Source organism: Candidatus Cardinium hertigii (assembly GCF_003788695.1).
This window is the reverse complement of the sequence record NZ_RARA01000026.1, coordinates 1-57,671: the sequence shown is the minus strand read 5'-3', so window position 1 is coordinate 57,671 and position 57,671 is coordinate 1. Positions and strand designations below refer to the sequence as shown.

At 36.1% G+C, this 57,671-nt stretch carries 34 protein-coding genes, 3 tRNA genes and 2 rRNA genes (1 of these 39 running past the window's edge); 23 read left to right on the top strand and 16 right to left on the bottom strand.

The features are described 5' to 3' along the window. The 4 genes from rrf to EDM02_RS04100 all read left to right on the top strand — a co-directional run. Positions 1-11 (top strand): 5S ribosomal RNA (gene rrf / locus EDM02_RS04115); it begins 101 nt to the left of the window's first position. Between the two features lie 317 nt (positions 12-328). Then, positions 329-862 (top strand): hypothetical protein, encoded by a 534-nt coding sequence (locus tag EDM02_RS04110; protein WP_123663313.1) that lies wholly within the window; start codon positions 329-331, stop codon positions 860-862. 511 nt (positions 863-1,373) lie between these two features. Further along, complete coding sequence (locus EDM02_RS04105; RefSeq protein WP_123663310.1) at positions 1,374-2,621, top strand: M28 family peptidase; 1,248 nt, start codon at positions 1,374-1,376, stop codon at positions 2,619-2,621. A 759-nt stretch (positions 2,622-3,380) separates the two neighbouring features. Continuing rightward, on the top strand, positions 3,381-4,904 hold the full coding sequence (locus EDM02_RS04100; RefSeq protein ID WP_123663309.1) for a hypothetical protein: 1,524 nt from the start codon (positions 3,381-3,383) through the stop codon (positions 4,902-4,904). Between the two features lie 632 nt (positions 4,905-5,536). Here EDM02_RS04100 and EDM02_RS04095 read toward each other — a convergent pair. Next, positions 5,537-9,022, bottom strand: coding sequence for a sodium:solute symporter family protein (locus EDM02_RS04095; RefSeq protein ID WP_123663307.1), 3,486 nt, complete (start codon positions 9,020-9,022; stop codon positions 5,537-5,539). A gap of 431 nt (positions 9,023-9,453) precedes the next feature. Between EDM02_RS04095 and EDM02_RS04090 the strand changes: the two genes are divergently transcribed. Both EDM02_RS04090 and EDM02_RS04085 read left to right on the top strand, forming a co-directional pair. Then, positions 9,454-9,525: transfer RNA gene (locus tag EDM02_RS04090), tRNA-Gln, on the top strand. 70 nt (positions 9,526-9,595) lie between these two features. Further along, the gene (locus tag EDM02_RS04085; protein ID WP_123662234.1) at positions 9,596-10,993 is read left to right on the top strand and encodes a ClpP family protease; all 1,398 of its coding nucleotides are present in this window, start codon (positions 9,596-9,598) and stop codon (positions 10,991-10,993) included. Positions 10,994-11,106: 113 nt separating this feature from the next. Here the strand turns inward: EDM02_RS04085 and EDM02_RS04080 are convergent, their stop codons facing one another. The 4 genes from EDM02_RS04080 to EDM02_RS04065 form a co-directional block, all read right to left on the bottom strand. Further along, complete coding sequence (locus EDM02_RS04080) at positions 11,107-11,565, bottom strand: YcgN family cysteine cluster protein (protein ID WP_123662236.1); 459 nt, start codon at positions 11,563-11,565, stop codon at positions 11,107-11,109. Between the two features lie 18 nt (positions 11,566-11,583). Continuing rightward, positions 11,584-12,192 carry a CDP-alcohol phosphatidyltransferase family protein gene (locus EDM02_RS04075; RefSeq protein ID WP_123662237.1) on the bottom strand — a complete coding sequence of 203 codons (609 nt, stop codon included), beginning with the start codon at positions 12,190-12,192 and terminating at the stop codon, positions 11,584-11,586. 1,265 nt (positions 12,193-13,457) lie between these two features. Continuing rightward, positions 13,458-14,555 (bottom strand): redox-regulated ATPase YchF, encoded by a 1,098-nt coding sequence (ychF, locus tag EDM02_RS04070; RefSeq protein ID WP_123663305.1) that lies wholly within the window; start codon positions 14,553-14,555, stop codon positions 13,458-13,460. A 152-nt stretch (positions 14,556-14,707) separates the two neighbouring features. Beyond that, on the bottom strand, positions 14,708-16,189 hold the full coding sequence (locus EDM02_RS04065; RefSeq protein ID WP_123663302.1) for a potassium/proton antiporter: 1,482 nt from the start codon (positions 16,187-16,189) through the stop codon (positions 14,708-14,710). Between the two features lie 208 nt (positions 16,190-16,397). Between EDM02_RS04065 and truA the strand changes: the two genes are divergently transcribed. From truA to EDM02_RS04035, 6 genes are all read left to right on the top strand, one after another. Next, positions 16,398-17,159: a tRNA pseudouridine(38-40) synthase TruA gene (gene truA / locus EDM02_RS04060; protein ID WP_123663300.1), complete on the top strand. Its 762-nt coding sequence runs from the start codon at positions 16,398-16,400 to the stop codon at positions 17,157-17,159. Further along, the gene (mnmE, locus tag EDM02_RS04055; RefSeq protein ID WP_123663297.1) at positions 17,149-18,516 is read left to right on the top strand and encodes a tRNA uridine-5-carboxymethylaminomethyl(34) synthesis GTPase MnmE; all 1,368 of its coding nucleotides are present in this window, start codon (positions 17,149-17,151) and stop codon (positions 18,514-18,516) included. The genes truA and mnmE overlap by 11 nt, the downstream gene beginning before the upstream one ends. 780 nt (positions 18,517-19,296) lie before the next feature. Continuing rightward, on the top strand, positions 19,297-20,619 hold the full coding sequence (locus EDM02_RS04050) for an anaerobic C4-dicarboxylate transporter family protein (RefSeq protein WP_123663295.1): 1,323 nt from the start codon (positions 19,297-19,299) through the stop codon (positions 20,617-20,619). A 40-nt stretch (positions 20,620-20,659) separates the two neighbouring features. After that, positions 20,660-22,054, top strand: coding sequence for an anaerobic C4-dicarboxylate transporter family protein (locus EDM02_RS04045; protein WP_123663293.1), 1,395 nt, complete (start codon positions 20,660-20,662; stop codon positions 22,052-22,054). 33 nt (positions 22,055-22,087) lie between these two features. Further along, a complete protein-coding gene (locus EDM02_RS04040; RefSeq protein WP_123663291.1) occupies positions 22,088-22,378 on the top strand; it encodes a YbaB/EbfC family nucleoid-associated protein in 291 nt (96 codons plus the stop codon). Positions 22,379-22,381: 3 nt separating this feature from the next. Then, positions 22,382-23,398: a glycosyltransferase family 2 protein gene (locus EDM02_RS04035; RefSeq protein ID WP_123663289.1), complete on the top strand. Its 1,017-nt coding sequence runs from the start codon at positions 22,382-22,384 to the stop codon at positions 23,396-23,398. A 911-nt stretch (positions 23,399-24,309) separates the two neighbouring features. Here EDM02_RS04035 and glyA read toward each other — a convergent pair. Next, positions 24,310-25,587: a serine hydroxymethyltransferase gene (gene glyA, locus EDM02_RS04025; RefSeq protein ID WP_317614978.1), complete on the bottom strand. Its 1,278-nt coding sequence runs from the start codon at positions 25,585-25,587 to the stop codon at positions 24,310-24,312. A 556-nt stretch (positions 25,588-26,143) separates the two neighbouring features. On the opposite strand from glyA, the gene EDM02_RS04020 reads away from it, so the two are divergent. Beyond that, positions 26,144-27,310, top strand: a complete 1,167-nt coding sequence (locus EDM02_RS04020) for a hypothetical protein (protein WP_123663286.1) — start codon at positions 26,144-26,146, stop codon at positions 27,308-27,310. Between the two features lie 90 nt (positions 27,311-27,400). On the opposite strand, the gene EDM02_RS04015 is transcribed toward EDM02_RS04020, so the two are convergent. The 5 genes from EDM02_RS04015 to EDM02_RS03995 form a co-directional block, all read right to left on the bottom strand. After that, positions 27,401-27,598 carry a hypothetical protein gene (locus tag EDM02_RS04015; protein ID WP_123663283.1) on the bottom strand — a complete coding sequence of 66 codons (198 nt, stop codon included), beginning with the start codon at positions 27,596-27,598 and terminating at the stop codon, positions 27,401-27,403. Positions 27,599-27,852: 254 nt separating this feature from the next. Then, entirely contained in the window at positions 27,853-29,634 is a 1,782-nt protein-coding gene (locus EDM02_RS04010; protein ID WP_221179605.1) for an AAA family ATPase, read from the bottom strand. Positions 29,635-29,923: 289 nt separating this feature from the next. After that, complete coding sequence (gene dacB, locus EDM02_RS04005; RefSeq protein WP_123663279.1) at positions 29,924-31,366, bottom strand: D-alanyl-D-alanine carboxypeptidase/D-alanyl-D-alanine endopeptidase; 1,443 nt, start codon at positions 31,364-31,366, stop codon at positions 29,924-29,926. 333 nt (positions 31,367-31,699) lie between these two features. Continuing rightward, positions 31,700-32,662: an LD-carboxypeptidase gene (locus EDM02_RS04000; RefSeq protein ID WP_123663277.1), complete on the bottom strand. Its 963-nt coding sequence runs from the start codon at positions 32,660-32,662 to the stop codon at positions 31,700-31,702. Positions 32,663-33,010: 348 nt separating this feature from the next. Continuing rightward, positions 33,011-34,753: a M3 family oligoendopeptidase gene (locus EDM02_RS03995; protein ID WP_123663274.1), complete on the bottom strand. Its 1,743-nt coding sequence runs from the start codon at positions 34,751-34,753 to the stop codon at positions 33,011-33,013. 476 nt (positions 34,754-35,229) lie between these two features. On the opposite strand from EDM02_RS03995, the gene ftsA reads away from it, so the two are divergent. From ftsA to EDM02_RS03970, 6 genes are all read left to right on the top strand, one after another. After that, the gene (ftsA, locus tag EDM02_RS03990; RefSeq protein WP_123663272.1) at positions 35,230-36,534 is read left to right on the top strand and encodes a cell division protein FtsA; all 1,305 of its coding nucleotides are present in this window, start codon (positions 35,230-35,232) and stop codon (positions 36,532-36,534) included. A 112-nt stretch (positions 36,535-36,646) separates the two neighbouring features. Further along, complete coding sequence (ftsZ, locus tag EDM02_RS03985; protein WP_123663271.1) at positions 36,647-38,122, top strand: cell division protein FtsZ; 1,476 nt, start codon at positions 36,647-36,649, stop codon at positions 38,120-38,122. A 325-nt stretch (positions 38,123-38,447) separates the two neighbouring features. Then, positions 38,448-38,520 (top strand) — tRNA-Phe (locus EDM02_RS03980). A gap of 190 nt (positions 38,521-38,710) precedes the next feature. Continuing rightward, positions 38,711-41,833 (top strand): preprotein translocase subunit SecA, encoded by a 3,123-nt coding sequence (gene secA, locus EDM02_RS03975; RefSeq protein ID WP_123663269.1) that lies wholly within the window; start codon positions 38,711-38,713, stop codon positions 41,831-41,833. A gap of 149 nt (positions 41,834-41,982) precedes the next feature. Continuing rightward, on the top strand, positions 41,983-42,540 hold the full coding sequence (locus EDM02_RS05705) for a hypothetical protein (RefSeq protein ID WP_184891139.1): 558 nt from the start codon (positions 41,983-41,985) through the stop codon (positions 42,538-42,540). A gap of 453 nt (positions 42,541-42,993) precedes the next feature. Continuing rightward, complete coding sequence (locus EDM02_RS03970) at positions 42,994-44,943, top strand: ankyrin repeat domain-containing protein (RefSeq protein WP_221179604.1); 1,950 nt, start codon at positions 42,994-42,996, stop codon at positions 44,941-44,943. 608 nt (positions 44,944-45,551) lie between these two features. On the opposite strand, the gene EDM02_RS03965 is transcribed toward EDM02_RS03970, so the two are convergent. Next, on the bottom strand, positions 45,552-47,852 hold the full coding sequence (locus EDM02_RS03965; RefSeq protein WP_184891138.1) for a TcdA/TcdB catalytic glycosyltransferase domain-containing protein: 2,301 nt from the start codon (positions 47,850-47,852) through the stop codon (positions 45,552-45,554). 765 nt (positions 47,853-48,617) lie between these two features. Between EDM02_RS03965 and EDM02_RS03960 the strand changes: the two genes are divergently transcribed. Both EDM02_RS03960 and EDM02_RS06225 read left to right on the top strand, forming a co-directional pair. Then, a 16S ribosomal RNA gene (locus EDM02_RS03960) occupies positions 48,618-50,142 on the top strand. A 266-nt stretch (positions 50,143-50,408) separates the two neighbouring features. Continuing rightward, positions 50,409-51,848 carry an OPT/YSL family transporter gene (locus tag EDM02_RS06225; protein ID WP_478210132.1) on the top strand — a complete coding sequence of 480 codons (1,440 nt, stop codon included), beginning with the start codon at positions 50,409-50,411 and terminating at the stop codon, positions 51,846-51,848. Between the two features lie 98 nt (positions 51,849-51,946). Here the strand turns inward: EDM02_RS06225 and EDM02_RS03950 are convergent, their stop codons facing one another. From EDM02_RS03950 to EDM02_RS03935, 4 genes are all read right to left on the bottom strand, one after another. Next, complete coding sequence (locus EDM02_RS03950) at positions 51,947-52,312, bottom strand: YraN family protein (RefSeq protein WP_123662503.1); 366 nt, start codon at positions 52,310-52,312, stop codon at positions 51,947-51,949. 280 nt (positions 52,313-52,592) lie between these two features. After that, positions 52,593-53,828 (bottom strand): ubiquitin carboxyl-terminal hydrolase family protein, encoded by a 1,236-nt coding sequence (locus EDM02_RS03945; RefSeq protein ID WP_123662505.1) that lies wholly within the window; start codon positions 53,826-53,828, stop codon positions 52,593-52,595. 618 nt (positions 53,829-54,446) lie between these two features. Further along, positions 54,447-55,136, bottom strand: a complete 690-nt coding sequence (gene trmD / locus EDM02_RS03940) for a tRNA (guanosine(37)-N1)-methyltransferase TrmD (protein WP_123662507.1) — start codon at positions 55,134-55,136, stop codon at positions 54,447-54,449. Between the two features lie 143 nt (positions 55,137-55,279). Next, positions 55,280-55,354 (bottom strand) — tRNA-Met (locus EDM02_RS03935). A 105-nt stretch (positions 55,355-55,459) separates the two neighbouring features. On the opposite strand from EDM02_RS03935, the gene EDM02_RS05700 reads away from it, so the two are divergent. Both EDM02_RS05700 and EDM02_RS03930 read left to right on the top strand, forming a co-directional pair. Beyond that, on the top strand, positions 55,460-55,618 hold the full coding sequence (locus tag EDM02_RS05700) for a hypothetical protein (RefSeq protein WP_184891137.1): 159 nt from the start codon (positions 55,460-55,462) through the stop codon (positions 55,616-55,618). 188 nt (positions 55,619-55,806) lie between these two features. Continuing rightward, complete coding sequence (locus EDM02_RS03930) at positions 55,807-57,339, top strand: LptF/LptG family permease (RefSeq protein ID WP_123663263.1); 1,533 nt, start codon at positions 55,807-55,809, stop codon at positions 57,337-57,339. The last annotated feature ends 332 nt before the right edge of the window (positions 57,340-57,671 follow it).

Sequence of the window (57,671 nt, the reverse complement as noted above, 5' to 3'; positions counted from 1 at the left end):
AGTTGCCATTTTTAATTTTTTGTAGAGCGCTAATTATTATAGATGATTAGCGCTTTTTTTATGTGCATAATAGATCTGTTCGCGTGCGTGGCTATTGAAAAATGGCTGTCACGCATGTAAACAAATACTCTTTATTATTACCGTATGTGCTAATATGAATTGTTAGCTATGAATTGTTAGCATCCTTTAGCATCCTAGTTTGTTAAAAATAAAAATTATTATGTATATTCCGGTATAGGCCTATTTTCAACTACTGGTTATCCAGTAGTATCAAGTAGGATATAGTATTAAAACATCATATATAATATAAATTAAAATTTATTTCTTTATGTATACTTTAAATATTACTAAAAAGCTATTTCTATTTTACATAGTCGCTTATCAATTTGGTTGTTCTAATGGAAAACAACAGGTCAATCCTTCACCAAATCCAAATCCAAATCCAACTAGTTCAGATTCAGAATGTTCTTCGTACACTGAAGAAGCATCTGGATCTAATGATCCGGCTGTTACTTACGATAAGATTCGTGAGGATTCTGTTAATAAATTTGATATCAGAAAGATTAGAGATGCTATGGATGTTTTTACATCGGCCAAGCATATAGATACTATTGGTAATATCGATATGTTTACTTTTAAGAGCGGAGCATCAGGCATTTCAGGTGGAAAGTTACACAGTAAGGTTGCATATGGTAGCGCGGTCAATGAGATTGCTAAAGTCTATCAGGGTTTTCATGAGCTTTATACAGAGGTAAAAAAAGCGGCTGAGGACGGTCTAGCTATTAAAGAAGAAAAAGAAGAAAAAGAAGAAAAAGAAGAAAAAGAAGAAAAAGAAGAAAAAGATCATAAAAATGCGCCTTGAACAAAGCTGTGATTAGAAAAATTCAGTCTGAGAGCAATGTAGAAAATCAGCCTGTTTGAGCTTACTCTTCGTCTTTGGAAAGCTGGCTGCGTTCCGCTTCGGGATTCAGCGTACTCACATAGTGGGTACTATGCTGCGTGCGCTTCACCCTCGTGCGCCTTGCCAGCTTCCCAAATCTATTGAGTAATCATAGAGCGAGTTCTGATTTTCAGCTTTCAGACTGAATTTTTAACAGCTTTGTCCACCAGCGCTTGATTTTTTTTGGCTACTTTTTTTGATCAAGCAAAAAAAGTAGCTTTAAAACTTTAAAAGAAGTAGCTTTAAAAAAAATGGATAAAATCATCAATTATTAAATATTAGCTATTTTCTGTAATCTATTAAAATATGGTTGCCCCGCAGGTAAACGGATACATATTTTCAATTACTGGTTATCCGGTATACTAGTAATAGTATCATATAAATTAATTAACTTATAATTTAAATAAATTAAAACCCATTCCTTATTCCTATTATGCATACTTTACATATCACTAAAAAACTATTTCTTTTTTCTATGGTTACTTCTCAATTTGGTTGTTCTAATGGAACACAACAGGTCAATCGTTTACCAAATCCAAATCCAACTGCTCCAACCTCTTCTTCTTTAGAAGAGACAGAAAAACGCTTGAGGGCGCATGTAAGCTATTTGTCAGAGACAATAGGCGTGAGAAATATAGCATATTTTGAAAAATTAAATGAAGCAGCTAAGTATATTGAAGAAGCATTTAGAGAAGCAGGATATAGCAGTACCAACCTTACTATTATCCCTTATACTGCAAAATATACAGGAGAAGCATTTAAAAATGAATATGATACTAATAAAATTATTAAGGGTAACCCTTATAAAATGACTATTATAGAAGCTATTGTTAATAGCAATCCTGATGTTAATACAAATAACGAATGCGTTGTAATCGGAGCGCATTATGATACTGTAGATGGTTCACCAGGAGCAGATGATAACGCTTCAGGAGTAGCCGGGGTTTTGGAAATTGCCAAGCATATGCTAAAGTATGAGGGAAAAATTGAAAAAACTTTAAAATTTGTATTATTTCCTAATGAAGAAGAACCGTATAGTTTAGATTCCAAAGCAGTAGACAGAAAAGCAACGGCAGCAAAATATGGAGTAGATACTATGGGCAGTAGGGTTTATGCAAAAATGGCTAGGGAAAAGGGGGAGCATATGGAAGTAGTAGTACTTGAAAGTATAGGATACTTTTCTAATGAACCAGGTAGTCAAAAATTTCCTTCTATATGTCGTATTTCTTTAGCTCCTCTTTTTAAGCTATTGGGCTATCCTGATATAGGTAATGAAGCTGTATTTGTTTCCAAGCGGGGAGCGTCAAAAGAATTTGCAGACCGATGTATGTCAGCCTCTAAGAACGCTAAGGTAGCATTTCCTATAAATTATTTTTCAGCACCACATTGGTTCCCTATATTGGGACGGCTTGTTGAGCGATCTGATCATGCATCTTTTTGGCGAGAGGGTTTTGATAAGGCTATAATGATTTCAGATACAGCTGATAGTAGAAACAAAAATTATCATAAAAATACTGATACTATAGCGGACGGTAGTGTAAATTTTAAAGAATTTACCAAACTGGTAGAAAATTTAAAGGAAATAACTGAAGGATTGGTTTCTAGTACAACAGCAGAAAAACCTGAAACAGAAATAGAAAGCCCAACTACAAGCACAAGCACAAGCACAATAGCCCAATAAAGAACCTAAGCTATCTCCGTACAAGCAAACAAGCAACACGAAAAGAAATCTTTTTACTTTTTAGGGTGAGGAGAAACGTATCCGTTCAGTGGAATGGCCTATGCCTATTTAGAAATAGCGCAATAATGTAAGTTTATAAAAAATGCGCCTTGAAAAAACTGTGGAAAGAAAAGAAAGGAAATCACTTTGTCTGAGCTCCGTAGGAGCGAGATTTGATTTTCGGTTTTTTTCCTTTTTTTTCAGCAGTTTTTTCATCAGCGCTTGATTTTTTTTGGCTACTTTTTTTGATCAAGCAAAAAAAGTAGCTTTAATTATTATAATCTATAAAATATGGCTACCACGCAAGTGAATGGATACTATAAAATATGGCTGCTACGCAGGTGAACGGATACCAAAGTGTTGGATTAAGAATAAAGTGTACGCAAGCTATTGCAGCTATAGATGCTGCATTTTGCCATTACTTATGGTAGATTTAGACGTAAAATTTACGGTATCCAATATATAAAATTATGGTTAAAACTTCTTTAGCACGCTTTGTGCTTTAGAAAATTTATGCTAGGTTAGCAACCCTACATCATAATATTATTATGTTGGTAAAGAATAAAAAAGCAAATAAAAAACAAGTATCATTCTAAAAAACAAAAATTATCATAAACCATGAAATGTATTTTATCTAAAAAAGGCACGTGCTTCTTAAGAAAGAGATGTTTGGGTTTTTCGATCGGAAGCTTTAATTTTACAAAAAAAATAAAATCCAAAATGATCCATATAAGAAATACAAATCATATTTCTTATATGTTGCATCTTTTGTTAGCTGGGATGTTATTAAGCAATTGCCAAGAGGGTAATACGTTTCAAATGCGTAATCAGGGAATTCAGAATCAGGAAATTCAAACGTTGTGTAAAGTGCTGCGTAATAAGGATGGTAATAAACTTCCGCCAATAGATCACTTATCTAATGCACCTATAGTTATAAGGCATCTGGATAAGAAAAATGATTGTACTTTACCCACTACAGTGAAGCATTTATGTAAAAGTTTTATTGATTCAAAAGCTTATCCTAAAAGTTTATACAATTGTTTGGCTTCTTTGGATCATCCTACTTTTTATGCTAAATCTAAATCTAAATCTAAGCTTTTTGCATATGGTACCGCTTTTAATATAATTGCTGAAGTTTGGAATACCTATCATGAAATTTATAAACGTTTGGAAGAAATTTTGGAACAAATTGACGATAATGCTGAAAAGGATGAGCAAATCCAGATTTTATTAAAAAAGCTTAAAACCTTTTATACGTGTTATGTATGTCCCTCTGGTGACACTCCCACTAGGTTTAGAAATGAGCAGTGTTTTTATATAAGCAATGACGTGGATGTATTAAAGCAATGTATTGGTCGTATACGGATTAAAAAGAGTGAAGAAGATAAGCATCAAGTTTTGAATGATACAATCATAGCACTAACATTTGGCGAATGCTTAAATAAGTTAAATTTAAACTGTAAATCACAAAAAAAATGCTGGAACCTGTTTAAGTCTAATGATTTAAAAAAATGGTTAAATGTAGCTAAAAAAGATAAAAATGTGTTTGCTACCTATTTAGGTGAATATATAGCGAATACAAAAAGTAATGAACAAGATTTTTGTTTTGCAGTTCCTGATATACCTGATATAGATGTATTGGAAAATACATGTGTGAAGCAGATAGAAGTTACAGGAAATGCATCCGTAAATAGCAGTAGTATTACGCCTTTTACGACTTCTACGCCTTTTACGTCTTCTACACCTTCTACGTCTTCTATGCCTTCTACGTCTTCTATGCCTTTTAAAATTGCTAGCTGTCCTATTGATGATATTCCTTCCTACGCTGCTGCTGATGGTGATAGTTTTTATGATGAACCTTTTTATGATAAGCCTCCCTCTGACGTTACTTATGCTGATGATAGTTCTTATAATGAACCTTGGGATAGTAATAAATCTGCTGAAAATATTAGGCACCATCTAAACAATAATTTGCAGGCATCTGCAATTGTTATAAAAAAGAATGGTCAATATAAGCCTACACCTGTAACTCAGAAAATTCAATTATATATCCTACAATTAGCTGAACAGCAAAAAGATAAGGATAATGCTATATTTACTTATGATAAGATTAAGAAAAAAACTGGCAATAAATTTGATATTGATTTGGTTTTTGAGGCCATGAAACAAGATTATTATACGCTTCACCTTATTCTAACCCAAATTTCATGTTATCAATCTACCGTAGCACGGAAGATTTCATAGCATTGCGTAAATGGGTATTGTCCAGTTAAATATATCTGTTCACGTGCGTGGCAGCAATGCTTTTAATTTAAAGGTCCTTTTTATTTGTATCTGTTCAGCTGCATGGCAGCCATATTTTATAGATTATTGATGATTTTATCCATTTTTTTTTAAAAACTACTTATTTTAAAGCTACTTTTTTTGCTTGATCAAAAAAAGTAGCCAAAAAAAATCAAGCGCTGGTGAACAAAGCTGTTGAAAAATTCAGTCTGAAAGCTGAAAATCAGAACTCGCCCAGGCCTACAGCCTTGGGCTCAAACAGGCTGATTTTCTACTACCTTTCAGACTAAATTTTTCTAATCACAGCTTTGTTCAAGGCGCGTTTTTATGATCTTGCATTATTGCGCTATTTCTAATTGGCCACTCTACTGAACGGATACAGACGAAGAGTAGGCTCAAACAGGCTGATTTTCTACTACCTTTCAGTCTGAATTTTTCTAGTCACAGCTTTGTTCAAGGCGCGTTTTTTATAAACTTACATTATTGCGCTATTTCTAAATACGAACATGAAAAAATACGCATAGGCCACACCATTGAACGGATACTGTGTAGGAAGTTTAGCTATTGCATTAGACCCATTGCATACATAAGCGCTATTCTTTTCTATTCAAAATTTCTTCACAGATATGCTGCATTTCTGTTAACCACTTTGAGTAGATATTATTTTTTTCCCCCCATGGAATATAGAACGAAAGCGTTTCTTTGGCTATGCGTTGTTGATCTGCCCATTCACGTGCATATAAAGTTTGGGTATTGTGGAGCCTATCAGCTAGTTTAACCTGTATAACACGGATGTTAACACATTGGCCCAGCATATTTTTGTTTTCTATATCACTGAATTTCCAAGGGTAACCATTTGTATTGTAATGGGTGACTCTATCTACAATATAAGCAACCTCAGGGCCATACATGAGTTCTATTTGGGTTAAGGTTACCGGTGTATCTTCTACTACATCATGCAACAAACCAGCTAGAATGGTAGATGGATCTTTGGTGACATCTAGCAGTATCTTACTTACGGCCATAGGATGCGTATAATAAGGCGCTCCCGATTTACGTATCACAAGACCATGCGCATTTTTAATAAAAGCAATGGTTTTTTCCACCATTTCTTTGGTCAGATTGGTTTCTGTTGTAAGCAATTCTACTAACGTTCTTTCTTGCGCTAAGCTTTCGGTTGTTTCACCTATCTTATTAGCAGCCAAATCGGTAGGATTGTAATTTTTAAAATGCATCACATTTTTGCCCGATACCGGTAATACGTAGAGGCATGTTAAAGCATCTTTGCTTTCCATGATTTCGATATAACCACCATGGGCTTGCACAATTTGCCTACTTTCTGCTTGATAAAACTGTTGTTCCGTTTTAGGCAAGCAAACAGGAGGTATTTTGTCCATGATATCGTATGCTGGTAGAATATTTTGTGTGCTATCATCGGTACTGATCGAAAATGCCAGGGCGGGCAAGGTAAGCATTTTTTTCCCGGTTTGGGTAACTATTGCATAATCGTAACGTAAAGTGGTATCAGAAACGGTTAACGTAACCATATGATCTGCAGCTTGTGGACATTTGCTAATCTCCCATATATTTAAGGTTAAAAAACATTCAAAAAGTGAAGGATCTGTTAATAGCTGTGTTACTTCTGTGTGGTTGCGCAAAAGCAATTGCATAGGCTCCCCTAACCCTCGAATGACCCCATAAACTTTTAAAATAGTGGGTTCGATTTCTATTGGCTTTACTGCTTTCTGATTTAACTCTAGGCTACGTTCTTCCTTAGCTCTTTGTAATAATAAGCTGCTAAATTTCTGCAGTTTATGCATAAATAGATTGATATTTTCTCCCAGTTGTTCTTGACCATGGGTATAAAGATAGTGACAAGGTTTTTGCAGCATTGCACCCATTTCTTGCAGCAGCTTGCTACCATGGGTCATATCTAGCCTGGACCAGTTGGCTTGGTTATAAATGGCTTCTAAAGCGATGCGTCGTTCATAATTTCCCCTAAGCTCTATAACTTTGAGTTTAGCGTTAGCTTTATCCCGTAAGTGTTTATAGGTACCCAAACCCACCATTGCTGCAGTGATTAGCAGCATAGCAAAAATTAATTCTATAGAAATTTCGTTATATCCAGCCCAGAAGCAGTTCCAAAAAGGAACGCTAGGCGGAATACATAAATGGGTTATTATGGCTATCCCTAGCATAGCCATGCTTATTTCTAAAGACAAAAAGACGATACCCAAAGTTAGATTAGAGACAAATAGGGCACAAACCATAGGGCTAAAATGGCCCAATTTTGCAAATTGTAGGTTAGCTACAAAAAGTAGCATACCTACCAATCCAGGCCATAGCCAATGGAGAAGGGCGTTGCCCTCTTTCTTATAGGAGTGAAAAGTGGGATAGATGACTAAGATCGTTCCTATTGCCATGGAAGACATATATCCATAGACATAAGGGAAGAAATAATCTTTTTGTATAAAACAAAGGGCTATAATGGTGCTGATGATTACATAGATACCAAATAATATAAAGGTGCTTCCCTTTTTAGGAAAAAGTGTTTTTCGATATGATTTGGTAAATGGAAGGGTAAGCCGTTGTAAGCGTTCCTTCCACCACTGTTTGGTGGCTTGATTTTGTAAATCCACTGGACTATGTTCTTTAATGCCCACCCAGCCCGTATGCGGGCATTGAGGGAGTATATAATGGATAACCAATAAAATAAGTGCACTAAAAAATAGTGGTTTAAAAATGTTCTGTGATGATATAAGTTGATTGGTATAATATATACGGTAAATCGCTAAGATGATATTTATACCCATACTACATAGGACCGTAATAGATCTGGGTCTAAAACCAAAACAAGCCATGAGGAAAGGAATAGAAACAACCGGGCCATATATACTAGCCGTTTTGATAAATAATTGTGCATTATTCCTTGTATGTAAGACTAAAAAAAGGCTAATGATTCCTATTACAACAGAAGCCACCCGCACAACCTGGAGTGAGGGCTTACCAACTCGTTTAGTTAAACTACCCATCATAGGCCATACATCATTTGCAAATAAAACAGAAGCCGCGTGTAAATTGGAATCAGCGGTAGACATAAGCAAAGCTATAATAGTAGTTACTAAAATACCACGCATACCCGGAAAGTAAGGCAGACCTATAATGTAATGGAGTACACTTTGATTTGGTTTGATCACATGCCCACCTACATATAAAGCTATTGCCACGCTTAAAAAAAGCATAGGTAAAATGATTCGGATGATAGCGCTTTTGCTAAAAACTTTTGCAGCTTTCCATACAGAAGGTGCCATATAAAAACGTTGAATAGGTGCAGGATTAAAAGAAAATACAAAACTAAAAATAAAATAGGCAAGTACCTTGCTTATGATTCCATTGTTCCAAATATGCATTTTGCCTATGTTAAATTGTGGCATATCCATAAGTTTTTGCCATCCAGCTATTGGATCTTTGGCATAGTATAAAAGTACAAAAGAGAGCATAGGAAAGCAGAGGCCAAAAAGAAGAACTTGATAAACATCTGTTAGAGCTACCGCCCTAGCTCCTCCAAATGTAGCGTAAAAAACTACTAATGTAGCTAAAAATATAGCTGAAGGAGTCGAAAATAGGGCTGTTTCAGGAAATAAAATAGCCGTAATGTTTAGCCCAATTTTGATCTGACAGGTTAACAATGTTATCGTCATCATGATACCAAATATTCCTGTAAGCATTCGAACCGTTGGACCATACATGCTTCCCATAGACTCAGCTATAGAAAGGTGGCCTACAAATTCCTTCATTCTTATAATTACAAATCTGGAGGCTAAATAGAACGCAATAGGATGTACTAAATCCATAATCAATTCATACAAGCCTAGATCATAATATATATTGAGCCTAGAACTTAACATGTTGCCTCCATAGATAGTGGCGATTAAGGAAATGGTAATGACTAGGTTAGTCATTTTTCTATTGCCGACCGCATAATCTTGAAAGGTTGTGATTCCTTTACCGTAATAAAACCCAATTGCAAGCGTTATGATTAAAAATACCCCTACAATTACTAAATCAATGTTTACCATAATTAAATATTTATATTTTGCTAATACCTAACAATGGTTAAGGTAATCTAGAAGAGGTCATTTATGCAAATGAAATGGTCCAGTATAAACATATATGTATAAATATTGACCTTTTTATAGTAAAAAAATCAAAAACAAAAACAATAATGTATTTCTTATAGCGCGCAACACAATAGAACCCATTTCTGTTTAATGTGGTATGGGTAGCAAGCGATATCATAAAAGGAGAAATGGCAATATGGAAATTCCACACGCATGAAGGATATGGGATAGGGATACTAAACGATAAAAAGCATGCACTTCCTTACTTTTTTCTATACAAATGTATATATTTGTATTCTACGAGTAGTAGACAGAGTCTGCGGTGAGTAAACGGAATCTACTAAGTAAACGGAGTCTACGGTAAGTAATAAGTAAGGTAAGTAATTGATTGTCCGGTAGTGTAACGGCAACACGTCTGGTTTTGGTCCAGAAGACTCTAGGTTCGAATCCTAGCCGGACAACTGAAGGGATATGTCACTTCTACAGGTAGAAAACAAGTAATTTACTAACTAAATAAATAATTTTAAAATTATGTTTTATCTAAATTATAAATATGGATTAGGGTTGTCGTTTTTGCTACTACTAAGCAGTAATGAAATAAGTGTAGCCAAAGTGGCAAAAAAAGAGGTGAAAAATAGCCCTGCTAAAATTGGTACAACTGCTAAAAATAAGCTAAAAAATGTATTAGAAGCAGAAAGCACCAAAAGCACTACTGACGGTGATACAAATGATACCATTGCTAAAACCAAGCTTAAAAATGCATTAGACGAGGAAAATGCGCTTAATCGTGCCATCTTAGAAAAAAAACTTTCAGCTATTTCTGCAAAAATTGCGCAACTTAGTCTTGAAAAGGAGCATAAGCGTCTACGTAAGGAAATAGAAGAAGAGGATATCCGAGAGGCACATGAGAAAGCCATACGGTTGCTAAGAATGGAAAGAGAAAAGCTTGCTGCTGAAACAGAACTGGCCCAAGCTAAGTTTACCAAACAGATGGAGCAATATAGTATCCAGATAGCTGAGCTAGATAAGAAATTACAATTAGATAGGGGACAGACCCAAGTGCTGCAAGAGGCCAAAAATCGATTACAAGCAGAAATGGAAGGGTTAAATACTAAATTAGAGCGAAGCAAGCGCATTGAGCGGAAGCCTGTTTATCTTAAGGATCCCTTGCGTAAAAAAGATAATGTATTGGTGCTTTCGGATCGTTGCATTCAACTAGATGGCCATATTACGTGCTGGAAAGCAAATTATATAGTAGATCAAATTCAGTTTTTTAACAATAAAGATAGCGTTTATCCTATTTTTTTAGTCATCGGTGTCTCACCAGGTGGTAGTTCATGGGCAGGCCATAATATTTTACAAGCCATTGAGCGTAGTAAGGCACCGGTTTATGTAGTGGTGAGACAATGGGCTGCTTCTATGGCCGCAATCATTGCTACATTGGCACCTAGATCTTATGCTCTTCCAAATGCAGAAATTCTGCATCATCAGGTTGCGCAACTTGTTTTTTATAGATATAGACTAAATGTTAGGGAAGCACAGGAGTTGTCTGATGAGCTTAGGAAGGACTGGGAGCGTCTAGGCGGGCGTATAGCCAAAAAAATGGGGATATCGCTTAAAACGTTTGACAAGAAGTTATATGAAAAAGCTATGGATGGCTGTTGGTCGGAGTATGCCGATCAGGCTAAGAGGTTAAAATGGGTAGATGTAATCGTAAACGGTATTGAAGAAAGTGCCGTAAGTGTGCTCCCAGATGCTGCAGATTATACTTTAGAAAAGTATTCCAAAAACTATTTGGGTACTAATCAGACGGTAGATGGTACTAAATCTGTTGATCAATTGTATGGCTATCCCTTAATGCCACATGATTTTGATTATAGCTATAGGCCACCTCATCAGCAGCAAGCTCAGCTGATGGGAAAGGAATAATATTGTATCCGTTCACCTGCGTGGCAGTCATGTTTTAAAATGGCTAATATTGCGCTTTCTTTATTGCTAATGGGTACGAACACGAATACGCATGCCATACCGCTGAACGGATACTAACTTACTTCTTCTTCTAGTAAATATTCTATAACGGGTTTATTTACTAATGCTGGGTGAACGGCATAGGCTCTCACTGAATTACCACTCTTAACAGTAGATTGCGGATCTTTCGTAATCAATGGATGCCAATCAGGTAATGTTTTGTTTTCGTTTACTAAACGATAGGCACAACTTTTTGGTAACCAGGTAATGGTTTGTATATTTTCCGCATTTAATTTTATACAATCGTCTACATAGCTAAAACGCTCCTTATAGTTGGAGCATTGGCAGCTTATGGTATTGAGTAATCGACAACAAATCTTTGTGGTACGTATTTTTTGGGTTTCTGCTTCTTGAATTTTAAGTAAGCAACATTTTCCACAACCATCACATAAAGATTCCCATTGCGAAGAAGTCATTTTTTTAAGTGGTGTATGTAACCAAAATGGTTCACTAGGTTCTTGATCATTTTTCATAATAACGTTATTTATGGGTTATATTTTAGTTAGTGATTTCCCTCCAACAACCAAAAGCACTATGCTTATTAAGCTTTTGACAAATGCAATAGGTAAAAAAAGACATACCATATATTTTATTAAAGATATCCCAAATAGCGGTGGGCCTGTCCAAAAAGTATTTATATAGAGAAGTATATAAAATGCTTCTTTTCCGAAACACATCATAAAAAAGAAAGGTTTTGAAGTATAGTAATAATTCAATATGGGGTTTTGGGAAGCCTTGTGTGTTTTTGCTCCGCTTAAAGCGGCTGTATGCAGATAAAGCCAATGAGAAGAAATATCCAGCATAGCAACCATTTGAAAGAACAGTATCCAAGAAGGATATAAATAGCAAAATAGCATAAGAAGTCCAAGTAGTGCACACCTATCGATAATTTGATCAAGTAGAGCTCCAAAATGACTGGTTTGTTTGCATATTCTAGCCAGATATCCGTCAAGCATATCCATAGAAGTGCTTAAAATATAGAGCAATATTGCCCACCAAGAAGGGTATTTATACATAAAATACCATGAGAGTAGAGCTAATATAATACGTATATAGCCAATTAAATTTGGATAGAAAAAAAAAATATTTACTTTAGCCATGATATTAATTTTATTATGATGTAAATATAACGTATGTGCCCTATGATCCCTTTAGCTATTTGCTGACATGGTTCATTTCTAGGAACCCCTAATATAGATAACTGTATAGTCCCATCCAAATTATTTGGGTATCCGTTCGCCCAATGGCGTCAACTTAAGGCAATTCATGATTAGCCTACCCTCCTATTCTACTTGGTTATCAATAACAGCTAAACCTTAAGTTGACGCCATTGTCCGTTCGCCTGCGTGGCAAATTTTTTAATTTAATTATTTAATTACTAAATTATTTGTTTGTTATTTTTTTTCTTGATCAAACAAAAAAGTATCCGTTCAGTCGTGTGGCCTATGCGTATTTAAAATTTTTTGTTCGTATCTAGCAATAGCGCAATAAAATGTAAGTTTATAAAAAATGCGCCTTGAACAAGGATTAGAAAATTTACAGGCTGTAAGCTAGTAGGAAATCAGTCGTATCAGTTCAGTGGTGCGGCCTATGCGTATTTGTTCGCGTTCGTATTTATAAATAGCGCAATAATGTAAGTTTATAGAAAATGCGCCTTGAAAAAAAATAAAGCTGTGACTAGAAAAGAAAGGCTGCAAGTTGGTAGTAAATCAGCCTGTTTGAGCCTACTCTTCGTCTTTGAAAAGCTGGCTGCGTTCCGCTTCGGGATTCAGTGTACTCGCATAGTGGGGTATCCGTTCAGTGGAATGGCCTATGCCTATTTTTTCACGTTCGTATTTAGAAATAGGGCAATAATGTAAGTTTATAAAAAATGCGCCTTGAAAAAACTGTGGAAAGAAAAGAAAGGAAAAAAATCAAAAGAAAATCATTTTGTCTGAGCTCCGTAGGAGCGAGATTTGATTTTCGGTTTTTTTCCTTTCTTTTCAGCAGTTTTTTCACCAGCGCTTGATTTTTTTTGGCTACTTTTTTTGATCAAGCAAAAAAAGTAGCTTTAAAATTAAGTAGTTTTAAAAAAAATGGATAAAATCTTCAATAATCTATAAAATATGGCTGCCATACCACTGAACGGATACTTTTTAACAGCTTTGTTCACCAGCGTTTGATTTTTTGGTTGCTCTTTTATTAAGAAAAAAAGTAACGAATAATTTAGTAATTAAATAATTAAATTAAAAACATTTCTGCCACGCAAGTGAACGGACAATGGCGTCAACTTAAGGTTTAGCTGTTATTGATAACCAAGTAGAATAGGAGGGTAGGCTAATCATGAATTGCCTTAAGTTGACGCCATTGAGTGAACGGATACAACCTATACGTTAAAACGGAAGCGTATCACATCCCCATCTTGAACTATATAATCTTTTCCTTCTATCCGTAACTTCCCTGCCTCTCGACAGGCACTTTCGCTTTTAAAGGTCTGATAATCTTGAAAAGAAATTACCTCTGCTTTAATAAATCCACGTTGAAAGTCCGTATGAATAACGCCTGCTGCTTGTAGCGCCTTTGTCCCCTTTTCAATGGTCCATGCCCGTACCTCTTGTGGCCCTACGGTAAAGTAGGTAATAAGCCGTAGTAGGGAATAAGCTGATTGAATGAGTTTAGTTAATCCGGAATCGGTAAGATTATACGCCTGTAAGAAAAATGGTTTTTCATCGTCAGTCAATACATGAAACTGTGCTTCTAATGTGGGGCATCCCATAATCATATCAGCATTTTCCCTTGCTACTACTTCCTGGAGCACATCCACGTGTATATTTTTGGTGCCCAACAGCGTAGCCTCGTCCACATTGGCAAAGTATATAACGGGTTTTAAGGTTAATAACTCCCAAGAATGGATACATGCTTCTGCTTCCGCTTCTATTGGAAGTTGACGTACATCGATGCCCTGTTCTAACGCTGTTATAAAACGTTTTAACCATTCGCACGCCTGCTGTTGTGCTTTTGATCCATGCTTGGACAATTTTTCATTTTTAGTTAACCTTTTGGTAAGGGTATCTATATCCTTACGTCGCAATTCATAGTCAATAACCTCTTTATCAAAAACAGGGTCTACATGGCCCGCTACGTGTAGCACATTTTTATCTTCAAAACATCTGATCACATGTATAATAGCATCTACTTCTCGAATATGGCCCAAAAATTTATTGCCCAACCCTTCCCCCTGATGCGCTCCTTTGACCAATCCGGCTATATCTACAAATTCTATAGCGGTAGGTATAATGTTCTTAGAATGGGCTAGTGCACCCAGCAGCTCCATGCGCTTATCTGGTATAGATACTATACCTATATTGGGCTCTATGGTAGAGAAAGGAAAATTGGCAGAAGCCGCATGTCCATTTGATAAGGCATTAAATAATACAGATTTACCTACATTGGGTAAACCCACTATCCCACATTTTAAAGCCATATATTAAAAATATGCGTAACCATGAAACGTATACCTACTTGGGTTGCCATATAATATAGTTGTTATAATTGTTTTAGCCATAAGCGTATAGCCAGATACTAGCTTGTATGCTAGCTGCTACAGTGCTAAAAAATGTTTGTATGTAATAATGGTTAATCTATGATACCTAATCTTTCTTTTATCATATCAATTGCGTCTCTATTTTCTGCCATAATCATTAGTAAATCAAGCGCAGCAATGACCGTGTCCCCCCTAGGGATGATAAATGTACCATTACGTTTTATGAGCATAATCAATAAATTTCCTGGTAAACTCAACTGTACTATTTTTTTTCCAATAGCAGAGGAACCTTCTGGAACAACTAGTTCTATTAATTCACTGGCCACTTCTTGCGATAACTGAATACTAGGTGGATGTTTTTTTACTATTGGCTCTTCTAGTTGTAGCCATTTGGCTAATGGAGAAAGAGTGGTCCCTTGAAATAAGATAGAAGTGAGCACCACAAAGAAAACAATATGGTACATTATATCTGCTTGGTTAATTTTAGCTAATAATGGATAGGTAGCAAAAACAATTGGAACGGCCCCTCTTAGGCCTACCCAAGAGATAAAAACCTTATGGTTAAAATTTAATGTCTTAGAAAAAAATAATGAAATAAAAACACTCAATGGGCGGGCTATAAACATTAAGAAGATAGAAAGCAACAGTCCAATGCCAGCAATAGGTAGGAGCTGGTTCGGATAAACCAATAGCCCAAGCATAATGAACATAATAATTTGCATCAACCAAGAAATTCCTTCGCAAAATTGTATGATACTTTTTTTATGTGGAAAATCTTTATTCCCTAATATTAATCCTGCAAGATAAACGGCTAAGAAGGCATTGCCATGTAAAAAATGGGTTGCGGAGTAGGTAAAAATAATTACGGCTAATATTAACCCTGGGTAGAGTGAACGATTGGTAAGACGAAGTTTATTGAGTATTAAAAGCATTAGCTTGCCTACCAACAGCCCTGCTAGCCCCCCTACCACCATTTCTTTTACAAAAGTGCTTATAGCTTCCATTGGACTCATGGCTTGTTTGCTTTCCAATAATGTTTTAAACAAGATCATTAAAAACCAGGCCATCGTATCGTTGGAACCAGATTCTAATTCTAGCAGGGGGCTAAGGTTCGCTTTAAGATGTATATTTTTAGATCGAATGATCGAAAAGACGGCAGCTGCATCTGTAGAAGCAATAATTGAGCCCATCAGTAGACCTTCTAGTAGGGTAAATTGTATATGGCCACCCCAGAGGGTTGTAACCCCCCAGATGAACAAGCCTACGCTAAAAGTAGTAATTAAAATACCGACGGTTGCCAATACTATACCGCTCCAGAGAATAGGCCGTATATGTTTGTACTCCGTTTCTATTCCTCCTGTAAAAAGAATTAAACTGAGTGTAATAGCACCTAATAATTGAGCGGCCATAGGATCATGGAAATCAATATTTCCCAGCTTTTCGTGGCCTGCGACCATTCCTACCAGTAAAAAAATAATCAAGGCGGGAATACCTAATCTAGTAGATAGTTTGGTGATGACGATACTCAAAAAGAGTAAAAAAGAGCCGGCAATAAGTAAGCTTTCTGGATGCATCTTTTTAACAAGTAATAATGTCCGTTATAAACGGCTAGATTTAACGCGCTTGTGCTGGTACACGTTAATTGAGCCCAAATCAGCTCTATCCAAATTTAGGCAAAAAATAGTTTAATCGTACTGTTTTGGTTAATTTGGTTGTATTTTACTATTTGCAATGCCTGTATATATAAAAAATACAGCACTGCATTTTATTTAAACCATCTCAATGCGTTATTTCATCTATTTATCGTACTTTGGAAAAGCATATAGTGGTTGGCAGATTCAGCAAAATGCGCTTTCGGTGCAGCAAGTGGTACAAGAAGTGCTCAGTAGCTTATTGTCTACAGAAGTGTTTATTTTAGGTAGCAGCAGAACGGATAAGGGCGTGCATGCCAAGCAACAAGTAGCTCATTTTGACGTAATGCAACCTATAGATCTTGCTAATTTGAAATATAGATTGAATAGGGTACTACCGGCTGATATGGGCATTACCGCTATATGTCCAGTGGTAGATGGTGCACATGCCCGTTTTGATGCATCCTATCGCATATATGAATATACGATTATTTCTCATAAAGATCCCTTTGATAGGCATACCGCTTTTTGGCTTGGTCATCTTCCTCCGCTTGAATTATTAAACCAGGCGGCAGCTCTTTTTCGTATCCAGGCGGATTTTGAATTTTTTAGTAAATCCAGTAACCAAGCAAAAACGTTTGTGTGTACTATACAGGAATCTTATTGGTTACAGCTAGGTGATAAAATTGTATTTCGCATACAAGCAGATCGTTTTTTACGTGGTATGGTTCGGGCCATTGTAAGTGCTATACTTAAAGTAGGAAGTGGTAAAATGTGTTTAGATACGCTAAAGAAATTGATTGTAAAAAAACCTACGGAGCGTCCTGGGCTTACGTTGGTACCTCCACATGGTTTAACGTTGGTAGCAGTAGGTTATCCAGAAGCGTTGTTTTTGAAAAAAAATGAATCATAACCAAGAGCCGATTATTGCCCTAGCCACCTCATCTGGCGTAAGTGCTATTGCGGTAGTACGTCTGTCTGGGAAAGGTGTTATTAAGTGTGTAAATCAAGTGTTTCATGGGGCTGATCTTACTCAACAAGCTTCTCATACTATTCATTTTGGCGTAATACAGCAGGGTAAAACTAAAATTGATGAAGTGCTGGTCTCCATTTTTATAGCACCCCATTCCTTTACGAAAGAGGATTCGGTAGAAATTTCTTGTCATGGCGCTCCTTTTATTGTAGAGCGTTTGATACAACTTTTTTTGGACCAAGGCGTTCGTATAGCCGAAGCTGGGGAATTTACCAAAAGGGCTTTTTTAAATGGTCGATTTGACTTATCCCAAGCAGAAGCGGTAGCTGATTTAATTGCAGCAGATGCTGCGTTAGCTCACCAAATTGCCCTTAGTCAAATGCGTGGATGTTTTTCTTCTCAATTGCAAGAACTTCGCAATGAATTAATCCATTTTGCAGCTATGTTGGAGCTGGAATTAGATTTTGCAGAAGAGGATATCGATTTTGTAGATAGAATGCATTTAAAAGTATTGGCTAATAAAATCATTGAAAGATTACAGTTGCTGATAGAAAGCTTTCGATTGGGTAATGTGATTAAACACGGTGTTTCCGTAGCCATTGTCGGCCAACCCAATGTAGGTAAATCAACACTATTAAATACCTTATTACAAGAAGAACGTGCCATTGTTTCGCCCATAGCAGGTACTACACGAGATACCATTGAGGGGCTATTACACTTAGGAGGTCTGTTGTTTAGATTTATAGATACGGCGGGTTTAAGGGAAAGTGTAACGGATGCCATAGAAGCGATAGGGATTGAGCGCACCAAGCAACAAGTAAGCAAGGCCTCTATAGTAGTCTACTTGGTTGATATAGCCAATATGACCTTAGCGCAAGCAGAGGAAGCAGTGATGGCATTGGGTTTGGAAGGGTTTCCTTTACTTAAGGTTGGTAATAAAATGGATATTGCTACTGCCAGCACCTTAGAAAGTTTTTCAGCTAAAGGCTATTTACTCCTTTCTGCTCAAACAGCTAGCGGTATAGAGGTGCTTAAAAATGAACTGTTGAAACAGGTGCAGCATACATCCCTACATAGGGTAGGCACCATTGTGGTCAATGCACGCCATTACGAACTGTTACAAAAAAGTAGGCAAGCATTGCAAGCGGTTGTGATAGGACTTGAGGAAAAATTGTCTAATGAATTACTGGTTGTGGATATACGGAATGCGCTTTACCATTTGGGTCAAATTACGGGAAATATTACAACAGAAGAAATGCTTGGAGAAATTTTTTCTAAGTTTTGTGTTGGTAAATAAGTTAATAAGTTTAGGTCGTTCATCCGTATCCGTTCACTCAATGGCGTCAACTTAAGGCAATTCATGATTAGCCTACCCTCCTATTCTACTTGGTTATCAATAATAGCTAAATCTTAAGTTGACGCCATTGTCCGTTCACTTGCGTGGCAGAAAGAAATGTTTTTATATCCGTTCACTTGCGTGGCAGCCATATTTTATTAGATTACTGATTATTTTATCCATTTATTTAAAAGCTACTTCTTTTAAAGCTACTTTTTTTGCTTGATCAAAAAAAGTAGCCAAAAAAAATCAAGCGCTGGTGAACAAAGCTGTTGAAAAATTCAGCCTGAAAGCTGAAAATCAGAACTCGCCCTCTACGGTTACTCAATGGATTTGGAAAGCTGGCAAGGCGCGCGAGGGTGAAGCGCACGCAGCATAGTAGAACTATGTGAGTACGCTGAATCCAGAAGCGGAACATAGCCAGCTTTTCAAAGACGAAGAGTAAGCTCAAACAGGCTGATTTTCTACATTGCTCTCAGACTGAATTTTTCTAATCACAGCTTTGTTCAAGGCGCATTTTTATAATCTTGCATTATTGCGCTTATTGCTAATGGGTACGAACAGGGATATGCATAGGCCACACCACTGAACGGATACAACTTTTATTTGTATAGATTTGTATAGATTTGTATATTTGTACAAATTTGTAGGGTTGGAATAGCAGAAAAAAATGGACTTGTATTATACAATATATACAATTATACAATTTGGCACACGTCATTAACATAAATTTACGTTCAGATGCTTTTGGTAGGGTTAGGTATACTTTTGTTTGTTTCGTTTTTAGGCGCTCGGTTGAAAGGCATTAGCCTAAGTATGTTGGGAGGTTTGGGTGTATGTCTGCTTATGGTAGTATTCAATGCTACTCCAGCGGATCCTCCTTTTCAAGTAATATTTTGTATTGCTGCAGTGCTTACTGCGATTGGTACGGTAGAAGCTGCAGGCGGGCTAGACTATTTGGTACAATTTGCCGAGTCCTTAATTAGAAAGCATCCCCGTAGCATTATATATATCAGTCCTATGGTAACCTATGTTATTACTTTTTTAGCTGGTACCAATCATATTGCTTACTCTATTCTTCCAGTTATTGCAGAAGTGTCTAGAGATGTCGGTATTCGTCCAGAACGGCCCCTATCTCTTTCTGTTATTGCCGCTTTGCATGGTGCCCTTGCTAGCCCTATTTCCTCTATAATGGTTATTTTAGGTAGTTTTTTAAATGTTGCAGGTATAGAAATGATAACGATTTTTAAAATCTTGATCCCTTCCACTATTGGTGGTTTATGCATGGCAACATTTGTAGTAAGCTTATTAAGTAAAAAAATGCCGGATGGATTTTTAGCTACTACTGAAAACAAAGCAATAGTTTCTGGTCTTGCTTCTACAAGCGAACAGTTCCCTCTTCCATCTAGCTCTTCTAAAGTAGCCAAGTTATCGATTGTATGCTTTTTAGTTGGTAGTTTAGCTGTTGTTGTGTTAAGCTCTTTTACAATATTGCGTCCTACTTGGGAAGTAAGTGGAGTTAAGATGTTCCTTCCAGCTGACCTTATCCTTGCATTGGTTATGTTATCCACTGCAGGATTGATCATGTTGATTTTTCGAATTCCATCCAAGTCTATTACCCAAGGAAAAGCATTTATTGCGGGTATACAGGGAATGTTATCTCTTTTGGGTGTTGTCTGGTTGAGCAGTACATTCGTACAAAGTAATAAACCAGTTTTGCTTCGATTTATATCGGATCATCTTTCGGAACATTGGCAATTTTCCATTATTTTGTTGCTTATGTCTGCTGTTATGGGTAGTTCTGCTGCTACGATTAAAGCAATATTTCCATTAGGGATAGCATTAGGGATTGCTCCTAAAATATTATTAGCTTCTGTAGCAGCCGTTAATGGCGTATTTATTATTCCCATTTATCCGACGATGCTTGCTGCTATTCATTTAGATGCTACAGGTACAACCCGGATTGGTAAATTCCTCTTTAACCATAGTTTTATGTTGCCAGGTTTAATCGCAGTGGTGGGAGCGGTTGGTATAGCATTTTTGCTTACTTATGCTGGGATATAATAAATCTTTTTAATATTGTACTTTTATATTTGATCATAGGATGTTTATAATTGGATGGGGTATGTTCCTGTTGATACTGCTAGTGGGTTTGCGTTTAGGTGGAATTGCGTTGGGATTATTGAGTGGGTTAGGGTTAGGGCTTTTAACTTTTTCTGGGCGCATGCAGCCTACATTCCCTCCCTATGACTTAATTATATTACATGCTTCCTGGATGGTACTGGTAGCTACACTGGAAGGGGTTGGATTTTTTGCGCTATTAGGGGAAAAACTTAAGCTTTTGGTAGTAAAACCTAAACATTATCCTGTTTTACCCATTGTTTTTCAAACAATATTTTTTTATTACTTATTATTCTTGTATACAGGCACAACCCGTTTATGGACACTAGCTATGTGTAGTGGTCTAGCCCTATTGATATATAAGGTTAGGTCATATGTAGGTGCGCGCGCCTCTAGCCAGAGGCGCGCGCATGCATGTTGTGTGGTAGAATTGTGCTATTGTTTATCCTTTTTAACAGGAGATGGAGAATGGTTGCATAAAATTATAAATGATAAAAATAATATAACGCAAGGGCAGAAAACCCTTACGCAGTATGCTGCTGGCATTGCTATTCATATGGGATTATTGACCAGTCCTTTATTTATATCAGGCCTATTGCTTTTATGGGTGGTCGGTAATAGTTCATTATCTGTTTTCGTTTTGGTAAGAACGATTGGGTGCCTTACGGTTGGGATAACCGTCTTAACCCGTATTATACTGTTAGAGGTTATGCCCCGTCAGTGGCTTACAAAAAAATTAAATAAATGGTTCGGTCACGGTTACGATGAGGATGAAGTTCCCGTTATAACTGAATCACAATATAAAAAAAAGGTTTCGGTTTTCTTCTTGGGTGTAATTTTGCGACTGGTTGCAGGTCTATTTGTGCTTGCCAAGCATAAAACTAGCATTGTAACCGAATTAAGATATGTCGGAAAGATTTTTCAGGTTAGATTTCCTATGTTTTTTGCTTTAATGCTACTGTCTGTGGCAGCTATCACCCTGTTGTCCTGTAAAGTACAACCTGTTAAGGTTTTACAAACCAACCGATTTAAATTAGGTATTCAGCAATTCTTTAATTTTTTAGGAGTGGTTTGGTTTGCAGAAGCATTAATTAGCTATGATCAAGCTTTTTTAATAAGTATATTACATGATAGTCTACTGAGTAATCATTATCTCTTTTATTTAATTTTGATGGTATATCTGTCTTTGGTAGATATTTCAATGGTGATTTGGCTTTTTATCCCTCTTTTAATAGAGGCTCATTTTTCTAACTTAGGTATTGCTTTATTGCTTGTTGGTGTCCATAGTTTAGCTCCTATAAGATTTTGGGTACGTGTAGGTGTAGGTAAGAAAAACGGTATGCTTACGTATACAGATCCTTTGCCCATTAAAGAATAAGGTAAGGTAATTTCATGTCTTAAATTAATCATTATGGATATAACAAAATTATTTGGACAAGTGGAACAGGTTCGAAAAAAAATGGAGGAATTTAAGCAAGAAATGGCCCAAGTTGAAGTAACGAAAGAAACGGGTGCTGGGCTTGTTAAGGCAACGGTAAATGGCAATAAGGAATTGCTTTCTGTTTCGATAGATCCGTCACTGTTAAATAAACAAGATCAAAAAATGGTACAAGATCTTATAGTAGGTGCAGTGAATTTGGCATTAGAGGAAGTGGAAAATAAAGTCCAAGCAGTAATACAAAAAAGTGCAATAGGTATATAGGGGGTGCTTAATTACAATGCGGTAAGTGTTGCTATTGTTCTTTTAAATTACAATGGGCTTGCGTTATTGAAACAATATTTACCTACGCTATTGCTTTATAGTAATGGTCATAACGTAATAGTAGTAGACAATGCTTCTACAGATGGATCTGTAACGTATCTGCAAAGCTATTTCCCAGAAGTATTGTGCATGGTGCATGATACAAATTATGGCATTGCAAAAGGTTATAATTTAGCACTTAGGCAGATTAAGGCTACTTATTATCTATTGTTAAACAATGATGTATTGGTTACTGAGCACTGGTTAAGCGAGCTATTGGCCATTATGGAGGCTGACTTTTCTATTGCCTTTTGTCAACCCAAAATACTTTCTATTATAGAACCAGATCGATTTGATTATGCGGGAGCAGCTGGTGGATTTATAGATGCGGATGGTTATCCCTTTTGTAGGGGAAGAATTTTCAATAGCATTGAAAAAGATAGGGGACAATACGACGATACACGAGCTGTTTTTTGGGCTAGCGGTGCTTGTGTATTGGTACGTTCCAAAGTTTTTCATGATCTAGGTGGCTTTGACGAACTTTTTTTTGCCCATTTCGAAGAGATCGATATGTGTTGGCGTGCACATCTTTCTGGTTGGAAGGTTTATTATTGCGGCACCAGTAAAGTGTACCACTTAGGGGGGGCTACGATAGCTTATAGCAGCCCTCGAAAAACCTATTTAAACTTTAGAAATAGGGCATTAATGCTTTATAAATATCAATCAAATCCTATATTGGGTACGCTAAAGCGGCTGTTTTTAGATGTATTAGCTGCTTTTAGGATGCTTTATCTCGGTAAGTTTTCACATAGTTGGGCTATTTGCAAAGCACAAATAGATTTTTTTAAATTTAAAAAAAAATGTATGGTAAATCGTTCTGTTTTTCGTTTACCTCACATATATAAAAGAAGTATTGTTGTTTATTTTTTTATTAAAAAAAATAAATTATTTTCTAAAATTTCTTCCGCTCAATTTACATAACATTTACATTCCGTTGTTAGCTTTTTTGCTTAAGCAAAAAAGCTAATTATTGATGATTTTATGTATCTGTTCAGTGGTATGGCAGCCATATTTTATAGATTATTGAAGATTTTATCCATTTTTTTAAAAACTACTTAATTTTAATTAATTTTAAAGCTACTTTTTTTCTTGATCAAAAAAAGTAGCCAAAAAAAAATCAAGCGCTGGTGAACAAAGCTGTTAAAAATTCAGTCTGAAAGCTGAAAATCAAAACTCGCCCTTTACGGTTACTCAATGGATTTGGGAAGCTGGCAAGGCGCACGAGGGTATCCGTTCAGTGGAGTGGCTTAAATCGTTTAGTAGCTCTATTGTAAAATATAATTATTAATATTAAGTTAGGTTAGATTATTCCCATAACCCTTTATCATTAGATGGAATTAAATATAGAAATTATTCCCTATTTACTAAGTAAGGTTCAGATCTTAGAGGCTAGGATTGCGTTATTAGAATCTGAAAACAAGGCGTTGCGTTTAGAGAATGCCCACCTAAAAGAAAAACTTGGTTTAAATACTAAGAATTCCTCTATACCCAGTTCAAAAGAATTGTACAAATCCAAGAAACGTCCTAGGCATAAGAGTGGACGTAAGCCAGGTGGCCAACCAGGGCATACAGGTGCTACGCGCTCTAAGATGGTAGCTGATTCAATCGTAGCANTTATCAAGAAAAAAAGTAACGAATAATTTAGTAATTAAATAATTAAATTAAAAACATTTCTGCCACGCAAGTGAACGGACAATGGCGTCAACTTAAGGTTTAGCTGTTATTGATAACCAAGTAGAATAGGAGGGTAGGCTAATCATGAATTGCCTTAAGTTGACGCCATTGAGTGAACGGATACCTTAATTAGGCTACTGTGTATCTACAGTTATTTACTAATCAACTGTAGTTAGAGGAAAATTACGCATATATTTATTTACTTCCTGCTTTACTTTCTTAATTTGAAAGTCATCTGCAATATTTTTAAGAACACGATCTATCCATTCTACTACTAACAAAATATCTCCTTCTACTAAACCCCTGGTAGTTATGGCAGCTGTTCCCAAGCGGATACCTGAGGTAACTTGTGGAGAAGTAGTATCAAAAGGAATGAGATTTTTATTAGTAGTGATATCGGCTGCTTGTAAAGCTGTTTCAGCTTGTTTGCCAGAGAGATTTTTCTGAGTGAGATCTAGTAATAATAGGTGATTATCTGTTCCATCAGATACAATTTTATATCCTTTATCCATAAAGGCTTGTGCCATAATTTTTGCATTTTTTTGTACTTGTATCACATACGTTTTATAATCTTTGGTCATGGCCTCATAGCATGCTATTGCCTTAGCTGCAATAATATGTTCCAATGGACCACCTTGTGTACCAGGAAAAACAGCAGAATCAAGTAAAGCAGACATATGGTGTAGTGCTCCTTTCTTATTGGTTTTTCCAAATGGATTTTCAAAATCTTTTGCCATTAAGATCATACCACCACGAGGGCCCCGTAATGTTTTATGGGTAGTACTGGTTACAAAATGACAATAGGGAAAAGGATTATTGAGTAACCCTTGGCTAATAAGCCCTGCAGGATGTGCAATATCTGCCCATAAAAATGCGCCTACCTCATCTGCAATAGCGCGTAGTTGCGGATAGTCCCAATCACGACTATAAGCAGAAGCACCACAAATAATCATAGCTGGTTTTGTTTCCCTTGCTTTTTGGGCAACTTCTTGCCATTCAATGTATCCCGTTTCTCGGTTTACACCATAAAAAAAAGATTGGTATAATTTACCAGAAAAATTTATAGGAGATCCATGCGTTAAATGACCACCATGCGCTAGATTAAATCCTAGTATTTTATCTCCTAAATTCAAAACCGCCATCATCAGTGCTGCATTAGCTTGGGAACCGGAATGGGGTTGAACGTTAACCCACTCAACATTAAATAATGTCTTGGCCCGTTCAATAGCGAGGGATTCTATTTCGTCTACAACATGGCAACCACTATAATAACGTTTGCCTGGCAATCCTTCTGCATATTTGTTCGTAAGAACGCTGCCTGCTGCGGCAGCTATTTGAGCAGAAACAAAATTTTCAGAAGCGATTAATTCTAGTCCCTCTGTTTGACGTTTTTTTTCCTTTTCTATTAATAAAGGAATGATGGTATCTTGTTTTATCATCATAATGTAATGTTACCCATCTAACCAGCTATAGGTCTCTTTTGAAACTAAAAAATAATATCCATAATGGTGCATGGAATCGGTCTATTTGTATGATATACATTTTTTTACTAAAGCTTTGGTTTCAAAAGAGATCTATAGTATATACGCTTTATACTTAAAAATTTACTTTTAAGTCTTTGGAAAGAGAAATATATTAAAACATATACGAATATTTTATTTTTACCTTAAAAATGCATCTTTTTCTGCACCTTTTAGGTAAGATGTGTCACATTTTCTATTTAAAAAAATCTTGATAGCTATTTTTAATACTTGCTGATTCGTAAATTTTTTTGTAGAATACAAATAAAGCACAAGCCTTAAAAGTATTGTAATTTACTAGGTTCAATAGGAGAATTTTTTGATCTATAATTGTTATTTACAGCCATATATGTTAACCAGGCAGCTCCGAAAGAAATGTTTATGTTTTTTACATTATTTTTTATTTTCTTTTGTAGTTGTAATCTGTTTATGTTGTACACTTTGTTGTAAGTGTGGGGTGCGATATGATTTAATGCCTAAACGTGATGCAATTGTTAGCCAATTACCTGAAGAGAGCAAGGAAGCACGTCGGGAGCTAAGACAAATGTTAGATAAGAACGGGCAAGAAAAATTAGACAAAAGAACTCTTAAAATTAGGCAAATAGATGAACTAATTGCATTTATAGATGCTAGCCTTCACAATCAGAAAACGTATAGAACGCTACTGAAATTACTGCCAGCATGTGAGCGTATTGAATTGGAAAAAAAGTTTGAATCAGCTGTTGATTTAGAAGAGGAAAAGGCCATTCTCACCCAAAACTTATGTGGCCTAACTGTGTTTATGGATTCTGATATGAAAACTCAGCAAAACTATATGGATTTGTTGGACATCTTGCCAGAAGACGAATCAATTGCTTTGAAAAACGCCGTTGTCAATGCTAAGACTCCAGATGAGGTAGACCAATTGATCGCATCGAAACTTCCACAGGAGCTTATAAATCTAGATACGTGTACAAGGGAAAAATTAGCAAAATGTCCAAACAGTGTACGGAAAGAGATTTTGAAAAATGCCATGGAAAAAGAGGGACGGCCTATTAATGCTCCTATTGCTCCTGAATCGAATGAGCTGGATGAATCAGGAAAGGCAACCGTTGCGCCTCACCAGAAGAAGCCAGTCATATCGGATAAAACGAAAATGGCGTTATCAATGGATGAAGCATCCAGGAAGCCAATTATAAAAAGTAAGGCAACTATATCTTCTTCTGAAGTTAATTTAAATGAGCTTATTGAACAAAAGATCCAGGAGCAAGTAAACCATCCAGATGATTCACTACAAGATGAATGGGGGCCGAAGCTACCATTAAAAGGCAATACAAGAAAGCACTTTTTAAATCTTATAGAAGATTTTGCTGAATCAGATCGAAAAGATTTAAAAAAGCTTTTTGATCAAACAGATCCTGAAAGTATTAAAAGATTCTTATCAGTCTATGATACGGGATATAGCGTGGATGAGTTTAAGCAACTGTTGGATACACTGATTTGTCTCTATAGAGATGTACCACATCTTACTATTAAGATGTGTAATGATGGTAATACATTAACTACTGGGGATGAGCTTGCAATATGGCGTAGGACAAATGGAAATCAAAGGGAATTATTAACAAGACTACGTGATCTTTTATCGGATCTGTCTAATTAATTGAGCAAATTTTTTAATACGTTCTATTTCTATTTTTAAATTATATTGGACATAGAATCGTATCTGTTTACCAGCGTTTGATTTTTTTGGCTACTTGTATGGACCATTGGGTCCCTCTTCTACTTCATAAGTTATTTCAAAGGGGGCACACCTTTCATTATACGCTTCTACTAATTTTGTTAATTGAGCATTAACGTTTTGTTTTGTGCTTTGGCAAGCAGCCACTATAGCTATAACGCAAAACATACCTATCCTTCCATTTATATTAGAAGTTATTTTTATTTTCATATGGATTTCAATTTAATTATTGTACATTATTATTTATTGGTTACCTGTTGGTTTTAATATACCTTCTCTCTTTTTTTTTATCAAAAAAACAACTAAAGTTTACTATAAAAATAGGTGTTTAGTCCCAGATTGTGGTGAAGTATATTATAATTGTGTATTTTACTAAACCAAACTACCACAATCTGGGACTAAACAACCATGAAACATCCAAAAAAGTGATGGATCAAAAATGCAAATTATCATGTAAAGCATGCTCATAGGTTATCCACTTGATATGCCACTGCTACCTCCTTACCACAAAAAGCAAAGGCTAATTTGGTAATTTTTTTTACATGGAGATGACGTTTTATTTTGCTAGCATACTGTCTATCCTGAATTTGTGCCAACCCAGCTTGAGCCATCTTATCCAGATTTATGGGATCTTTGGCTATTTTATACTCTATAATCAATGCATTGCTTTGTTTACCTATTTGTGGTATTAAAAGCATATCTGCTCTACCACTGCCCGTTTCTATTTCACTTTCTATGGTATATTCAGAAGCCAGCATATGCAACATGCCCAACATAAAACCACTGTAAAACAGCTCTGCTTTGGCACTCCCTGTTTGATAAAAACTGGTAGCAGTTTGCAGTAAGGTTTGTAATTTTTCTTTAAAAGCTTCTATATGACCTGCTGGTAGCAAATGGACAAAAGCATAATAGCTGGAACGGTCCATATGTAACTGATTGGTAACCCATTGCAACATTCTTGCCTTATAGATGTAGGCTATTTCCTTATTGGGGATGCTTAATTGGTAAATATGCTCCTCTACTTGGTAGGGCATGGGATTTAAATAACCACTAAATAACAGTAAACTTAATAAACCAATTGGCTTATCTATATCTGGAAAACTAATTTGCTTAGTAATGGGAGAGGTAATAGCTTTACCCATAACCAACGCTTGCAAATCTTCCTGCATTTCATCTGCTAGCCACGCTTTATCTATTAAACCCGTACCGCCACTGTCTAACCAATAATAGTCTAATGTACCTTGACTGGCTAGGCATTGCATAATCGACCAGGGATTGTAAATAATTTCCCCTCCAAAGGAGTAGCCATTGTACCAATCTTGAATGGTAGCTGGGGCTGTTTCTGTAGCTACTTGCGTCAACAGCGTGTCTACTTCTGCTTGCGTAAAACCATAAAATGAGGCATAGCGTTTATCTAGTAAGGTATATTCCCGTATATTATTTAAATCTGAAAAGAGATTGGCTTTAGCAATACGTAATATGCCGGTAATCAGACCTTTTTCTAAGTAGGGATTGCTTTTTAAAGCGCTGCCCAGTATACCTCGGAATAGCTCCAAGACTGAGTCAAAGACATCGCTTTGATGGCCAAACTTGATATAGGCATGGTTAATAGGGGTATCGTATTCATCAATGAGCATGTAGACCTTTTGGTTAAAATGCTTGTAGAGTAGCTCACTTAAAAAACGCAACCCCTGTTTCAAATACGGCTTAGTTGCTTCCTCATTTAGATAAATTTGAAACCCTTTCTTGTCATGCAGATTAATGGAAGTACTGTGTAATAAATAATCATGTTGGTTATACGTATTTTTAAGCGCAATTCCTATACCTGTTTCAATTTCTTGATCATTGCTACCTTTAACATCTTTAAGGTTTAATACCATCACTGGGAATTGACCTTGTCGTTTGATGGCATAGCTATTATCAGCAATTTTTAAAGGATGAAGTATAGTGGTTTCATCAAAGCCTACATTTACCTCTCCTCCTATAAAAAGTAAATGGTTAAGCTTTGCTGTTTTAGGTAGTGGGTCCCCTTGCTTATTCACCTCAAGTTCAAAGAACTTGCGAATCATATCCATATTTAGGCTTTTTCCCCAACGTCTGGGCCGGGTAATCAATATTACTTCACTGCTTTCTGTCAATAATTCCTGGATTAAAAGGCTTTTGTCCACAAATACATCACTGTGTAACAGCAGATTTTTAAAATCATCTGTCCCCGTTCTAATACGGGGGGAAAGGGTGGTTGCCATCATAGAAAAAGTTTAAAATAGCATCTATTGCATGGCCTTTGAAAAAGGGATAAACGTTTGCATGGCTATGCATGTAAGAATTTTATAGGCAATTTTGGGCTAAAATGCTACATAACGGATACTTAATTTTAGCATATTCACACTTCCTATCTATATTAACCACGGTAGGATGGGAGGATGTGGGCGCGGCAACATCAGTAGATACAATCAGGTAGCAAAGCGCCTGCGCCTGCTATCCCTATAGAATAAGCGTTCCCTGGCAGCCCACCGGATATTATCAAAGGAAATTTTATTGAAACAATTTTATAATATTATCTTGTAAATCTCGATAATTTTTTATAGGATCACAGAAATTATTCATAGTGATCACAAAACTATAAGGTGTTTCGTACTGTTTAGGGTAGACATATCCACATAAGTTGGATACACCAGATAGTGTTCCTGTTTTGGCATATACCCGCATATTCTTGGGAAAACGTCCTGCAATAGTGGTCCCTTCATCCTGCTGAGAATACGCCATTAAAGACTGCATTTCATTAAAGTTTGGTTTTTGGTATGTGGTTCCTAAAAAATCACTTATTTGCTCTACAGTAAACAAATTACGTCTTGATAATCCAGAGCCGTCATCCATTTTAGATTTTGTTAAATCAACTTGAAATACCTCGTTTATCTTTTCTCTAAGCCGATGCGTAGCATCATCCCATGTTGGTTGATTTTCTTGTGTAGCATAACTAGCAAGCACATAATCAGCAATAAAATTATCAGATGTTTTAAGTGCTATACCAGCTATATCTGCGTAACTTTTTTTTCGTGATACAATAGCATCGGACGGTACGGTACTATTTTTAACCTTTTCCTCTTCATCTTCTTTTTGTTTTGAATCTTGAAAAGCTACTGATGCGTTAGGCAAAAAATGTTTAATCATGGCTACTACGTAATGGTAATGATCATCTTCATGAATGGCTAATTTCAGTGACTCCTCTTTACCTACCTTTAATGCACCGTTAATGGTACATTGTTTACCATCCCAAACTATACTTAAAGGGATAGCTTCTTGGTCATTTTGAACAGTAATTGCCTTAATATTAAGATCATAAGGGAAAAATATATCTTTATCTATGGTAACTTTTTCCCCTATCTTGCTTGACTTGGCAATAAGGGAACAAATATTCTTGTTAACATGTACCCTAGTAATAGGGGCGCCATAGGCGCAATGCATATCATCTACACTTCTCTGTACCATTGTTGGAGGAATAGAGAACGCTTGTCGCATAACATCAAGGTGATCTAAAACAATCCCTTGCTTAGCAAGCATGTCCAATAAAACTTTTAAATCTGCTTGTAAGAAATTGGGGTCATCTATCGTAAGATAGTATCGATCCTTATCCTGATTTAAGTAAATGGCACTGCTAAAAGGATAGGGACATTGAAAATATTCGTTCAATGCCAATAAGGTAAATACCTTGGTAAGGCTGGCAGGCGTATAATAGCGATTGGAATTTTTTGTGTAAATAATTTGACCACTTTTTAAGTCAATAATTTTAATGCCTACGTTAAGACTTGGATCTACATTCTGTATTTTATCGTTTATAAGCTTACCGATTTCTTCGTGGGAAGTAACCAAAGGAAGAGCAGTTTGCATGCGGGATATCCCCTTATTACATCCTAGTAATACAATAAGGCTATACAGCCACCATACATAATGGTATCTATATTTTTTAATGTTTTGCATAAGATTTATACTTTTTAATATTAACAAGCGCTAAAAATGCCTTCTAATGTGTTTTTTACAAAAAATATTTTTACTGCTTTTTTTGATCAAACAAAAAAAGTAGCTTTAAAAGAAGTAGTTTTATTAGCCATTTGCTATAATCTATAAAATATGGCTATCACGCAAGTGAACGGACAATGGCGTCAACTTAAGGTTTAGCTGTTATTGATAACCAAGTAGAATAGGAGGGTAGGCTAATCATGAATTGCCTTAAGTTGACGCCATTGAGTGAACGGATACTAGATAAAAGCCCTAGATTAGGTCTAACCAATAGACTAGACCTAGTTATACACGTTATTTCTTTTTAAAGAGATCTACATTTTCTACTTCGATAGTAAACAAACCTTCTTGTTCATCTTCTAAGCGCAAGGTCGTATGCGTATTAAGCGGTAAAGGATTATTTATAGGACTGTGGCCTATACCTGTAACACTAAATACTGGACAGGGAGCATGATGGGCAAATCGTTCCTTAACACATTCTATCGCTAGTGGATCGCTTGATTCATAGAAATCACCACAAATTACTGCATCTGCTTCCCCTAAGACGTTGGTTTGGATTAAATGTGTGAATGCACGTTCCAGTCGCTCTGGGCTTTCGTGTACATCTTCTAAAAATAGAATGCGATCTTTTATATTTACCTGCCAAGGAGTAGCCATGGTATCTCTAATAAGCGTCATGTTACCACCTATGATTTTAGATTGTATTCCCTCATCTTTAACTTTAACGCCATTATTGATTTGTGCTAAACTATAGGTAACGCTATTTTGATCCCCCCGTATTAATGCTTCTAGTTTTTTAACAGAATCACTAGAAACAACAGTAGGACCTTCTACTATTAAATCCGGCATAGTAGCGTGTAGGGTCTGATAATTATATTTGTTTTGCAGATAAGTGTGGCCAACCGTAATATCACTATACCCTATTAGCACTTTCTTATTTCTATTTTGCTCTATTTTTCTTTTTTCTTCATCGGATAATTTTTCCAAGTAAGGAATAAGCGCTGCAAACCCTTGACCTCCTCGAAGTGGCCAAATAATTTCATGATCACTTGTTAAGGCGCGAATTAAATCGGTTGCTCTATATTTATCAGGTGCCGGATACATGGGATCACTTCCTTTATATATAGTGTCCGATATATGGGGCTTAAGTTCTAAATCGGTTATGTACTTTTGGATGCTACTTAAATCTGATTTTGCTTTATAAGCAGGTGCAATGAGATCGACATGGTAGCTATTCACTGGATTTTTTGGTTTCATGTTAGACGATAAGCTACTACACCGGCACATAAAAAGCATTCCAAAACTTATACCGGTTATTTTTTTGATTGTATTTAATATACTGTTTTTCATAATAATATATTGTTATTTATAATAAATAGTATTAATGACATGGCCCTAATTACATTTTACCCTAATTAGTGCTTTTTTTCCCTTTTAGTGCTTTTTGCCCCTTAAGAAGTAGTTTTAAAAAAAATGGATAAAACCATCAGTAATCTATATAAAATATGGCTACCATGCAAGTGAACAAATACGCTTGTGCTTTTATAAATCCTTTCTGTACTATTTGCTATATGCGTTTTACCAGAAGCAGAGAAATAAAAAATATTAAATTCGAAATTCGAACTGAAAATAATTTCTAAGAGGAGGGATTTCCATCCAAGTCTTCTTTACAAACTGTGCTAGGGAACGGATGTGCGCCCTGCTAAAATCAAAACGAACGCCTGCTGTTTGGTATATGGTGCGCATGGATGCCGTGTTGCCTAATTTTAATGCACTGAAATAATTATGCAATGCCTCTTTCGGCTTTTCTTGTGCATTTTTCCATACGCCAATCGCACCAAGTTGGGCAATGGCATATTCGATGTAGTAAAAAGGTACTTCAAAAAGATGTAGCTGTTTTTGCCATAAATGGCTTTTTACCTCTTCATAACCTGTCCAGTCAGTTATATTGTCTGAGAAATCATTAAAAATACGGTTCCAATTTTCAGCTCTTTCTTCTACCGTATGATAAGGATTTTCATAAACCCAATGCTGAAAAGTATCAATGGTAGCCATCCAAGGTAAACAGCTGATAACATGTATCAAATGATCCTTTTGGGCACGATAAAGATCCTCTTGGTTGGTAAATAAAACATTCCAATAGGGCATGGTAAGCAGCTCCATAGACATGGAAGCCAATTCCGCAATTTCTGCTGGGCAATGTTTAAAAGCATTTAGTGGCAACTTATGTACTAGAAACGAATGGACGGCATGGCCCCCTTCATGAAACATGGTCAGAACATCAGCCATAGTAGAAGCAGCATTCATAAAAATAAAGGGAACCCCCGTTTCGTCTAAAGGATAGTTATATCCTCCTGGTGCTTTGTCTTTGCGTGATGTTAAGTCCAAGTGGCCCATCTGGTCCATGGTACGCAAACAATCGGCTAAAAAGGGGTCTAATCGTTCAAAAACCGTAATGGTTTTAGTAATAAGCTCTCTTGCATCCGCAAAAGGCTGTAATGGTTTCCGGCTCGCTATATCCACCGCATGGTCAAAGGGTTGGAGCTGATTTACGCCAAGTTTTTGTTTGCGTTCCACTGCTAGCTCATTTAGTAGGGGAACTATTTCTTCCTTGATAGCTGCATGAAAGGTGAAACAATCTTGTGGCGTATAATCGAACCGATGCATGGCTACAAAAGCATAATCTCTAAAATTCTCGAAGCCAGCATTTAGAGCTAACTGGTGACGTTGCTGAATTAAGGTTGAATAGAGGGTATTGAGCCTATCTTTATCTTGCAATCTACGTTGTTGTATGGTATAATATACCTCCTTTCGAAATGGTCTATCGGTAGATTCTAAATGCGCCATAGCTTGTGGTAAGGTGCATTCTTTGCCGCCTACTTCTACTACCATAGCAGCTGAAATAATACCAAATTTTTGTTGATTGAGCTGAATATCTGTTTGAATAGGTATGTTTTCTTCTCTATAACAACGTAAATTATTTTCAATTTTTCTAAAAAAGATATCAAATGAAACATCCTTGCGTAAATTTTTGGTATCTTTGGCTGCTATTACTTTTTGATGCAACTGATCTGTAACAGGCGTCAAATGAGGCACTATGGCTGTAATGTAGTATGTATAACGTTCTCTTGCGGTTATATCAGTTGTATGGCATGTAGTATGAATATAACGCCATCCTGCATCCTCTTCTAATGCCCCTTCCAGCTCACTCCAGTCAACTAACAACTGTTTTAGGTCATCCAAAGAAAGTATGTTTCTAGCTAATAGATTATCATAAAAAGGCTGAATAGAAGCCCAATCCGTTATAGAAAAATCTAGCGGTAAAAAAGTACGGGTATATTTTTGCATAATTGAATTTTTATTGTATTACAGTCATTTATCAAGTTGTAGATCATCAAAAGCCAGTCCCGTCCGCTGCTGTTTTTTAGCTTTTTATCATGAAATGGCCTTCTCGTACATAACTGGCCTATCTTTTTTACGCGTAGCTATTAAAATACAAACTGTTCCATTGCCCTCCTAACGAAAATACTAGGAATTATGTCAAAAGACAAAACCGCAATGCTGGGCTGGTATCAATGCTTGGCTGGTAACATTATATATATTCCTAATTAAATTGTTCCAGGTATACAAGCGTGGTAAACGAAAATGCATCATGCTGGTATATTTTGGGTAAATTTTAATAAATTGTTTTAGTTTTAATTTAAAAAAGAACGAACGATTTTATTATATCGGTCTAATGGGGTTGGTTCCAAGTGTAGCGCTTGGTATGGCCTATAGGCCCTTCTCTTGTAAGCAGAAGAGATGTCACCATATATCATGTAGGCATGTCAAACATTATCGCTAGCCTTGACATAGGTACCAGTAAAATTTGTGTAGTTATAGGAACACAAAGCCCATACCATGACCAGAAGCTTGAGGTTTTAGGTATGGGCAAAGTCGCTGCAGATGGGATTGTACGCGGTATGATTGTCAATATAGACAAGGCTGCTGTTGCTATCAAACAAGCATTGCAAGCGGCTGAAGAAGACTCAGGTATAAATATCAATATTATAAATGTAAATATTGCGGGAAAACATGTGGTGGGTGCGTGCCATCATGGTAGCATTACTAGGGATTCTATAGAACAAGAAATTACGGTAGAGGATATCCAAAAGCTTACCCATGATATGTATCGTATTGTAACGCCGCTAGGTACAGAGATCATTCATACCATGCCGCAGGAGTATACCATAGACTATGAAATTGTAACCCAAGATCCAGTAGGTATGTCAGGGGTGAAATTGGAGGCTAATTTTCATATTATTACCGCTAAAACGCACGCTATTCAAAACATACACAAATGTATTAAAAAAGCTGGTGTGGAGGCGGAAATTGTTATGTCTTCTATTTTAGCAGCTGGTTTAGCTATACTGAGTGATGAAGAAAAAGAGGCCGGTGTTTGTTTGGTAGATTTTGGAGCCAGTATTATTAACTTAATGGTATTTTTTGATTCTATTATTCGGTATACGGCTACCATCCCCCTGGGAGGGCATAGTATTACTTCAGACATACAGCAAAATTGTATGATTATGGAGCGTCAAGCAGAATTACTAAAAGTAAAATTTGGCAGCGTGGAATCTAAGGCTTTTACTACTCAGGCGGCAGTAACCATTCCAGGATTGCGCAATCGTCCCCCTAAAGAAGTATTTACCACTAATCTGGCTAAGATTGTAAAGGCACGGGTAGAAGAAATAGTGGAATTTATTTATGAGGAAATTTTACGTTCTGGTTTCTACGAAAAATTAGTGGCAGGTATTGTAATAACAGGTGGAAGCGCTAACCTGCCAGGCATACAATCGATGCTGCAGCAAATTACTGGATTAGATACACGTTTGGGATTTCCAGATGAATATTTAGAGGAAGGCGGTAGAAAAGAACTCCGCGATCCGATCTATGCTACTGCCATTGGGTTAGCCTTGGCTGGATTTAAAACGCTAGATTATAGAGAGGCTTACTATAAAGCTACCAAATCCGTTCATTTAGATTTTTCGAAAAAAAATAGTAAAAAGGCAACCAAAAGTAGTTTTTCTTTTACACGCATGATTACAAAAACAAAAGCTTTTTTAGTAGATGACTATGATGATCGTTAGGGATGATAGTCAGGAACTAAAATGGTACCATGCATAACATAATGCTTTCATATGTTTTGTTTTCCTGTAAAGAAGCAACCTTTGTATAATTTGCAGCCCTTTGTGTAACTTTATGAAAAATATTACATATACATTCGATTTACCATCTCACCATAAGTCTATTATCAAAGTGATGGGTGTAGGTGGTGGGGGTAGTAATGCTGTGAACAATATGTATAAACGTGGCATTAAAGATGTCTCTTTTATAGTTTGTAATACAGACGTCCAAGCCTTACAGAGTAGTCCCATACAAAACAAACTCCAAATTGGAGCAGCGCTTACCAGTGGATTAGGTGCGGGAGCCAATCCAGAAGTAGGGCGTAATGCAGCATTAGAAAGCAAAGAAAGCATTCGAGAACTATTAGATGATGATACAAAAATGCTTTTTATCACCGCGGGAATGGGCGGTGGAACCGGTACAGGCGCTGCTCCTGTAATTGCCAATATCGCCCGCAAGCAGGGTATCCTTACGGTCGGTATTGTAACGCTTCCTTTTTCATTTGAAGGAAAAAAAAAGCATTTACAGGCACAAGAAGGGATTACTGAATTACGGAAAAATTGCGATACGGTGCTTATTATCCTAAATGATAAAATGCAAACAACATTAGGAGGGCTATCCATTAGCAAAGCTTTTTTAGAAGCAGACAATGTGTTAACCACTGCTGCTAAAAGTATTGCAGAAATTATTACTGTACCTGGTTATGTAAATGTGGATTTTGAAGATGTAAAGACCGTAATGAAAAATGCTGGCGCAGCTGTTATGGGTTCCGGTGAAGCAGAAGGAGAAGGGAGGGCTATGCAGGCTGCTGCTATAGCACTTGCGTCCCCTTTATTGGATTATACCGACATCCGTGGAGCAAAAAAGATACTTTTATCCATTGTTTCTGGCCAAGCAGCAGAGCTGCAAATGGATGAATTAACAATTATTACCAATTATATCCAAGAACAAACAGGGGAGGATGCTGAAATGATTTTTGGCCATGGTTCTGATCCAGAAATGGAAGAAAAGATTAAGGTTACGGTTATTGCAACTGGTTTTAATAGAGAGCCAGGTGAGGAGCATTTGGAGCATACAGATATGCTTGACTATAAAAAACAGGATGCTATTAAGGTTTATACCGAAACGTTTGATCATCAAGAGCAGGGAGAAGAAATCTTGCAAAGGTCAATGGAAAAAACAATGGTTATGGAAGATGAAACGAAAAACCGACGGCTATCTTTTATAAAAAAAAGAGGAAAAGAATGTAGTGAAACAGAAGAATGTGCCGTACAACTGCCCTTACCTTTTAGTGTGCCTCAGGAAGTAGAGCCGCAAAAAAGCTGGGGATATAGCAAGGTTATAGTTAGGAACAATAAAAGCAGTAATGCAGGACGGAGCTGGGACGATCGTTCCTTAAAAGAACAATTAGAAGTACCTGCTTATCTAAGAAAAAAGGTCCAACTTGACGTGATAACGGCAGATACAGATGACTCACAAAAATGGGTATGCTATCGGTTAGATGATGATGATAAAGTAGATGACCCTTCTTTGCAGAAGGACCCTTCATAATCATATGGGAATTGAGATGGATTGGTTCTAATGTTACATCTGTGCAAACTTTACATAAAATATAGCTTATTTTTTAATTTATTGTAAAATATCCTTATGTTATGGCTAGATTTGATATTCAGCGTTCACCAGCGCTTGATTTTTTTTGGCTACTCTTTTTGATCAAGCAAAAAAAGTAGCTTTAAAAGAAGTAGTTTTTTAAAAAAAATGGATAAAATCATCAATAATCTATAAAATACGGCTGCCATGCAAGTAACGGATACGTTTGTTCGATTTGTGTAAGCTTTATAAAATACTTAACTTGTGGCCTTGTAAGTTAAATGCTGGTGATGTAGCTCAGTCGGTAGAGCATCGGACTGAAAATCCGTGTGTCGGAGGTTCAAATCCTCCCATCACCACGTCATATCTCATGGTTCACGTAATACATAATGGTTCACTGTTATCTCGTCTACAGCTATTGTGTAGCATTATATGCTTTTAAGCTTGGTATAATAAGCTCAATGGTTTTAACATGAGCTATTTTATTTCTAGAGAACCATCAAATTCTATACTGTTTATTTTTTTAGCCTGATTCACCCCATAATAAAGATGTTAAATCGACTTTTTGCTAAAATTTTTACTTCAGCCCTCAAAAAAAACAGCCGTTTTGATAAACAAGTTTCCCAAATCAATCAGATTTACGAGATGCTACAGCCCATCTCTCACGATCAATTGCGTGAAGAAGTTGCTAACATTCGCAAGGAAATAGCGGAATATTTGCAACCTATTGCTTCCGAAATAGAATGTTTACAGCAACTTATATCAACAGATGCGCCTCTTGCTGATGCCAATCTTTTAGCTATGCATAAAAGAGCAGATCAATATAAACGACTGGAAATTTTGCAAAAGCAGCATAAGGAAGCGTTGGCTACGGTCTTAGATCAGGTATTGGTACGTGTGTTTGCCATCGTCAAAGAAACGGCCCGGCGTTTTAGGGATAATAGAAAGTTAATCGTTTCAGCAACTGCCTATGATCACGACATAGCTGCTACCAAGCCATACGTGACCATAAAGCAAGATAAGGCTATTTGGAAAAATCAATGGGAAGTAAGTGCACATATGGTTGCTTGGGAAATGGTGCACTATGATGTACAATTGATCGGAGGCATTACCTTACACCAAGGCAAAATAGCTGAAATGGCTACTGGTGAAGGTAAAACCCTTATTACTACCTTAGCCGCTTTTTTAAATGCATTGAGCGCTAAAGGCGTGCATGTGGTGACCGTAAATGACTATTTAGCTAAAAGAGATTCAGAATGGATGGCGCCTATTTTTGAATTTCATGGTTTAACCGTGTCTTGTATAGATCAATTTCCTGCCCATTCCCCCGGGCGCCAACGCGCTTACCAAGCGGATATTATATTTGGAACCAATAATGAATTTGGTTTTGATTACCTAAGGGATAATATGGCTACCGATGCCAGTGAGTTGGTACAACGCGCCCATTATTTTGCTATTGTGGATGAAGTAGACTCTGTACTTATTGATGATGCTAGGACGCCACTTATTATTTCAGGTCCTGTAGAAGAGAGTGACGAGCATATCTATAAAGAGCTGGCTCCTAAAATTGCACAACTTTATAAATTCCAAAAAAATTTAGTTATTGATTTCTTACAAGAAGCTAAGAAAAAAATTCAAGAGGGCAATATGGAAGAGGGTGGATTGGCGCTTTTTCGTGCCTATAGAGGGTTACCTAAATATAAGCCTTTGATTAAATTTCTTAGCGAAAAAGGCATGCGTCAGATGCTAGATAATGTAGAATCTTATTATATACAGGAGAATTCGAAGATGATGCCTCAAGCAGATGCCCCCCTGTTCTTTGCCATTGATGAAAGGCATAATAATGTTGAGATCACCGAAAAAGGCCTTAAATATTTAACGGAACAAGAACAAGATCCTTCTTTTTTTGTATTACCAGACGTAGCGGCCCACATTACGGCTATTGAAAATGATACTACCTTAACCCCTGAGGAAAGCCTTTCTAAACGTTCTTATTTTCAACAAACTTATAAAGTAAAAGCCCAACGTATTCATGCTTTGCATCAGCTCTTAAAAGCGTATGCTTTATTTGAAAAAGATGTAGCCTATATTGTAGCAAACCATAAAGTTAAAATTGTAGATGAACAAACGGGCAGGGTTTTAGATGGCCGTAGGTATTCAGATGGCCTTCATCAAGCTTTTGAGGCGTTAGAGGGCGTCCAAATTGAAAAACCCTCTCAAACCTATGCCTCTATTACGCTTCAGAGTTACTTCCATATGTATGATAAGTTAGCAGGTATGACGGGCACAGCAGAGACTGATGCAGAGGAGTTTTGGGATATTTATGGCTTGGCTGTAGTACCCATTCCCACCCATAAGCCTCTCTTACGAGAAGATAAAGAAGATAAAATTTATAAAACCGTACGAGAAAAATTTAATGCCCTTATCGAAGAAATCGTTGAATTATCTGGCCAAGGAAGACCTGTTTTGGTAGGTACTACTTCAGTAGAAATATCTGAATTAGTAAGTAAAATGCTGTCTTTTCGTAAAATTCCACACCAAATTTTAAATGCAAAACATCATCAAAAAGAAGCAGACATAGTGGCCCAAGCTGGTATAGCTGGAACCGTTACCATTGCTACCAATATGGCTGGTCGTGGTACGGATATTAAATTAACCCAAGCGTCAAAAGAAGCGGGTGGATTGGCCATTATTGGTACAGAACGTCATGAATCTAGACGTGTAGATAGGCAGTTGCGTGGCCGTGCTGGACGACAAGGAGATCCCGGTTCCTCTCAGTTTTTTCTTTCGCTAGAGGATAGTTTAATGCGGCTATTTGGCTCTGATAGAATTGCTTCTGTAATGGATAGAATGGGTTTGGAAGAGGGAGAAGTAATTCAACATAGTATGGTGAGTAAGTCTATCGAAAGGGCCCAAAAAAAGGTAGAACGCAATAATTTTGCTATTCGAAAACGTTTGTTAGAATATGATCGTGAAATGGGTACGCATCGAAATGCGGTTTATCAAAGGCGCAGCCATGCTTTGCTAAAAAAGGGATTTGAAGTTGATATTATGAATATGCTGTATGATACAGTGACTAGCATTATAGAGCATGAAGATAGTAAATTAGAAGTGCATTTTCTTAATCCTATTTTTGCTTCGGTATTTGGCATTTCAGATGCATTTACACAAGAATTTTTTGTAGGTAAAAATAAAAAAGAAATCATAGAAGATGTGTATGCATATCTAACAAAACTATATTATGAACGTTTTACAGCGTTGCAGACCATGCTATTTGCATATTTTAAACAACCTGCTATATCAGGGAGTAACTATACCGATATCATAGAAGTACCCTTTTTTGATGGTAAAACTTACGTTAGTGCAACCGCTTATGCTACTGACTTTATGGCTGCTAAGGGCAGAGATCTTGTAAGAGATTTAACGTGTGGGGTAGTGCTTAAAGTAATTGATCAACATTGGAAAAGTCATTTACGGGTTATGGATGATTTAAAGCAATCCGTTCAGAATGCTATTTATGAAAGACAGGATCCGATTATTACCTTTAAGTTCGAGGCCTATAACCTATTTAGAAATTTTATGACTACCGTAAGTCAAGAAATTATTTCCTTCTTATTTCATGCCCCTTTTTATGTGCAACTGCCTGATATACAAGAAAGACCAGCGCAATAAGGGGTATCCGTTCACCCAATGGCAGAAATGTTTTTAATCTATTTATTCAGATGCTTAGTAGCCATATTCTTATTTGCTAAATATGTTAAGTATTTAGTCAGTACATATTACGTTAACATTACATGCATCAACTTTAAACAGCAATTACTATGTTAGTATACAAAAATAAAAATATTTGTGGAAGGGCGCTATTATCATTTTTAACTATGTTAGGCTTAACCTTAAGTGCAGGTGGATGCCCTCCTTCTCCTAAATCCCAGTCAGAGTCTAAAACTCAGTCAGAAGAAAAAACAAAGCTCATGCAAGTATTTGAAAGAAGCCGTAAAACGATAACCATGTTACGGCAAAAAACGTTGCCTAAAATTAAGAAAAGCCTTAACACAGAAAAGGTAAAGGAGCTAGAGAAAACGATTAATGAATTTGATCAAGAGGTAGAAAAAGGTATAGCAATAACCAAAGACTTAACAGAAGCAGAAATAAAAGAAATAAAAGTAATAAAAGAAATAAAAGTAATAAAATCAGGGGCAGGGGTATACGCATACCTGAACCAAATAGAGGATATATGGCATAAAGCGTACAAAGTAGCACGAGCACTAAATATGATTCTCAATACAAAACCTTCAAAAGAAGTCAAAGATGCTGTTTTAGATGCACGTAAGGAGGGCGTTACAATAGAAAATTATAGCGGTTGTATTATACAAATTTAAAGTTTTTTATAAGTTTACAGTGCCAAAATAGTATGGTTTATGTCCTTTTTTAAGGCTTTTAACTAACACTTGAGTATAGATTTCCTTTTTTATAAAATTTTTGTTTTCTATTGCAATGGCCTCGTGATACCATTTTTAGTTTTACGTCTCTTTATGCATTCTATTTGTTTTTTTAAAAAAGTTTCCTTAAATTTGTGGGGTAGATTATAAGAGGCATCCGTTTAAGCATATTTTAAGGTTTAAGGCGCAATCCTCGAAAAGGTAACTATTTTATAGGCTACCATATTATGCCATTTGAACTAAATACGACGAGAGCGGAGAGCAGGTTATAGTATGGCCCATTATGTTTAATAAAATTAAATTATAATATGTATGTATATAAAAAGATTTAGGTACATTTTTTTTGTATCAGGGATATTGCAGTTGGGGGTAATTTGTAGTTGTTCCAAACAAATGCTGCATATAAATAATGATCAATGCGAAAGAGATACAGCTACATTTTCTCATGCAACACCAGAAAATGTAAATAAAGAAGATGAGAACGGAAATACACCCTTACATTTTGCAGTTTGTCAAGGTAATCTAGCACTCGTTCAACTCATACTTGAACATGGCGCAACAGAGCGTGTAAATAAAGAAAATAAGAATGGATATACACCCTTATATCTTGCAGTTATAGCAGTTATAAATGACAATGTAGATTTAGCCGTTGATTTAGCTAAATGCTTACTGCCTTATGCAACACCAGAAAATGTAAATAAAGAAAATAAGAATGGAGATACACCTTTACATCTTGCAGTCTATAAAGGTAATCTAGCACTCGTTCAACTCTTACTTGAACATGGCGCAACAGAAAGTGTAAATAAAGAAAATAAGGACGGAGATATACCCTTATATCTTGCAGTTATAAATGACAATGTAGATTTAGCCGTTGATCTAGTTAAATGCTTACTGCCTTATGCAACACCAGAAAGTGTAAATAAAGCAAATGAGAACGGAAATACACCCTTACATTTTGCAGTCCGTCAAGGTAATCTAGCACTCGTTCAACTGTTACTTGAACATGGCGCAACAGAGCGTGTAAATAAAGAAAATAAGGACGGAGATACACCTTTACATCTTGCAGTCTATAAAGGTAATCTAGCACTCGTTCAACTCTTACTTGAACATGACGCAACAGAAAGTGTAAGTAAAGAAAATAAGGACGGAGATATACCCTTATATCTTGCAGTTATAAATGACAATGTAAATTTAGCCGTTGATCTAGTTAAATGCTTACTGCCTTATGCAACACCAGAAAGTGTAAATAAAGAAAATAAGAATGGAAATACACCTTTACATCTTGCAGTCCATAAAGGTAATCTAGCACTCGTTCAACACTTACTTAAACATGGCGCAACAGAGCGTGTAAATAAAGAAAATAAGGACGGAGTTACACCCTTATATTTTGCAATTATGCATGACAATGTAGATTTAGCCGTTGATCTAGTTAAATGTTTACTGCCTTATGCAACACCAGGAAGTGTAAATAAAGCAAACGAGAGTAGTGGAGATACACCTTTATATCTTGCAGTCCATAAAGGTAATCTAGCACTCGTTCAACTCATATTTGAACATGGCGCAACAGAGAGTGTAAATAAAGAAAATAAGAATGGAGATACACCTTTACATCTTGCAGTCCATAAAGGTAATCTAGCACTCGTTCAACTCTTACTTGAACATGGCGCAACAGAAAGTGTAAATAAAGAAAATAAGAATGGATATACACCCTTATATCTTGCAGTTATAAATGACAATGTAGATTTAGCCGTTGATCTAGCTAAATGCTTACTGCCTTATGCAACACCAGAAAATGTAAATAAAGAAAATGAGAACGGAAATACACCCTTACATTTTGCAGTCTTTCAAGGTAATCTAGCACTCGTTCAACTCATACTTGAACATGGCGCAACAGAGCGTGTAAATAAAGAAAATAAGAATGGATATACACCCTTATATCTTGCAGTTATAAATGACAATGTAGATTTAGCCGTTGATCTAGCTAAATGCTTACTGCCTTATGCAACACCAGAAAGTGTAAATAAATCAAACGAGAACGGATATACACCTTTATATTTTGCAGTCCATAAAGATAATCTAGCACTCGTTCAACTCATACTTGAACATGGCGCAACAGAGAGTGTAAATAAAGCAGACGAGGATGGATATACACCTTTATATGTAGCTGCTATACGCGGATATAGAGCCATTGCAACACTATTACTGGAACAGCCTAATATTCAGATTGATTATAATCATCACTTGAACCAGCAACTCAGGGATCTGATAACACAGCCAATCAGGGAACGTTTGGATCGCATCTTAAACATTCGTCATTTTATGAGAAATGATCGAAAACGTTAGTGCCAACTATGGGATTGTATTATCGTTGTAGCGTACTTTACTTCACCATATATATCTGGGTATCCGTTCAGTGGTCTGGTCCATGCGTATTCGTGTTTGTATCCGTTCACCTATGTTTTCTAATGCCTGTTAGCGTACTTATCAAACTTGATTACCAGTAATATTATGAATAATAAAATGCCACACTTTTAAGTTTGCTTCAACTATATATTACTGTGTGTTTAAGACACACATAATCTTTAGATTGATAAACAATAAATTACTATTGTAAGGTTAGGGAAGCGCATGCAAAAAATTTAAATTTGGGTACGTCATATTAATTATGTTTTAATAAAACTGCTTTTTCGTTTTTATGATAAGTGACAATTATTTTATCTTTCCTACCGCATAAAAAGTTTGAAGCAAGCAATTTCGCTTTTTCTATTGCAATGGCCTCAATAAATATATCTGTGTTGGGTATGTGCACATTTTTAATTATTTTGTTTTCTAGTTATCCTTTATTCCAGCGGCTAGGGCTTCAAAAATTGCAATAAGTGCGTTTTTGAATTAAGCATAGCGGGTTAATTTAATAATGCAATGCCAGTTTTTAAGTGCGTGCAATATAGAAGCTAGTATAAAGGGGCTGGTAGTATTGTCACAGTTAACGTGGCTTTATCGGTATTTTTTGCTAACTTTTTAGCCCAATCATATCTAAACCAGTGAAACATGCTTGGTTGTATCGTCATGTAGGTTTCTATGAGTAGCGTGCCATCTAAAACAGTATTTACAAAACTGACGCTACCTAATGCTTTATTTTTAACATCAGACAAAGTCCAATAAATTTGAATTACGTTCGAAACGTTCATTATGGCTTCTGATTCTACCTTTTCTATCTTGTCCTCTACATTAAAAGGATAGTGAACAATTTTTATTTCACTTTCTTCATCTAATGAAATTTTTTCACCAGTAATATGTATAAAATTTTCTCCATCCCAACACATCCAACGTGATTTGCTGTTTATAGTGCGCGCATATAGCAAACTTGCAGTCTGCTCACTAATAAAAGAGCGCATAATTTTACCTTCTTTGTTCTTTTTACCAAATTCTAATATGAGCACTTTGTTATGCTTGGGCCTAAAATTGTTAATACCAACGAAGTTAAAAATCTTACTATCTTTAGCCTTTTTAAGCACCTGCGTATCACTATCTATCATCCATGAACAGGTAGCATCTTCTTCCGTCCATGTATTGTATTTTAATGCATTAGGTAGTTGTATATTATTTTCATAATTACTACTGGGATATAACATTAAAATTGGTATATGTTGATAAACAATATTATCTGGAAGCTTTTCTTTGTAAGATTCTTGAAAGTTTTCTCTATAAAATGAGTTGTAAGCGGCAGGTCCAGATATTGCTACAGTTGCACTAGATCCGGCTTCCAATCCATCCTTTCTATAAGACAAAAAGTTTATATCCAGATTTGTGATATTTTTTTTATCTCCAATCTTCTTAAGCCTCGCATAGTTACCAGAAATCTTTTTGATAAGCTTTGTAATATCATTATTTTCAGAACCTGTATCACAATGAGTTGCAATAAATGAGTTATTACATAGATATCCTATACTAGATGTCCTAAAATGATTCTTCATAATTTTTATTTCACCTAATGGAGCAAAAATTTCTTTAATAGATTTTGATGAAATGTTGTTTGATGTATATTGTATGGATTGTATTATTTCTTTTAATTTCCAGTAATATGCTATATCTTTTTTTATGGATATCTGTGTATGTTTTCTGTTTATTTCTATTTGTTTTCTACTCATTTCGCTACTAATACAGCTACTAGGATACAATAAAAAAATACCCGTAGGGGGGGGATACATCATATGTAAATAATGATTTGATAAATCATTTCTACCATCCAATCTCAATGCTGCTGGAACATTGTTAAGTAACTGCTCTGTTTGAACAGTATATAGCACTCTATTCAGTTCTATCTTGTTGTCTTCTAGATTTTTAAAATCTGAAAATATATCTATATGCTCCTGAAAGGGCGGAAGAAGATCAACATCAATGTAAATGCCTCCGTACTGTTTTATAATTTCTAAGCGAGCACAATCTGATGCTGATGCGCAATTCATTCTTAATGATAACTCTTGGTTATAAGGATCTTTTAAAGTCCATGCATCTATCTTGCCATCCGTACGTATATCTCTTATTTTATATAAGTTATGCTTCTGCTGCTGGAATTCTTTAATTGCTTGTTGATTCTGTTCTAATTTGTCTTGAAAATTCTCTTTTTCTGTTACTATCTTTTCCTGCGTAAGAAAGCGAACACGAATAACATCAGGATTCTCGCAGGAGTTATTTATTGCATTAAACAACTGATCTTGTAAATCATTAACTTGTGTTATATAGTTACTTGGGAAGTTTTTCTTAACATATTCTTTGATTTTCTCATTGGTTTCATAAACTATTAAAGCTTGTGAATCATACCAAATATTAATTTGGTATCCATCACCATTATTCACTTGATACCATGTTTCAATATAGCTTTTTTGGATTTTTCCTAGTGGACTGCCTAACCAAATAAAGTGAAGCTCTTTAGGCACGGGTGAACTTAAAGTATTATAAACTTCTAATTGTACTTTAGCTAATTTCTTATCAAGTTCTTCTATTTCTGTTTTTGTACTAATATTAACCATTTGGTTATTCCAACATGCGATTTTGATTATTGTACGTAGCACGTTAATTTCTTGATATTTTTCTTCCTGAGTAATATTATCTCTTTTTAAATTATCTAAACAATCTTGAACTTTTCTAGCATAAGCAGCTGTGAAATATCTACTATTTAAATTTTGAATATTATCTAATAATCCTCTAACAAAATCCGGACTGCTAGAATTGCTAGTAGGTATGTGTTGCATATTTAGTTTAATTTTAGTTTTCATTTCATGCCTATATGTGTTACATGAAACAAAAAAACTACACACTAACCACATTATGGTAAACGAGATTTGAAAAACAATCCTAAACATATTGTACTATAATAAATTTGATGCTTTACATATAGCGGTTAATCAACTTTAAGTAAACTAGAATTTTTATAACAGAAGAAACCTTTTAGTAAAATTTTTTGGAATTGCTAATGAAAGGTATATATACAATATAAAGAAAATCAGGAACGACGAAAGAATTTAGGAATGTTTTCTAAAGCTGGGAAAGCAGAACGCACGATCTGAGATCAAATAGTTGTTTGTTTTACCCTTTGTAAGGCCGCCTTCTTACTTATCTTCGTTAGTTAATAACGTTTTTAACCTGTTTATAAATATGTTATCATATCTATCCTGTGTTAATAATCCCATTTAATTAATTATAATCATATTGTGTCACTCAAACAAAGCGGTCAATTACGTCTAGCCGATATTTCAGCGATCCGCCATAAGTGTAAGCATACTTGCTTTTCTTTTTTATTGAAAAGTTTATTGCAAATCTCAAAAAAGTATGTACCTTTGTTCCATAAGCAGTCGAGCCATTAACAACTAAACGAGTGGCTAATGGTTATTGATTGTTTATAGTTCTTTGAAATTGATGCAGGTAAGAAGCTCACTGGATATAGTTTAGTGAGAAGAGGGAAGTGTGTGACTCAAAAAAATCATTCCCGATGTTATAATTGGGAATACATTAATAATAGAAAGAAGAGTTTGATCCTGGCTCAGGATAAACGCTAGCGGCAGGCCTCATACATGCAAGTCGAGGGGCAGCGGAACACTTCGGTGTTGCCGGCGACCGGCGCACGGGTGCGTAATGCGTATGCAATCTACTTTACACTGGGGCATAGCTTCCGGAAACGGAAATTAATACCCCATATAATCTTATTAACGCCTGTTAAAAAGATGAAAGCTCCGGCGGTGTAAAATGAGCATGCGTCCTATTAGCTAGTTGGAGAGGTAATGGCTCACCAAGGCGATGATGGGTAGGGGTTCTTAGTGGAAGGTCCCCCACACTGGCACTGAGATACGGGCCAGACTCCTACGGGAGGCAGCAGTAGGGAATATTGGTCAATGGGCGCAAGCCTGAACCAGCCATGCCGCGTGCAGGATGAAGGCTCTCTGAGTTGTAAACTGCTTTTGTATAGGAACAAAAAAGCTTCTGCGGAGGTTCTTGAGGGTACTATAAGAATAAGCACCGGCTAATTCCGTGCCAGCAGCCGCGGTAATACGGAAGGTGCAAGCGTTATCCGGTTTTATTGGGTTTAAAGGGTGCGTAGGCGGTTTATTAAGTCAGTTGTGAAATCCTAGTGCTTAACGCTAGAACTGCAATTGATACTGGTAGACTTGAGTTAAGAAGAGGTAAGTAGAATTTATGGTGTAGTAGTGAAATGCTTAGATATCATAAGGAATACCAATAGCGTAGGCAGCTTACTGGTCTTTAACTGACGCTGAGGCACGAAAGCGTGGGGAGCAAACAGGATTAGATACCCTGGTAGTCCACGCCGTAAACGATGATCACTAGATATGCACGATATATCGTGTGTGTTCAAGCGAAAGCGTTAAGTGATCCACCTGGGGAGTATACTCGCAAGGGTGAAACTCAAAGGAATTGACGGGGGTCCGCACAAGCGGTGGAGTATGTGGTTTAATTCGTTAATCCGCGAGGAACCTTACCTGGGCTAGAATGTATTTTGCAACCTCGAGAAATTGAGGGTTCCTTCGGGACGGAATACAAGGTGCTGCATGGCTGTCGTCAGCTCGTGCCGTGAGGTGTTGGGTTAAGTCCTATAACGAGCGCAACCCTTTTACTTAGTTGCCAGCACGTAATGGTGGGGACTTTAAGTAGACTGCCCGTGTAAGCGGGAGGAAGGAGAGGATGAGGTCAAGTCATCATGGCCTTTATGCCCAGGGCTACACACGTACTACAATGGCATGTACAGAAGGAAGCTACTTGGTAACAAGATGCAAATCTTAAAAGCATGTCTCAGTTCGGATTGGGGTCTGCAATTCGACCCCATGAAGTTGGAATCGCTAGTAATCGCGTATCAGCAATGACGCGGTGAATACGTTCTCGGACCTTGTACACACCGCCCATCAAGCCATGGGAGTTGGTAGAGCTTGAAGACAGTGGCCGTAAAAGGAGCTGTTTAGTGTTAGACCAGCGACTGGGGCTAAGTTGTAACAAGGTAGCCGTACCGGAAGGTGTGGCTGGAACACCTCCTTTATAGAGTGGGTTGCTGTCCCTCTTTTCTTACCTCATCTTTTTTAAAGTTCTTTTCTTCCTTTTTAAGACCCGGTATATAGAAAAAAATAATATTTTAGGCATTTTCTTACTATTTGGTATATCTTACTTACTGATGTTACGTGCATAAGATATTGCATCCTTATTCTAAAGGGTTAAATCAGTTTCTGATAGTACATGGTAGCAGCCGTACGCTTGTAAAAATATAAGCGCGAACCATTGGATGGTTTGTTTATTTAAAGAATTTGATGGAGTTATTGATTATCAGTGTTGGCATTATATTTGCTCTTTTTTCAACGTTTGTTTTGAGCTATATCTCTATGACAACCACTATGGGTCCGTGGATGGCTCCTACCCTCGTGCTTTTGGGCCATTTCATTTTCAAGTTTACATCTAAACAGAGCACCGCTTCGAAAAATAAATCCATTGCATCTATGCAAGCCCTCGGTAGTGTGGGTGGCATTTTGGCAACGGGAGTAGGCTTTGCATTACCTATGCTCCATTTTCTTGATCCTACCGTTTTTAAATCATGGATCGAATCTCCCTTTTATTTTTGTACCGTCATGGCAGCTTTGTGCATCTGTGCCGGAGGCCTTGGACTTATTATTGGGAAACAACTTAGTAGCCATTTTATTGAGGAGAAACAATATCCTTTTCCTGTTAGTAAACTCACCCACCAAGTTATAACGTCTCAAACGCATCCGCAACAAGCCAAAGCTATGACAATTGGGATTCTTGCAACCTTGGTGCTATTTAGCATCCGTGATGGTATTGGGCGCCTTGGAGCATTGATTGCAAAGACATATTATATATTCCCGTCGCTGTTGGGACAAAAGCTCCCTTTCGCCATTATCCCAAGTTTGTGGTCTATTGGTTATAGTGTAGGATTTTCAGTTACTATTCCACTCTTAGTGGGGTTAATATCAAAAGATCTACTGCTCGGTCCACTTGCAGAGCATATAAGCTTTGTTTCGTTTCACCTTTTTTCGTTCAGCTTTTTTCCCGCTCTACCAGTAGGAAAGTTTATTATTACCTTTAGCAGTGGATTGGTGCTATGGGAACTTATTTCAGGAGTAAGTGGATATGTAAGAAAGGGGATAGGTCAGCTCCAAAAAGGAGTAGGGGGGTGGGTTGAAAAACTTTCTTTTTCATCATTCAGTTCTCGTAAATGGGGAATAGAAACCGTTTGGATCGGCCTTGGTATTATCATTTTGTTTTGGCACTTTAAATTTAGCCTATTGTCTCAATTGCTTTTNTATAAAACAGGGATGTTATGCGGTATACCACAAAAAAAGATGTATCGTTATCAGTGGATAGGATTGATTGCCACTTCATTTGGAATTGGTATCTGCCTATGGTTGCTGTTTATCCATCTTCCATTGGGAACAGAGGCTCTTTTTGCCCAAAGAAGTAAAGCAAAAGCATTATTACTCCAATCCCTAGATTTTAATCTTTCTATTGTAAGTTTAGGGTGCCTGTTTGGGTGGATGTTAAAAAAAATTAAATTAAATCCAAGCATGGTTTTGGGGGGGCTACTTATGCCTAATAGTATCACATGTGGGCTTTTGTTAGGCAGTCTTTCTACCCTGATTTTTAAAAATAAAGATAAGGCGCAACCGATCTGCGCAGGTATTCTGGCAGTAGAAGCCCTCTGGGTAATTATTTCCATTTTTTCAGGGATGATATAGCGTATCTGTTTACTTGCGTGGTAAGGATATTATTAGTATCCGTTCAGTGGTGTGGCCAAAATCTATACAATATGGCTACCACGCCAGTGAACAGATACTTAATAAAAGCCATCTTCCAAGTGTACTACCTCAATACCTTCGTTTTTACTTCCTAAAATAGATATAATATCAAAACGCACCGCTTTATTGTAGTGTTGGATGCGTAAATAATGGGCTGCAGCTAATCGAATAAAACGCATTTTCTTTTGGTTAACAAAATTTTCTGGATGACCAAATAAATTATTTTTACGAGCTTTGACTTCAACAAAGACGATAAGTTGATCTTTCTTAACAATAAGATCTATTTCGAATCGTTTATAACGAAAGTTCTGATCCAAAATACTAAAACCTTTTTTTACTAAATAATCTGCTGCAACAGCTTCTGCATATTGACCAAAAATTCGAGAAGCATTTTTCATTGGCATAGTATAGTATAGTATAGTATAGTATAGTATAGTATAGTATAGTATGTAAAGTAGTTCAGCGCATTATACGTAACTAGAGCTGATTTGGATCAATTGCTTGCATCTGTTCAGTTTTAAATGCTTTCTAAAACAAAACGCCTATAAATCATCCATAGATCATACAATCTGACTGATGCACTACTCAAGATGGAAAAAAATCATTGTGAAGTAGGCGCTATAAAGTATAGATAAACAATTGATGGTTGTTGTGCAAGTGGGCTAAGTAGTGAGTTACTCAGTGCTATTTTTTTGCATAAAATAAAAGATAAGCCTCTTGAGAGGCTTTGATGGCTGCTGATGAATCAAGACGAGTTATGATTTTATCATCTGCCCAATACCATTCCCCTTTTCGCTTTACATAAGCAGTGTAGTGGCCACTATGTAGGCTGGGTCCATGATGCACAATAAATCCATGTAAACTAAAATTAGCATCGTTAATGCTAATCTCTTCTGTTCCTTTAAATTTATCTGTTATTTTTGTTTGGTTAGGATATCGTAATAATTGTATACATAGTTTAGAAGGAAGTTTATCTATTACTTCCTGAATTATATAATGTTCTGTTGATAGATCGTCTTTTGCAGGCTCCAAATTAGCCTCCAATAGAAAAGCTGTATCTAATTTTGAACTTATGTAGTCGTCTAATAACCGATATTCATTTAATTCTATTTCTAGATTAGTATCCTGTACTACCTCTTTTGCATTCAATTTAATCATTTGAGTGATGTAAGGTTGGGCTCTTACTCCTTCCCCTAGATTTATTTTAATTATATGTTCCATCTCGTTACTTCTTTTTTTAATTCGCATTTTCCCTTCTTTGTCTTTAATACCAATGAATGTATATTTACTATAGCGATGCTCGTCTAAAAAAGGGTAAGATTCGTTAAGATAACGTAAAAACTCTTCAGAATCATGTTGTTGTCGTGATTGTGCCATTGTTCCCGCTTTACCTTCTAGTTCAGTCGTGAATTTCCTTACATAACCATCATTGCAAGATTGTGAATCGATAGGGTTCTTGTTGATTTCGTTTATGATTTCCTTTAGTGGAGTACTATCTCGCACATCATCGCTATACAGCGCTGCAATGATTTGTAGCACTGCATTCATGTAACAAGTATTACCAAGATTAGCAATACCAGAAAAGGGCATATTAGAAGCTTGTGGTGAAGGTGATGGCATCGGACTTGTATGTGCACCGCTACCTTTTGAACCAGTTGAACTAGATGGATGGTAAACGAAATTATTGCAACTATTAGCAGTATCAGATCGTTTTGGAGAATTTTCAGGTAAAGAGAGCTGTGTCAAGTATGGATTTTTTTCATTATTTATCTCATTATTAACTATTAATTTAGGACCGCTTACAGAACCCCTGCATTGATTTGCTGCTATGATCACATAGCATAATAAGCCACTAATCAAAATGAGGCCTCTTTGGTATGACCTTAATATTTTAAGCAAATAAGATTTTTTCATATTCATAGATAATATCTATTATATAGTTTTTAATATTGTGGTAATGTTTGCATTAAATTTGGCTGTGTAACCTGCTTATGCTAAGCATTCTACTGCAAATATAAAATAAATTCTAATAATTATAATATTTAGCTATAAATGTATCCGTTCAGTGGTGTGGCTATTATTGATTATAAACTAAAAAATTAAAACAAAGATATTTATAAGTAATTGTTCAATACATATGTACTTTATAAAAGTACTGTAAATGAACTTTAAAAACAAAACGTTAAAAATTACTTTTTGGGTAAAATATAAAATAAATATATCATTAGATCCTTTTTACTATGAATTTCAGCACCTTGCCACACCATTGAACGGATACCTAATAAATTTATTAGCTATAAATTTATAGCGAGACCCTTGCAATAGAAAACTAAAAAACTGGAAACTGTAGCAATTGTATTATACAAATTTAAAGTTCTTTATAAGCTTGCAGCACTAAAATGTATGGCTTATGTCATTTTTAAGGCTTTTAACTAACACTTGGGTATAGATTTTCCTCTCTTATAAAATTTTTGTTTTCTATTGCAACGGCCTCATAATATATAAAATATGGCTACCACGCAGGTGAACGGACACCTTTTATATTACTTCTTTTTTTTCGATAAGGTGTGGCCTTCTTTTTTTTGTTCTAGCAACTTTTTCTTGCTGAGCCCATTCCTGGATAGCTTTGTGATTTCCAGAAAGCAATACATCTGGAACCATCATACCCTCATAATTGTAAGGCCGTGTATAAGCGGGTGGCGCTACTAATCCATCTTGAAAAGAGTCTGCCAGTACAGAAGAAGCATCTGATATAACGCCTGGTATAACCCGAACTATAGCATCTGCTAATATGAGAGCAGGTAATTCTCCTCCAGAAAGCACGTAATCTCCAATACTGATTTCTAGTGTAATAAAGTGTTTACGTATGCGTTCATCTATTCCTTTATAATGTCCACATAATACCATTATATTTTGTTTGAGAGAACACTTATTCACCAAATCTTGCGTAAGCGGTTCACCATCTGGAGCCATATAGATAACTTCATCATAGTTTTGTTCTTTTTGAAGTGCTCTAATACAATTAGCAATTGGTTCCACCATTAATAACATACCAGCATCCCCTCCATAGAGCGAATCATCAATTTTATCATGTTTATATGGGGTGTAATGGCGTAAATTGTGTATGTTAATCGAGAGTAAATGCTGTTTAATGGCTCTCTGAAAAATGAAATGCTTCAGTGGACTTTCAAATAGCTGAGGCAGACAGGTAATAATATCGATTCTCATTCAAATTATATAAAATAGGAAAAGAAAAAAGTATGTTTAGTATGTGTTAGTATGTAAAGTCTGTTGAGTATTCCTTGAGTATTCCTTGAGTATTCCTTGAGTATTCCTTGAGTATTCCTTGGTCATAGGTCATAAGAAGTATGTAGCGAGAGGGGGACTCGAACCCCCGACCTTCGGGTTATGAATCCGATGCTCTAAACCGACTGAGCTACCTCGCCATTTCTTTGCTACTTCGTTATTTCATTGTCTTTTCCAGGCTGTAGTATCCATACTACTTAAATTGTTTCTATATTTATAATAAAGTTAATCACAAATTTGTAAAAATGGGTAACCTCGTTATAAAAAAAATAGATAAACTCCTGTTACGTAGTTTTATACCTACCTTTGTATTATTACTTGCATTGGTATTGTTTGTATTGGTCATACAAATGTTTTTTGTATTGTTTTCTAATATTGCAGGTAAAGGATTAGGCGTTCATTAATCTATTGATATTTTTGTGTAACAATTTCTTCCATATCTGTAACTAAATTTTCTTTAAATTCTATTTTTATGATCGATAACGTTTTCCATTATTATTTAATATTTTTAAATGATTCTGTTTAGACTGGAGTTCACGAGAATGCAATCATATTTTAATGAAGAGGAAAGCAATTTGCCTAAAANAAAAAAATAGATAAACTCCTGTTACGTAGTTTTATACCTACCTTTGTATTATTACTTGCATTGGTATTGTTTGTATTGGTCATACAAATGTTTTTTGTATTGTTTTCTAATATTGCAGGTAAAGGATTAGGCGTTCTGGTTTATACAAAGTTGTTGTTTTATATAGGTCTGCATGTATTTCCTAATGCTTTTCCTATTGCAGCGTTGATAGCCTCTCTTATTGTCTTTGGTAATCTTTCTGAAAGTTTTGAATTCACGGCCATGCGTTCTGTAGGCCTTTCTCTACAGCGTATTTTATGTTTTCCTTTTGTTTTTGTACTCTTTTTAAGCGGTGTACTCTTGTATTTCCAAGATTATATCCATCCCACTACCAACCATAAAATATTCTCTTTAATAATTGATGTCATGAATAAAAAATCTGCTTTGTTTATCCAACAAGGTGTTATTTGTAATAATATACCAGGATATAGTATTCATGTAAATAAAAAACTTGGCGATAATGAGCATATGGAGGGTATCATAGTGTATGATTATACCAAAACATATGGAACAATCGCAACTATTGCAGAAAAGGGTAAGCTTTACACTACACCAGATGAAGCCTATTTAGTTATGGAGCTTAGCAATGGATGTAATTATGTGGAGAAATTGCCAGATAAAAAATCTTCTAATAGCGATCAAAAGCAAACTTTCTATAGAAAGAAATTTTTAAAGCAAAAAATAAGAATTAGCCTAGAAGCGCTTAAACTGAGGAAATCCGATGAGAAATATACAAGCGAACCTAGAACAAGGGACCATTTACAACTAAAAAAATTAATTCAGGAAATAGAGCAAAAAATAGTGGAGGAAGGGAACGATAGCCATAATTTGCTTGTACAACAGGCTAGTCGTTATGGTATTTCAGAAAATACTTTTAAACCATCGAATGCAGATAATGGTGATCAGTTGCAATCCTCTTTCGAAAGTTCAACCTTGCTTCAAGATGCTGATTTTATAGCATTTAGAAATCAGCTTATAGAAAGCAAAACGCCTTCCAATCTAGAGAAAAAATGCCAACAGTATGGCGATACCCTGCAATGGATTACGCAACGGGCCTTACGTACTGTGGAGAAAATAAAGACTACGTTAACAATGCAACATGAGCATGTATTAGCAGTTAAACAATATTTAAATCAGGCTTTATTTGAGAAAGAGCGCCGTTTTGCTATAGCTATGCGGTGTGTTATAATGTTTTTATTAGCAGCACCTTTGGGTTGTATTATTAGGAGAGGTGGTTTTGGTGTATCCGTAATGATAAGTTTTGTTTTTATCCTGTTGGAATATATTCTTACTACGCTTGGAGAGACTTGGGCCATCGCAAATACTCTTTCTCCTTTTATATGTGCTTGGCTTGCTAACTTTACTGTACTGCCTTTTTGTTTTTTATTTTTAATAAAGGCCCAACGGGGTACTAGTTTATTTACAATCGATTGGCAACTAGTCTATTTAAGGATTAAAAAAATCATCCAACGAAGAATAAGTATACCATTATTCATTTAACAAAACTATTTTAATCCGTTGAAAATCCTATTTAATGAGGCCGTTGCAATAGAAAACTGCAGCTTTTTATAAAATTTTTGTTTTCTATTGCAACGGCCTCAAATTAACAAGTTGAGCCAATACGTTATGTCTCACTTACTGTAAGGAATAAGCCGCTATAAACACTGTTTAAGTGTATGAATAAAAGAGATATCAAGTCCAGTAATATGCGCAATAAGGGTATGATCCATATTATTAGCTAACATCTTTTGTGCTATTTCAGCTTTTTCTTTCTCTATACCTTTCTCTATACCTTTCTCTATACCTTTCTCTATACCTTTCTCTATACCTTT

Excerpts from the sequence above, each read along its gene's own strand:
- ftsA (WP_123663272.1), top strand. The coding sequence starts at position 35,230 with ATGTCAAACATTATCGCTAGCCTTGACATAGGTACCAGTAAAATTTGT.
- EDM02_RS05700 (WP_184891137.1), top strand. The coding sequence starts at position 55,460 with ATGGGTAACCTCGTTATAAAAAAAATAGATAAACTCCTGTTACGTAGT.
- EDM02_RS04065 (WP_123663302.1), bottom strand. The coding sequence starts at position 16,189 with ATGCATCCAGAAAGCTTACTTATTGCCGGCTCTTTTTTACTCTTTTTG.
- EDM02_RS04100 (WP_123663309.1), top strand. The coding sequence starts at position 3,381 with ATGATCCATATAAGAAATACAAATCATATTTCTTATATGTTGCATCTT.
- EDM02_RS03970 (WP_221179604.1), top strand. The coding sequence starts at position 42,994 with ATGCTGCATATAAATAATGATCAATGCGAAAGAGATACAGCTACATTT.
- ychF (WP_123663305.1), bottom strand. The coding sequence starts at position 14,555 with ATGGCTTTAAAATGTGGGATAGTGGGTTTACCCAATGTAGGTAAATCT.
- EDM02_RS04110 (WP_123663313.1), top strand. The coding sequence starts at position 329 with ATGTATACTTTAAATATTACTAAAAAGCTATTTCTATTTTACATAGTC.
- secA (WP_123663269.1), top strand. The coding sequence starts at position 38,711 with ATGTTAAATCGACTTTTTGCTAAAATTTTTACTTCAGCCCTCAAAAAA.
- EDM02_RS04075 (WP_123662237.1), bottom strand. The coding sequence starts at position 12,192 with ATGGCTAAAGTAAATATTTTTTTTTTCTATCCAAATTTAATTGGCTAT.
- EDM02_RS04085 (WP_123662234.1), top strand. The coding sequence starts at position 9,596 with ATGTTTTATCTAAATTATAAATATGGATTAGGGTTGTCGTTTTTGCTA.
- dacB (WP_123663279.1), bottom strand. The coding sequence starts at position 31,366 with ATGCAAAACATTAAAAAATATAGATACCATTATGTATGGTGGCTGTAT.
- EDM02_RS03950 (WP_123662503.1), bottom strand. The coding sequence starts at position 52,312 with ATGCCAATGAAAAATGCTTCTCGAATTTTTGGTCAATATGCAGAAGCT.
- EDM02_RS04080 (WP_123662236.1), bottom strand. The coding sequence starts at position 11,565 with ATGAAAAATGATCAAGAACCTAGTGAACCATTTTGGTTACATACACCA.
- EDM02_RS04050 (WP_123663295.1), top strand. The coding sequence starts at position 19,297 with ATGCTTTTGGTAGGGTTAGGTATACTTTTGTTTGTTTCGTTTTTAGGC.
- truA (WP_123663300.1), top strand. The coding sequence starts at position 16,398 with ATGCGTTATTTCATCTATTTATCGTACTTTGGAAAAGCATATAGTGGT.
- EDM02_RS03965 (WP_184891138.1), bottom strand. The coding sequence starts at position 47,852 with ATGCAACACATACCTACTAGCAATTCTAGCAGTCCGGATTTTGTTAGA.
- EDM02_RS04010 (WP_221179605.1), bottom strand. The coding sequence starts at position 29,634 with ATGGCAACCACCCTTTCCCCCCGTATTAGAACGGGGACAGATGATTTT.
- EDM02_RS03995 (WP_123663274.1), bottom strand. The coding sequence starts at position 34,753 with ATGCAAAAATATACCCGTACTTTTTTACCGCTAGATTTTTCTATAACG.
- EDM02_RS04020 (WP_123663286.1), top strand. The coding sequence starts at position 26,144 with ATGCCTAAACGTGATGCAATTGTTAGCCAATTACCTGAAGAGAGCAAG.
- mnmE (WP_123663297.1), top strand. The coding sequence starts at position 17,149 with ATGAATCATAACCAAGAGCCGATTATTGCCCTAGCCACCTCATCTGGC.
- EDM02_RS04040 (WP_123663291.1), top strand. The coding sequence starts at position 22,088 with ATGGATATAACAAAATTATTTGGACAAGTGGAACAGGTTCGAAAAAAA.
- EDM02_RS04105 (WP_123663310.1), top strand. The coding sequence starts at position 1,374 with ATGCATACTTTACATATCACTAAAAAACTATTTCTTTTTTCTATGGTT.
- EDM02_RS03945 (WP_123662505.1), bottom strand. The coding sequence starts at position 53,828 with ATGAATATGAAAAAATCTTATTTGCTTAAAATATTAAGGTCATACCAA.
- EDM02_RS04045 (WP_123663293.1), top strand. The coding sequence starts at position 20,660 with ATGTTTATAATTGGATGGGGTATGTTCCTGTTGATACTGCTAGTGGGT.
- trmD (WP_123662507.1), bottom strand. The coding sequence starts at position 55,136 with ATGAGAATCGATATTATTACCTGTCTGCCTCAGCTATTTGAAAGTCCA.
- EDM02_RS04095 (WP_123663307.1), bottom strand. The coding sequence starts at position 9,022 with ATGGTAAACATTGATTTAGTAATTGTAGGGGTATTTTTAATCATAACG.
- EDM02_RS05705 (WP_184891139.1), top strand. The coding sequence starts at position 41,983 with ATGTTAGTATACAAAAATAAAAATATTTGTGGAAGGGCGCTATTATCA.
- EDM02_RS04000 (WP_123663277.1), bottom strand. The coding sequence starts at position 32,662 with ATGAAACCAAAAAATCCAGTGAATAGCTACCATGTCGATCTCATTGCA.
- ftsZ (WP_123663271.1), top strand. The coding sequence starts at position 36,647 with ATGAAAAATATTACATATACATTCGATTTACCATCTCACCATAAGTCT.
- EDM02_RS04015 (WP_123663283.1), bottom strand. The coding sequence starts at position 27,598 with ATGAAAATAAAAATAACTTCTAATATAAATGGAAGGATAGGTATGTTT.